Consider the following 56,219-nt stretch of genomic DNA (forward strand, 5'->3'; position numbering starts at 1 on the left):
GCCCCCCTCCTGGACGCCGACGGCCGGCCGCTGCCGCGCGGCGGCGCCGCCCTGGCCCGCCTCGACCGCATCGAGATCGGCGGCCTCGACGCCCGCGTCAAGGACGTCGAGATGCTCATCGCCTGCAACCCGTTCAACGTGCTGTGCGGCCCGCGCGGCGTGGCCCGGGTGTTCGGCCCGCAGAAGGGCGCGAGCCCCGAGCAGGTCGAGCAGCTCGCCGCCGCCCTCGAACGCTGGGCGCACGTCATCGAACGCGACCTCGGCGCCACCGGCCTGCGCACCGCGCCGGGCAGCGGCGCCTCCGGCGGGCTCGGCGCGGGCCTGGCCGCGCTCGGCGGCAGGCTGCTGCCCCGCTTCGACGTCCTGCTCGACCACGCCGACCTCGACAGCAAGATCGCCGAAGCCGACCTCGTCATCACTGCGGAGGGCTCGATCGACTACCAGACGCCCGAGGGGAAGATCCCGGCCGAGGTGGCCAGGAGGGCCAAGATGTACGGCAAGCCCGTCCTCGCCCTCGCGGGCACGATCGGCACCGGCGCCCACCACGTGCACGCCGCGGGCATCGACGCCTACGAGAGCATCCTGCCCCGGCCGATGAAGCTGGCCGAGGCCATCGACGGCGGCGAGGAGTTCCTCGTCGGATCCGCCGAACGGGCGCTGCGCATGATCCTGCTGGGCACCCGCCTGGCCCACCTGCCCGAGATGGCCGGAGCGTCCAGAAGCCGGTGATCGGCGAGCGGTGTCGCGTATGGTGATCCTCGTCATAGGACCGCCACCGGAATCGAGGACCGCCGATGCCCACCGCCACCTCCGCCGACGGCACCCGGATCGCCTACGACCGCGCCGGATCCGGTCCCGCCGTCATCCTGATCGGCGGCGCCACCGCCACCCGGGGCCTGAACGTGCCGCTGACCGAGGCCCTGTCCGAGCACTTCACCGTCCTCAACTACGACCGGCGGGGGCGCGGCGACAGCGACGACCGCAGCGCCCCCTCGGCGTTCGACGTCGAGCGCGAGCTGGAGGACCTGGCCGCGCTGATCGAGGCCGGCGGCGGTGTGGCCCACCTGTTCGGCATCTCCTCCGGCGGCGCGCTGGCGCTGGAGGCCGCCTCGGCCGGGCTGCCCGTCGCCAAGGTCGCCGTCTACGAGGTGCCCTACAACCTCGCGCCGGAGCAGCCCGGCATCCACCGCGAGTACGTCAGGACACTCGGCGGCCAGCTCGCCGAGGGCAGGCAGGGCGACATGATGGCCACGTTCCTGCGCACCGTCGGCGCCCCGGACGAGGCCGTCGAGCAGATGCGGCAGTCGCCGATGTGGCCCGCCTTCGAGGCCGTCGCGCCCACCCTCCTCTATGACGCCGCCGCGCTCGGCACCGGGCAGCCCGACCCCGCCCGGCTCGCCCAGATCAAGGCGCCGCTCCGCGTGATCACCGGCCTGCCGGGCGACGAGCACGAGGTCGGCGGCGTCGAGTTCTTCGAGTCGGCCGCGCGCGCGATCGTCGCGGCCGTCCCCGGCAGCGACCACGTCCGGCTGCCCGGCCAGACCCACGACGTGGCCGCCGAGGCGATCGCCCCGCTCCTCGTCGACTTCTACACCCGATGAGGTACCCGCCCAAGCCCGCGCCCGGCGACCGGGTCGCCGTCCTGTCCCCGGCCGCCGGGCTGCCGGGAGTGTTCCCGCTGCCCTTCGAGGCCGGGCTGCGCGTCCTGCGCGACGACTTCGGCCTGGTACCGGTGGAATACCCCACCACCCGGGTCATGGGCGCCTCCCCCTCCGCCCGAGCCGCCGACCTCACCGCCGCCTTCGCCGACCCCACGATCAAGGCGGTCATCGCCAGCATCGGCGGCGACGACCAGATCACCGTCATCCCCCATCTGGACGACGAGGTGATCCGCGCCAACCCCAAGCCGTTCTTCGGCTCCAGCGACAACACCAACCTGCTGGCGCACCTGTGGAGTCTCGGCCTCGTCGGCTACCACGGGGGCGGGGTGATGCAGCACCTGGGGCGGTCCGGCGGCATGCATCCCCTGACCGAGGAGTCCCTGCGGGCCGCCCTGTTCACCTCCGGTTCGTTCCGGCTGCGCGAGAGCGGCTCCTTCAGCGACGTCGACATGGACTGGGCCGATCCGGACTCCTTCACCGCGCCGCCGCCCGCCACGCCGTCCGAGGGCTGGGTCTGGCACCGGCCGGAACAGGTGGTCGAGGGCCCCTCCTGGGGCGGCGATCTGGAGATCCTTTCCTGGCTGCTCGCGGCCGGGCGCGACGTGCGCGGCGTCGAGGAGCGCTCGGACCTGGTGCTGTTCCTGGAGACCAGCGAGGAACTGCCGTCGGCTACCGAGGTGTTCCGCATGCTGCGCAACATGGGGGAGCGGGGGCTGCTGGCCCGCTTCCCGGCGATCCTGTGGGGCCGGCCCAAGGCGTGGTCGTTCGACCGCCCCGGCGATCTCGCCGAGCGGGCGGAGTATGCGAAGCAGCAGCGGGCGGCCGTGCTGCGGGTCCTGGAGACGTACGCACCGGAGGCCATGGTGGTCTTCGACGTGGATCTCGGGCACACCGATCCGCAACTGGTGATCCCGTACGGCGGCACCGTCCGCGTGGACGGGCCCAGCAGGAGCATCACCGTCGACTATTGAGGATCAGTGGTCGCGCCGCAGGCGCTTGACGTCTGAGCGGGCCTTCTTGGCCGCCAGCCGCCGTTCGACCGAGCCCCTGGTCGGCTTGGTCGCGCGGCGGCGCTTCGGCGGCGGCGCGATGGCCTCCCGCAGCCGCTGCGCCAGGCGCTCGCCCGCGGCGGCGCGGTTGCGCAGCTGCGAACGGTGCTCGGAGGCGGCGATCGAGATCAACGGCCCGCCCAGGCGGCCCAGCGCCCGCTCCTTGAGCTCGGGCGGCAGCGCGGTCGTGGCCGACAGGTCGAAGACGAGCTCCACGCGGCTGTCGGTCGTGTTGACGCCCTGTCCTCCCGGACCGGACGAACGCGAGAATCGCCACGTGAGCTCGGCGTCTGGGATGACGACCGAGTCGGTGACGAACAACATGGCGGGAACTCCTCGCGCGCTGGGACCTGGCCCGTTCACGGTACCCCCGGGACCAACGCCGGCGGCAACAGGATTAATCCAAATGCAAGCCACTCGTGCCACGATCTTCGGTGACAGGCGAGGTTAGTGGGGGAGGCGAGTGTGACGGCGATCGTCGGCGTGCACGGAATCGGAAAGTACGACTACTACCTGGAGGCCGGGCACTCCGTGGAGGGCGCGGCGGAGGCGATGCGGGTCAAGTGGGACCGCTACCTGCACCGCTCGCTGGCGGTGACGGAGGGAGAGGCGGGCGCGTACGTCGCCGAGATCGCCTACTTCTCCCACCTGCTCAACGAGGTCGAACCGGCCAAGCGGCGCGCGCCGGAGGAGGAGATGGACGGGCCCGCCCAGGAGGTGCTGGCCGGCTGGGCGCGGGAACTCGGCGTGGGCGAACACCTGACGGGGGCGTTGAAGAAGTTCACCGGCTGGCTGCTGGACAAGCTCGACACCCGGGCGGTGGCCTTCGCCCAGATGTTCGCGCCGGAGGTGGCCACCTACCTGACCGACGCGCGCAGGCGGGAGCAGGCGCAGGCGGTGGTGGCGAGCGCGGTCAGGCGCAATCGGCCGCAGGTGGTCATCGCGCACTCGCTCGGCAGCGTCGTCGCCTACGAGACCTTCTGGTCGAACCCGGACCTCAAGGTCGAACTGCTCATCACCCTCGGCAGCCCGCTGGGCATGCGCAACGTCATCTTCGAGCGGCTGCTGCCCACGCCGATCGACGGCAGGGGGGAGCGGCCCGCAGGGGTCGGCCGCTGGGTGAACATCGCCGACAAGCACGACATCGCGGCCATCCCGCCGCTGCTGGACGGCAGCTTCGCCGGCGTGGACGAGGAGCACCTGGTCAACCTCGACTGGATCGACTTCCACACGGCGGGAAAGTACCTGGGCTGCCAGGCGATCTCCGCTCATCTGCGGCCCTATGTGACGGTTCCCGAACCCTTAGTGCTCTGAGGCCCACTTCCGACTCGGTCTCTTACCGCCGTGGGCAGCGGCTCGGTCAAGTCTGGACCGAGCCGCGATCGGCCGTCGTCAGGATGGGGGAACCCGACCGGCGGGCGGAGTGAGGGCCGCGCGCCGCCCCGAGGGAGGCCGAGGGTGGATGAGGCGGAGTGGGTCGCCGTGCACGCCTTCTACCACGACGATCTCGACCACCTGCTGGTGCAGGCCGTGGGCCCGCTGGTCGCCGAACTGGCGGACGAGCGGCTCGCGACGGACTTCTTCTTCGTGCGCGGCTGGGACGGCGGCAACCACCTGCGGCTGCGGGTGCTGCCGGAACCGACGGCGGAACGGGCCGCCGTCGAGGCGCTGGTCGGCCGCCGCCTCGGCGAGTTCTTCACGGCGCGGCCGTCCACGACCCCGGCCAGGCAGGGCGACTACGAGCGCATGGCCGCCCTGCTGGCGCGGTGGGAGCGGGTGCCGCGCTACTCCCGCAGCCTCTACCCGGACAACTCGCTGATGGTCGTGCCATACCGGCGCGGGCGCCGTGGTGCGGCGGCGCGCGCGGTGCGGCGCCACTTCGTGGAGTCCAGCAGGATCGCGCTCGACCTGCTGCTCACCGGTACGGCGCCGCCGCAGCGGGCCGCCGCCGCGTTCGAGATGGCGCTGGTCGCCTGGTTCCACTCCGTCCCCGAACTGCGGCGCCTGGCCGACCTGGTCGCGCGCTCCGACACGGACGCCCGGCAGTGGTGCATCACCGACGCCGACGCCGACGCGGGGGCGGAGCCGGAACGGGCGCGGGCCGTCGCGCTGGCCAGGCGGATCCGGGCGGGCGGCGGCTCGGGGAGGCTGGCGGCGTGGTCGAGGTCCACGACCACGCTGCGCGAGGCCATGACGGCGGCGCCGCCGTACCGGCGCCGGGTGTCGAGCCTGTTCGGCCTGCTCGACCGGTGCGCGCGCCTGGCCTGCAACCGGCTGGGGGTGCCGCTGGTCGAGGAGGAGGCCCTGCGCCGCCTGGCGGCCGAGGCCGTCCTGGCACTGGCGGCGGAGGAGCCGTGACCGGGAAACGCTGTCGATTCGTGCGCGTTGTCGATCGCCGCGACGCAACAATCCGCGACAGCGGGCAGCCGCATCAATGATCTTTCTCGCGCCCCGCCGTCACAGCCAGGCATTTCACCTGAAAGGTTGACACAGCCCCGATAGGTGGCAATTGTTTGACAGGGGGGCGGAGAGTTATCGGAGAATGGTAACTGCAAACGGGGGCCTTGTTGCACAGTCATGCGCTGGGCTGCTTCATCTATCCTCGTGGGGCGATCGTGGGGCGACCCGAGCCAGGACGTGGCAGCCGGAGTTCAGTGGCAGACCTGCTGGAATCCTCGCATTCGGAGATTGGAGCGGCCTACGAACAGGCGCTGAATAACGCGAGCAGTTTACTTTTGCGCAACCCCGAGTTCGCGTCGCAGTTGCGGGCCAGTATGGCCGGTATCGTCGCCGACGTGGTCGACGGGCTGCGTGGCGCGGGCCCGGGGGCGGTCGCCGAAGAGGTGATCCTCAGCATGGAGATCGCCGTCACCAGGGCCCGCCACGGCGTGCACCCGACCGAGTCGCTGCGGGCCGCCGAGATCCTCTTCGAGGTGGTCCTGGGCTGGGTCAACCAGCGGCTCGTCACCGACCACGACGACGCCAGGCAGACGCTGTACGAGGTGTCGCTGCTGCTGAGCAAGAGCATCGCGACGCGCATCAGAGGCGCGTCGAGCTGGTATGCGAGCTTCCTGCTGCAGGAGATCCACCGGGTGCAGTCCGTCGAGCGCGGCCGCATCGCCCGCGAGCTCCACGACCGGGTCAGCTACGGGGTCACCGTCGCCCACCGGCATCTGGACATCCTCGACCACCGCCTTCGGCGCGACCCGGAGGCCGCCCGGCGCAGCATCTCCCTGGCCCGGCTGGCGATGGAGGAGGCCATGGAGTCCCTGCGCAAGCTCATCGGCGACCTGCGCGTGTCGGAGTCGGTGACCAACCTGGAGAAGGCGCTGCAGGCATTCCTGGAGGGGGCCGAGCCGGTGGAGGCGGCCACGTTCCTGTTCATCGACGGCGACGAGAGCTGGGTGGAACCGCACACGCGCGACGAGGTGTTCCTGATCGTCAGGGAGGCGCTGCGCAACGCGCTCGACCACAGCGGGGCCGAACAGGTGCTGGTGCAGATCGTCATCGCGCCCCACGAACTGCGGGCGACGGTGGCCGACGACGGGAAGGGCTTCGCCGCCGAGGGCGCGGAGGACGGCGCCGGCCTGTCGATCATGGCCGAGCGGGCCGCCCTCATCGGCGGCAGCACGCTGGTCTCCAGCCGGATCGGCAAGGGCACGCGCGTGGAGTTGACGGTTCCACTGCTGAGGAACGCACATGCCGGCACCGACTGACCGGATCACGGTCGCCATCGTGGACGACCACACGCTCTTCCGCGTCGGGCTGCGCGAGGTCTTCCACGACCAGGACGACATCGAGGTCGTGGGGGAGGCGGGCGACGGCGCCACCGCCGTCAAACTGGTCGCCGAGCTGCGGCCCGCCATCCTGCTGCTCGACGTGTCGCTGCCCGGCGAGGACGTCACCGTCACCGTCCGGGCCGTGAAGGCGGTCTCACCCGGCACCCGGGTCATCATCGTGAGCATGCAGGACGAGCCCCGGCTGATCCAGGAGCTGGTCGCGCTCGGCGCCCGGGGCTACCTGCTCAAGAGCGCGAGCTGGTCGGAGCTGATGGCGGCGGTCAGGATGGCGCACACGAGTCCCACCCGGGTGCTGCTGTCGATCTCCGCCGGGAGCGTGGCCGGGATGCGCGGCCCCGTGCGCGACGACCGCCCTCCGATCGGCACGCTGTCCGCGCGGGAGATCGAGGTGCTCAGGCTCGCCTCCGGCGCGCTCAGCAACGCGCAGATCGCCGGCCAGCTCCACCTCACGGAGGCGACGGTCAAACGTCATCTGCACAGCATCTTCACCAAGCTCGGCGCGGTCTCCAGGATCGACGCGGTGAGCAAGGCCATCTCGGCCTCGCTCATCCCGAGCTGGACCGACGAATGAGCTCCAGGGGACGGCCGGCGAACCGGGCCTCAGGCCCTTTGGCCGCCACATCGGCCGGCACCGTGGCCGACACCGTGGCCGACACCGTGGCCGACACCGTGGCCGGCCCTGCGGGCAGTTCCGTGGTCAGTACGGCCTGGTGCAGGTCCTGCAGCTCCCGCGACGGGTCGATGCCGAGATCCCGGCTGAGGACCGTCCGCACGTCGCGGTAGGCGTGCAGCGCCTCGCTGCGCCGCCCGCTGCGGCACAGCGCCGAGATGAGCTGGCCGTGGAACCACTCGTGGTGCGGGTACGTCGCGGCCAGCGCCTTCAGCTCGCCGACGAGCTCGCGGTGCCTGCCGAGCATCACGTCGGCCTCGATGCGCAGCTCCAGGGCGCGCAGCCGCTCCTCCTCCAGATGCACCTGGTACGTGCGCAACAGCGGCCCCTGGACGACGTCGGCCAGCACCGGCCCGGTCCACAGCTCCAGCCCCTGGGCCAGTTTGCGCGAAGCCTCGGCGTACCGGCCGTCGGCCAGCGCCCGCCGCCCCTCGCCGAGCAGCCGCTGGAAGACGTGCGCGTCCAGCCGTTCCCCGTCCACCCGCAGGATGTAGCCGAAGGGCCTGGTCACCAGCAGCCCCTGCGGGCTCTCCCGCTCGATGGCCTTCCTGAGCTGGTAGATGTAGGTCTGAGCGGTGCTCAGCGCCGTCTTCGGCGGGTCCTCCTCCCACAGTTCCTCGACCAGCGACCTGAACCCCACGACGCGGCCGGCCCGCGAGAGCAGCAGGGCGAGGACCTGGCAGACCTTGGGTGTGGTCGGAGTGAATTCCCGCGCCCCGTTCATCGCCGTCAGCGCGCCCAGAATCGTGAACCGAATCATTGGCACCTCATTCGTAGCGGAATGCCAAGACCCTAGAAAGGGAGCCGCGCCCGACACAAGACGAACTCATCGAAAGTCCGCGTATACGATCCGGTAGTGCTACATCGTTTCCGGTGGGGATGTAATACTTCCGGACCCCGGTGTTACACCTGCGGCTAACCTACGCAGTACACCTCTTCTCCGCGCGCGGGCGGCGCCCATACGGTCCGGTATATGGGCAACAACATCACGACACCCGCGAGAGGTGTCGTCCTTCGGAGAATTCCCGCCACCGCGGTTTCCGACCTCGTGCACTGCCTGTCCGAAGCCCGCCCGATCGTCCAGGCCATCTTCCTGCTCCGCTTCCTCACCGGCGCGGCGCTCGGCTACACCGCGGGGACCGACATCGCCACCGTCGCGTTCGGCGCCTTCTCCTGGGAGTGCGCGGTCGTTTTCGTGTACCTGCTCAACGGGACGAGCGACGTGCTGGCCGACCGGGTCAACGGCTCCCGTCGGCCCATCGCCTCCGGCGCGCTGCCCAGGCGGACCGCGCTGCGCTACGCCCGGGTGAGCGGGCTGCTGGCGCTGGCCTGCGGGCTCGGCATGGGCGCGGAGTTCTTCGTGGCGGTCGCCGGGTTCCTGGCGCTCGGCTACCTGTACTCGGCGCCGCCGTTCCAGCTCAAGAACAACTCCGGCGCGACGATCGCCGTCGTCGTCCTGGGCGGGCTGATGACCTACCTGGCCGGCTCCGTCAGCGCGGGGGAGGGCGGCGGGCTGCCACAGCTGTTGTGCGCGGTCGCGATGTCGCTGTGGATGGGTCTGGTCGGCGCCGTCACCAAGGACTTCGGCGACGTCGACGGCGACCGCGCGGCCGGTCGCCGTACGGTCGCCGTGCTGCTGGGCGAGCGCGGCGCCAGGCACCTGGTCGCGCTGCTCGCGCCCGTGCTCGGCCTCGCCTTCATGGGCGCCGCCCTGCACCTGGCGCCGGTGCTCGTCGCCGCCGCCTGGGTGACGCTGCTGGGCGCGCTCGTCGTCGCCGGGCTCACGCTGGCTTCGCCGGGCGGCGGCCGGGCGGCGCGGCGGCAGCCGTACCGCGCCTTCATGACCACTCAGTACGGCTCGCACGCCGGGGTGCTGGTCGGCCTGGCCCTGTGAGGGCCGGTCGTGGACCCGGCTCCTTGCCGCCCTGGATCGGGCCTGGAAGAGGGCCTTCTTCAATGGCGGCGACGGTCTCACGAAGCAGAGGTCCGATATGTCCATACAAATGACCACGGAAACTGAAGAGCCCCGGTGGAGCAGGTGTCCGGGATGCGGAAGCCTGCTGTACCTGAAGCGGCTCGCGCGCAACCTCCACGTCTGCCCCGAATGCTCGCACCACTGGCGGCTCAGCGCCCGGCAGCGCATCGCGTCGCTCGCGGACGCGGGCAGCTTCACCGAACTCGACCACGAGACCACCGCGAGGGACGACCCGCTCGGCTTCACCGACCGCCGCCCCTACCCCGACCGGCTGGCGGAGGCCAGGCGTGCGACCGGCGAACACGACGCACTGGTCAGCGGCACCGCGCGGATCGGCGGGCACCCCGTCGTCCTGGCCGTCATGGAATTCGCCTTCATGGGCGGCAGCATGGGCGGCGCCGTCGGCGAACTCGTCGCCCGCGCGGCCGAGCACGCCGAGCGCACCAGGCACCCGCTCGTCGTCGTGTGCGCCTCCGGCGGGGCACGCATGCAGGAGGGCGCGCTGTCGCTGCTGCAGATGGCCAAGACCAGCCAGGCGTTCGCCTGCCTTGCCGAGGCCGGGGTGCTGTCGGTGTGCGTGCTCACGGACCCGACCTTCGGCGGGGTGTCGGCCTCCTTCGCCATGCTCGGCAGCATCGTGATCGCCGAGTCCGGCGCGCTGGTCGGGTTCGCGGGGCCCCGGGTGATCAGGCAGACCATCCGCGAGGAACTGCCCGAGGGCTTCCAGAGCAGCGGCTTCCTGCTGGAGCACGGGCTCGTCGACCGGGTCGAGCCCCGGGCGAACCTGCGCCCGCTGCTGGCCGGGCTGCTGTCGCTGCACGCCCCGGCCGGGCGGGCCGACCCGCTCACCGGGCCCTCCGCCGTCCGGCATCGGAGCGACCGGGGCGCCGACGCCTGGACGGTGGTACGGCTGGCCAGGGACGCCGGCCGCCCGACCACGCTCGACTACCTGCGCGACGCCTTCGACGAGTTCGTCGAACTGCACGGCGACCGCTGGTTCGCCGACGACCCGGCCGTCGTCGCCGGCCTCGCCAGGATCGGCGGCCGTTCCGTCGTGGTCATCGGGCACCAGAAGGGCCACGACACCAGGGAACTGGTGCACCGCAACTTCGGCATGCCGCACCCGGAGGGCTACCGCAAGGCGCTGCGCCTGCTTGAGCACGCCGAGCGCTTCGGCCTGCCGGTCGTCACCCTGGTGGACACACCCGGCGCCTACCCGGGAGTCGAGGCGGAGGAACGCGGCCAGTCCACCGCGATCGCCCAGATGATCAGCCGCTCCAGCAGGCTCGGCGTCCCCGTCGTCGCGGTCGTGACCGGCGAGGGTGGCAGCGGCGGCGCGCTGGCGCTGGCCACCTGCGACCGGCTGCTGATGCTGGAGAACAGCTTCTACTCGGTGATCAGCCCCGAGGGCTGCGCGGCCATCCTGTGGCGGACCTCCGACGCCGCCCTGGCCGCCGCCACCGCACTCAAGATCACCGCCGCCGACCTGCTGGAACTCGGCGTCGCCGACGGGGTGGTGCCGGAACCGCCCGGGGGCGCGCACACCGACCCCGGCGCGGCGGCGGCCGGCCTGCGCAGGGCCGTACTCGAACAGCTCGACGAGCTCGCCGCCCTCGACCAGGCCACCCTGATCGCCACCCGGCACCGGCGCATCCGCCGGATCGGCGGCACGGCCCACCTGCCCGAGGAGGCACGGACCCGATGAACGAGGAACGCAACGGCGTGCAGGACCTGCGCGCGCTGTGGGGCGAGGCCGCCGACCTGGTACGCAGCAGACCCGGCAGACCGAGCCGGATCGCGATCAGGGCCGTCGAGCACGTCGTCGAGATCGAGTGGCCGGGGCGGCAGCAGGAGGAGGAGCCGCCCCGGTCCGCGCCGGGACCGGAGCCCGCCCCCGCGCCGCAGGCCGTCCCCGAGGGCCACGTGGTGGCGGCGCCACTGGTGGGAACGTTCTACCGGGCCCCGCAGCCGGGCGCCGAGCCGTTCGTCCGTGTCGGCGACCTCGTCGGCGTCGGGCAGACGCTGGCGATCGTCGAGGCCATGAAACTGATGAACAAGATCGACGCGGAGGTGGCGGGCCGGGTCGCCGAGATCTACCCCTCCGACGGGGAGCCGGTCCAGTACGACCAGCCCCTCGTGCGCATCGTCCCCGACGGCGACGCGGACTGACGGGAGACGGCGTGTTCAGCAGACTCCTCATCGCCAACCGGGGCGAGATCGCTCTCCGCATCGCCCGCGCCTGCCGCGAGCTGGGCATCGGCGTCGTCGCCGTGTACTCGAGCGCCGACCGGGACTCACCCGTCGTGCGCATGGCCGACCAGGCCGTGCACATCGGCCCGCCGCCGCCCGGCGCCAGCTACCTCAACATCCCCAACATCATCGAGGCCGCCCGCACCACCGGCGCCGACGCCGTCCACCCCGGCTACGGATTCCTGTCGGAGGACCCCGACTTCGCCGAGATCTGCGCCCAGGAGGACCTGGTCTTCGTCGGGCCCCGCCCGGAGGTGATGCAGCGGCTCGGCAACAAGGCCACGGCGCGGGCGCTCATGGCCGAGGCGGGCCTGCCCATGCTGCCCGGCACCATCGAGCCGGTCGCCTCCGTCCGGGAGGGCGCGGCCGTCGCGGCCGAGATCGGCTACCCGGTCATCATCAAGGCCGCGGCGGGCGGCGGCGGGCGCGGCATGGCCGTCGTCCACGAACCAGGGGAGTTCGCCGAGGCGTTCACCGCCACACGGGCGAGCGCGCACGCGGTCTTCCGCGACCCCACCGTCTACGTGGAGCGCTACCTGACCGGCGCCCGCCACGTCGAGGTCCAGATCATGTGCGGCCTCGACGGCGACGGCGTGCACCTGGGCGAGCGCGACTGCTCGATCCAGCGCCGCCACCAGAAGCTCATCGAGGAGACGCCTTGCACCCGCCTGGACGCGGCCGGCCGCGCCCGGATCGGGGAACTTGCCCTGCGCGGCGCGCTGTCGGTCGGCTACAGCGGCGCGGGCACCATGGAGTTCCTCCTCGACGAGGAGGGCCGCTTCTCCTTCATGGAGATGAACACCCGCATCCAGGTCGAGCACCCGGTGACCGAGATGGTCACCGGCCTGGACCTGATCAAGGAGCAGATCCGGGTGGCGGCCGGGCTGCCGCTCTCGCTCAAGCAGGAGGACGTCGTCCTCACCGGGGCCTCCGTCGAGTGCCGCATCAACGCCGAGGACCCCGACCGGGACTTCGCGCCCGCGCCGGGCCCCCTGGAGGTCTTCGAACCGCCGTCCGGCCCGTGGACCCGCGTGGACTCCGGCTACACGGCGGGCATGGAGGTCGGCCCCTACTACGATCCGATGCTCGCCAAGCTCGTCGTGTGGGCGCCCACCCGGGACGAGGCCCTCGACCGGATGGACCGGGCCCTCGCGGAGTTCCGCGTCGAGGGCAGGGGACTGCGCACCACCATCGGCTTCCACCGCGCCGTCATCGCGCACCCGACCTTCCGGGCGGGCGAGCACGACCTGCGCTTCCTGGAACGCCTGCGCGCCGGCGGCGGCCTGTAACCAGGCTGGATCGAGCCTTCACCGGCCGGACCTAGCGTCGTCGCCATGAGGGAATTCACGTTGGCCGAGTTCATCGAGCTCCTGGAGACCCACGCCGGCGAACCGGACGAAGGACGGCTCGACGACAGCGTCGTCGACGTCCTGTTCGAGCAGCTCGGCTACGACTCCGTCGCCCTGCTTGAGGTCCTCAGCCAGATCAGGCACCAGTACGGCATCGACCTCGCCGAGGAGATCCTCGCCGACATGAAGACGCCCAGACAGGCCCTGCACACCATCAACGAGCTCATCAACGCCTGAGGAGGCACCGGTGACCGTGCTCAGCAACGACAAGGACCTCGTCCACAACGACCCCACGAGACTCCACGCCAGGCAGCTGCTGCTGCTGGCCTGCGGCGGCCGGCTCTCGCGCGTGATCCACGTACTGGCCGAACTCGGGGTGGCCGACATCCTCGCCGACGGCCCGCTGCCCGTCGGCACCGTCGCCGAGCGGGCAGGGGCGCACCCGGACGCGCTGTACCGGGTACTGCGCAACGCCGCGTCCGTCGGCGTCTTCGAGGAGGGACCGGGCAAGGTCTTCCGGCTCACGCCGCTGGCCGAGGGACTGCGCTCCGACAACGGCGACGGCGTGCTGCCGCTCGTCAGGTACAACAACCTGGAGCTGACCGCGCGGCCGTACGACGAGATCATGCACAGCGTCCGCACCGGCGAGCCCGCCGTGGAGAAGGCGCTCGGCATGTCCTTCAACGCCTACCTGGAGAAGAACCCCGAGGTCGGGCTGTTCTTCAACGAGTTCATGTCCTTCTGGAGCCGCCAGTTCGTCGAGGAGGAGCTGGAGCAGTACCACTTCGAGCGCTTCACGAGCCTCGCCGACCTCGGCGGCGGCGACGGCTTCTTCCTGGCGCAGGTGCTGCGCCGCAACCCGGGGATGCGCGCCTACCTGACCGACTACCCGGACGAGGTCCGCAAGGCCGGGCAGGTCCTTGCCGAGCACGGGGTCGGGGACCGCGTCACCGTCGAGGGCGGTGACCTGCTGGAGTCGGAGATCGTCCCCGGCTACGACGCCTACCTGTTCAAGGCCGTCCTGCACTGGATGTCGGACGAGAAGGCCGAGCACCTGCTGCGCAAGACCAGGGCGGCGATCGGCGGCAGCGGCGCCCGGCTGCTGGTGTTCGACTCGGTGCTCGCGCCGGACAACGCCTGGGACCACGGCAAGTTCCTCGACGTGGACATGCTGGTGCTCTTCGGCGGGCGCGAGCGCAGCCTCGACGACTGGCGGGCGCTGTTCGCCCGCGCGGGCTTCGAGCTGGTCCGGGAGCCGTCGGTCTACCACTGGACCCTCCTTGAGTGCAAGGCCGTGTGAGCGCCATGACGACCGAGGACTACGGCGCGCACGCGCTCAGGGGGATCCTCACGGCCAACCTGGGCCTGGAGGACGACGTCCTGGATCGTTCCTGGACCGCCTCGCTCACCGACCTGGGCGTGGACTCCATCGGAGTCCTGGAGCTCCAGACCGTGATCGAGCAGAGGTACCGAGTGTCGCTCCCGGAGACCACCGGGGAGCTCAGCCCCGCCGACATCCACGACCTCGTGGCGAATGGAGGATGACCATGTCCGGCAGCACCGACAACTCCGTCTGGATCGCCGCGCCGTTCGACGTCACCTGGAAGATCACCAACGACGTCCGGAACTGGCCGAACCTGTTCACCGAGTACGCCGCGATCGACGTGCTGGAGGAGCAGGGCGACACCGTGACCTTCCGGCTGACCATGGTGCCCGACCCCGACGGCTCCGTCTGGAGCTGGGTCAGCAGGCGCACCAGCGACAGGACGGGCAGAAACGCCTCCGCCCACCGCGTCGAGACCGGGCCCTTCGAGTACATGAAGATCAGGTGGGACTACGCCGAGGAGGACGGCGGCACCCGGATGCGCTGGCGGCAGGAGTTCGCCGTCAAGCCCGAGGCCCCCTTCGACCTGGTCTCCATCACCGACCGCATCAACCGCAACACCCTCATCCAGATGGCGGTCATCAAGGAGAAGGTCGAAAAAGCGGCCGCCGCGTGACGCCGAGCACGGGCCTTCGGCGGCGAGCCGCCGAAGGCCCCGGCAGGAGACTTCCATGACAACGCATCGCACCCTGTACGACTGGTTCGCCGCCGCCGCGGCGCGGCACCCCACGCGCCCCGCCCTGCGGACCTCGGCCGGCACACTCACCTACGCCGAACTGGAGGAGCACGCCGCACTGCTGGCCGAACGGCTGGTCGCCGCCTGCGGCACCGCCCCCGCCACCGTCGCGCTGCACGCCACCCGGCAGGCCGCCGCCTACGCCGGATACCTCGCCGCCCAGCGCGCCGGCGCGGTGGTGGTGCCGCTCAACCCGGCCTGGCCGCAGGCGCGCAACGAGGAGATCACCGCCGCCTCGGGCGCCGACGCCGTCATCACCGGCACGGGCGAGGTCGCAGGCCGGAACGGCACGGCCGAGCGCCGCGACAGCATCGCCTACATCCTGTTCACCTCCGGCTCGACCGGCACCCCGAAAGGCGTGCCGATCAGCCACGCCAACGTGTCCGCCTACCTGTCCCACGTCATCCCGCGCTACGGGCTCGGACCCGGCAGCAGACTCACGCAGACCTTCGACCTGACCTTCGACCTGTCGGTCTTCGACCTGTTCGCGGCCTGGGGATCCGGCGCCGAACTCGTCGTGCCCACCCGGGGCGACCTGTTGGCCCCCGCCAGGTTCGCCGCCAGGGAGCGCATCACCCACTGGTTCTCCGTGCCCTCGCTCGTGTCGGTGGCCGTCCAACTCGGCCGCCTGCCCGAGGGCAGCCTGCCGGAGCTGCGATGGAGCCTGTTCTGCGGCGAACGGCTCACCCTCGACCAGGCCCGTGCCTGGCGGGCGGCCGCGCCGCACTCGGTCATCGAGAACCTGTACGGCCCGACGGAACTCACCCTGAGCTGCACCCAGTACCGGCTCCCCGAGCAGGTGGAGCACTGGCCCGCGCCCGCCGACGGCGGCGTCCCGATCGGCACCCTCTACCCGGGCCACGAGGAACTGGTGATCGACGCCGACGGCCGCCCCGCGGACCAGGGTGAACTGTGCGTGCGCGGGCCGCAGCGCTTCGACGGCTACCTGGACCCGGCCGACAACGCCGGGCGCTTCGTCGCCTTCGACGGCACCCGCGCGAGCGTCTGCGGCGACCTGCCGTCCGCCCCGCCCGGCCTCTGGTACCGCACCGGAGACCTGGTCCGCAGGGACGGCGGCGCCCTCGTCCACCTCGGCCGCCTGGACCACCAGGTGAAGATCCAGGGCTACCGCGTCGAACTCGGCGAGATCGAGACCGTCCTGCGCGCCCAGCCCGGCGTCGTCGAGGCGGTCGTGGTGCCCATGTCGAACGGCGCCGGCCGCACCTGGCTGGCGGCCGTCCACACCGGCGCGGACGCCGCCGGCGAGCCGGAACTGCGTGCGGCGCTGCGCTCCCGCCTGCCCGGCCACCTGGTGCCGCGTACCTTCACCCGGCTGGACCGGCTGCCGCTCAACACCAACCGCAAGATCGACCGCTCGGCCATCATCGAGCTCCTGGAGGACGGACATGCAGCGGGCACTCCTCGTCATGAAGATGAGTCCGGGCGACGCGCCCCACGTGGCGCGGGCGTTCGCTGACCACGACCGTTCGAGCCTGCCCACCGACATCGGGGCAGTGCGCCGCACCCTGTTCAGCTACCACGGCCTGTACTTCCACCTGGTCGAGGCGCCCGACACCCTCGACGGCGACCTCATGGACCGCATCTACGCCTGGCGCGCCCACCCGGTCTTCGCCGAGACCGCCGAGCGGGTCAAGCCGTACCTGAGCCCGTACGTCCCGACGTGGCAGGGGCCGAGAGACTCCCGCGCCACCGAGTTCTACTGCTGGGAAGCGGAGTGATCATGGATCGCAGGCAGCTTTTCGCGATGATGAAGGCATACCACCGGACGAGCCTGCTGCGCGCCGCCGTGGACCTCGACGTCTTCACGCACCTGGCCGACGGGCCCGCGGCGCCCGGCGAGGTGGCCGTGCGCGTCGGCGCCGACGCCCGGGGCACCCGTATCCTGCTCAACGCGCTGGCCGCCGTGCGCCTCGCCGAGACCGACGGCACCCGCTTCTGGCTCACCGAAGCCCACGCCGACCTGCTCGTCCCCGGCCGGCCCGGCTACGCGGCCGGCATGGTGCACGTCTTCGCCGGCGACCGGGAGTGGGAGGCGCACCGGCGCATCGCCGAGGCCGTACGGCACGGCGGGTCCGTGCTCGCCGAGAACGCGGAGACCGCCGGGTACGCCTTCTGGGAGGACTTCGCCCGCCACGCCGACGTGGTCGCCGAGCCGACGGCGGAACTGCTGGCCGACACCCTCAAACCGTGGGCGACGGACCGGGCGGAACTGGACGTGCTCGACGTGGCCTGCGGCCACGGCATCTACGGCTACACCGCCGCCAAGCGCTACCCGCAGGCCCGCGTGTGGTCGCTGGACTGGGCGAACGTGCTGGACGAGGCGCACAAGCACGCCGTCAGGCTGGGTGTCGCCGACCGGGTCGAGCGCATCGCGGGCGACATGTTCGACACGCCGCTCGGCGGACCGTACGACCTGGTGCTGGTCACGAACGTGCTGCACCACTTCTCCGCCGAGCGCGCCGCCGAACTGCTGGCGCGGGCCGCGTCGGTCCTCAAACCGGACGGCCGGCTCGGCATCGTGGGCTTCACCACCTCCGGCCGGACACCCGCGCAGGACCCCGCCCCCTACCTGTTCGACCTGCTCATGCTCGCCTGGACCGCCCAGGGCGAGGTGCACTCCGAGCAGACCTACGAGCGGCTGCTGGCCGAGGCCGGACTGCGGATCATCGCCAACGAGCCGGTGGACCGGCCCGGCATCGACTTCCACGTGCTGCTGGCCGGGAGGGCGGCATGAGCGCCCGCAAGGTCTCGCTGGGCGACGTCGCGCCGACCAAACGGTTCGGCTGCGACATCAGGGCACTGCTGACGCCCGCGCGCGTGGGCTCCACCTCGGGCTTCCTCGGCACGATGAGCCTCGCGCCGGGCGAGATCGTGGCCGCCCACTACCACCCGTACTCCGATGAGTTCTGGTTCGTCGCCGAGGGCCGCCTGACGGTCCGCATCGGCGGCGAGGAACTGGCCGCCGCGCAGGGCGACGCCCTGTTCGTGCCGCGCGGCACGGAGCACCGGATCGAGAACACCGGCGAGCGGCCGGCGCTCGTGGTCTTCCAGATCGCGCCGCTCGCCCCCAGCCCCGAACTGGGGCACGTGGACGTGGAGCCGATGCCGTTCCCGGCCGCGCCCCCGCCGTCAGTGGGAGGATGATCGTGAGAAGGGCAGTCATCACCGGAATCGGCATGTGCGTCCCCGGCGGCGTCGGCCGCAAGGAGTTCTGGGAGTTCATCACCTCCGGCCGCACCGCCACCCGGCCGATCTCCCTGTTCGACGCCAGCCGCTTCCGCTCGCGCCTCGCGGCCGAGGTCGACTGGGACCCGCTCGCCGAGGGCTTCACCGAGCACGAGGTCGCCCGGTACGACCGGGTGCTGCAGTTCGCGCTCCACTCGCTGCGCGAGGCACTGGAGGACAGCGGCCTGTCCGGCTCGCCGGCCGCCCCCGAGCGGACCGGAGTGGCGGTCGGCACCGCCATCGGCGCCACCATGAGCCTGGACCGGCAGTACGCGGCCACCAGCCACCTGGGCGAGCGCTGGCTGGTCGACCACACCCGCGCCGATCCGTGGCTCTTCGACTACTTCGTGCCCAGCTCGATGGCCAGGGAACTGGCCTGGCGGGCGGGCGCGGAGGGCCCGGCCACCGTCGTCTCGACCGGCTGCACGTCGGGCATGGACTCGGTCGGCTACGCCCTGGAGCTGATCAGGGAGGGCTCGGCAGACGTCGTGATCACGGGAGCCTCCGACGCCCCGATCTCCCCGATCACCTCCGCCTGCTTCGACGCCATCAAGGCCACGACCCCGCGCAACGACGACCCGGAGCGCGCCTGCCGCCCTTTCGACATCACCCGCGACGGGTTCGTGCTCGGCGAGGGCGCGGCGATCATCGTCCTGGAGGAGTACGAGCACGCCCGCAGGCGGGGCGCGCACGTCTACGCCGAGGTCGCCGGATTCGCCACCCGGTGCAACGCCCACCACATGACCGGACTGCGGGCCGATGGCGCGGAGATGGCCGAGGCGATCACCGTGTCCATGGCCCAGGCCAGGGTGAACCCGGAGGACTTCGGCTACATCAGCGCCCACGGCTCCGGCACCAGGCAGAACGACCTGCACGAGACCGCCGCGTTCAAGAAGGCGCTCGGCGCCGCCGCCTACGGTGTGCCGATCAGCTCGATCAAGGCGGCGATCGGCCACGCGCTCGGCTCGGTCGGCTCCATCGAACTGGCCGCCTGCGCGCTGGCCATCGAGCACGGCGTCGTACCGCCCACGGCCACGCTGCACGATCCCGACCCGCAGTGCGACCTCGACTACACGCCGAGGGTGGCGAGGCAGGCGCGCGTCGACGTGGCGCTCAGCGTCGCCAGCGGGTTCGGCGGCTTCCAGAGCGCGGCGGTACTGCGCGGCCCGAGGGGGCGGGCGGCATGAGCGGCGGCGCGACGGTGGTCACCGGACTCGGCGTGGTGGCGCCCAACGGGCTGGGCCTGGAAGCGTACTGGCAGGCCACCCTCGCCGGGCGCACCGGCCTGCGCCGTCTCACCCGCTTCGACCCCGACCGCTATCCCGTACGGCACGGCGGCGAGGTGCTCGACTTCGCGCCCCGGCCGGTCGTGCCGGGACGGCTGGTCCCGCAGACCGACCGGGTCACCCAGTTCTCGCTGGCCGCGACCGCGTGGGCGCTGGAGGACGCCGTCTTCGACCCCGGCGCGCTCGGCGTCTACGACGTGGGCGTCGTCACCTCCAACGCCTGCGGCGGCTACGAGTTCGGCCACCGGGAGCTGCGCAAACTGTGGAGCGAGGGCCCGCACCGGGTCAGCCCCTACCAGTCGTTCGCCTGGTTCTACGCCGTGAACACCGGGCAGCTCTCGCTGCGGCACGACGTCAGAGGCCACAGTTCCGTGCTCGTCACCGAGCAGGCGGGCGGCCTCGACGCGCTCAACCACGCCCGCCGCCTGCTCCGCAACGGGACGCTCAAGGCGGCGATCACCGGCGGGATGGAGGCCCCGTTGTGCCCGTGGGGGCTGACCGGGCAGATACCGACCGGCCGTCTCAGCCGCGAGGGCGCCTACCTGCCCTTCACCCGAGGCGCCTCCGGCTACCTGCCCGGCGAGGGCGGGGCCATGCTGCTGCTGGAGGAGGCCGGGCTCGCCCGCGAGCGCGGTGCCCGCGTGTACGGCGAACTGGCCGGGTACGCGGCCACGTTCGACCCCGCGCCCGGCACCGGGCGGCCGTCGGCGCTGCCGCGCGCCATCCTCGGTGCGCTGGCCGAGGCGGGGCTGGAGCCCGCCGACGTCGACGTGGTCCTGGCCGACGCGGGCGGCCTGCCCGAACTCGACGCGGCCGAGGCCGAGGCGGTCCGCGCGGTCTTCGGCCCGCGCGGCGTGCCCGTGGCCGCGCCCAAGAGCCTCACCGGGCGTCTCTACTCGGGCGGCGGGCCGCTGGACGTCGCCGCCGCCCTGCTGATGATCCGCGACGGCGTGGTCCCGGCCGTGCCGTACGGGGGAGAGGTCCCCGAGGAGTACGGGATCGACCTGGTCGCAGGTACGCCCCGGCGCCTGCCGGTGCGCAACACCCTCGTCATCGCCCGAGGCAACGGGGGCTTCAACTCGGCCCTCGTGGCGCGGGCCGCCTAACCAAGGAGCCGTCATGGCAGACATCGAGGTATCCGTCCTGGTCGTCGGAGGCGGGCTGAACGGCCTGGCCACCGCCCTGTTCCTGAGCCGGCAGGGCGTGGACGTCCACCTGGTCGAACGCAACAGCACGACGGCGCGGCTGCTGCGCGCTGCGGGCGTCAGCGCCCGCACGATGGAGCTGTTCCACAGCGTCGGGCTGGAGCCGGAGATCCGCGCGCGCGGCCTGCGGCTGGTGCCGGGCGAGCACTGGACGCAGCCCAACTCTCCGGCCGACCTGCTGCCGAGGGCCATCCTCGGCGCCAAGCGCCTGTCCGACATCGGTGACGGCCGCGCCTTCGTCATGGAGGAGGGCACGGTCGAGGTGGCCGACGCCAGTCCCATGGAGCCCGCCTGGTGCGGCCAGGACCGGCTGGAGCCGCTGATGGTCGGCGAGGCGACCCGGCGGGGCGCCCGCGTCGAGTTCGGCACGGAGCTGGTCTCCTTCGAGCAGGACCCGGACGGGGTGGACGCCGTCATCCGGGACACCGCCACGGGCGAACGGCGCAGCGTCAGGGCCCGCTACCTGATCGCCGCGGACGGCGTGAGCAGTCCCGTCCGCGAGTCCCTGGGGATCACCCGCTCGGGCAACGGCACCATCGGCCACGTGCTCAGCATCCTGTTCGAGGCCGACCTGGACGCCGTCGTCGACGGGCGCAGGTTCCTCATCGCCTACCTGCTCAACGAGGCCGCGGGACTGCTGCACCGCTTCGACGCCACCCGCTGGGTGTTCGGCCTGTTCTTCGACCCCGAACGGCACGCCGGGGCCGAGACGTCGAAGGACAAGGCGCTGGAACTGCTGCGCACGGCGCTGGGCGAGCCGGACCTGTCCGCCGACATCCAGCTCGTCAACCGCTGGCGGCTGGCCCACGAGGTCGCTGACGCCTACCGCTCTGGCCGGGTCTTCCTGGTCGGCGACGCCTGCCACGTGCACCCGCCGGCGGGCGGCTACGGGGCCAACTCCGGCATGCAGGACGCCCACAACCTGGCCTGGAAGCTCGCCGCCGTACTGCGTGGCTGGGCGGGGGACGGCCTGCTCGACACCTACGAGCAGGAGCGACACCCGGTGGGCAGGGCGACCGCCGACCAGGCGTGGATCCGCCAGACCACGCGCAGCGAGGGCGACGGCGGGCATCCCGACCTGCGGAACTCCACGGTGATCAGCACCGGCTACCGCTACCCCGAGGGCGCGTTCGAGGGCGAGAAGGGCGGTGAGCCCCTGGAAGGGGAGCTGCGCATCGACGGCCGTCCCGGGATGCGGGTGCCGCACGTGTGGCTGGAGCGCGACGGCGCCAAGGTGTCCACGGTCGAACTGGCGACGGACACGTTCGTGCTGCTGGCGGCGCAGGACGGCGGCGCCTGGGCCGAGGCCGCGCGGGCGGCGGGGGCGGCGCTCGGCCTGCCGCTCACCGTGCACCGGGTCGGCGGCGACCTGGCGGACGCCGAGGGCCGCTTCTGCGAGCTCACCGGCCTGACCTCGCAGGGGGCGCTGCTGGTGCGCCCGGACGGGTTCGTCGCCTGGCGCTCGCCTGGCGCCGGAGACCGGCCGGAGGACCTGCTGCGCACGGTCCTCGGCCGGATCACCGCGCGAGACCGGGAGGTGTGACGATGGCCACCATCTCGACGGCCGGCGGCCACTACACGCTGATCAACGTCTTCCGGGTGGCTCCGGAGAACCAGCGGCGCATGTACGACATCATCCTGGAGGCCACCGGCGTGATCACCGCATTTCCCGGCTATGTGTCGGCGAACGTGCACCTCAGCGACGACGGCACCCGGGTGGTGAACTACGCGCAGTGGCGCAGCAAGGCGGACTTCGAGGCCATGCGCGCCCATCCCGCGGTCCAGGAGCACTTCGCGGCCTGCAGGGCGCTGGCGGAGATCGAGCCCATCTTCTGCCGCGTCGCCTACACGCACGAGGTCTGATGTTATGGTGAGTGTCCACCAAGTGGTTGGTTGAACATCATGGAGGAGCCCTTGAATTCCGGAAGCAGGCAACAGGCGCTGGTCGAGGCCGCCTTCAACTGCATCGCCGCCCGAGGGTTCGAAGGGCTCCGCCTCCGCGAGGTCGCCAAGGAGGCCGGCATCGACCACTCGACGCTCCACCACTACTTCCCGACCAAGGAGGACCTGGTGGCCGCGGTGGTCGAGCACGCCACCCGCCAGTTCTGGAAGACGATGCCGCCCCAGCCCAGCGCCGCCGCCACGGTCAGGTACCACCTGGCGGTGCTGGCCGACATGATCCGTGCCCGTCCCGAACTGTTCGCCGTCCTGCGCGAGCTGGACCTGCGGGCCGCGAGGGACGCGCGGATCGCCGAGGTGGTCACGCGCAGCGAGCGCGGCTGGCACGAGGCCCTGCGCGGGGTGCTCGCCGAAGCCCTGCCCGGCGCCGACGTGGCCGCCACCGCCGACCTGGTCATCTCCGTCGCCCGGGGCGTCAGCCTCGCCCCCGACCAGGCGCCCGCCGTTTTCGCCCAGCTCGAAGTGCTGCTCGACCTGACCGACTGACACCTGACGAAGGAGTGCATCGTGCCGGCGGAAGCGATCGTCTACGCACGACTCCAGTTCGCGCTGACCGCCATCGCGCACTGGCTGTTCGTCGCTCTCACGCTCGGCCTCGTCACCTACGTTGTGATCATCCAGACGATCTGGACGGTCACCGGCAACCCCCGCTATGAGCGGATGACGAGGTTCTTCGGCCAGCTCTACCTGATCAACTACGCCCTCGGCATCGCCACGGGCATCGTGATGGAGTTCCAGCTCGGCCTCAACTGGAGCGGGCTGACCAAGGTCGTCGGCAGCGTCTTCGGCGCCCCCCTGGCGATCGAGACCCTGGTGGCGTTCTTCCTGGAGTCCACCTTCCTCGGCATCTGGATCTTCGGCTGGAACCGGCTCGGCAAACGCCTGCACCTGGCCATGATCTGGCTCACCGCGATCAGCGCCTGGATGTCGGTCATCTGGGTCCTCATGGCCAACTCCTTCCTGCAGCACCCCGTCGGACACGCCTCCGCCGCCAACGGGCGCTTAGTCCTGTCCGACTTCGCCGAGTTCGTCGGCAACCCCAACTTCTGGCACGCCGTACCGCACGCCGCGGCGGCGGCGATGACCACCGGCGCGTTCTTCGTCGCCGGGGTCAGCGCCTGGCACCTGCGGCGGCTGCCGGCGGGCCACCCCGACCGGGCGGCGTTCATGTTCACGCTGCGGCTGGCCGTCTACAGCGCGCCCGTCTTCGTCTTCGTCACCGCGTTCATGGGCGGCAACCTGCTCGACGTCATCAACGTCGAGCAGCCCATCAAGGGCGCCCTGGCCGACAACGACCTGGCCCTGGCCGCCCGGCTCCAGGAGGAGATGGCCGCCCGGCACGGCCCCGGCGAGTACATCCCGGTCCACGAGTTCATCTACGTCACCCGCACGGTCATGATCTGGTCGGCCATCACCATGCAGGCCCTGGCCGTCGTCACCGCCCTCATGACCGTCAAGGACGCGCTGCTCACCCGCTTCGCCTGGATGCTGCGGATCCTCCCGTGGCTCATCCCGGTGCCGTTCCTCGCCGGTACGGCCGGCTGGCTGTTTCGCGAGGTGGGCCGCCAGCCCTGGGTCGTCTACGAGATCCTCAAGACCGAGGACGCCATCAGCCCCGGGCTGACCGGCGGCACCCTGCTGGCCTCGCTCATCATCTTCACCCTCGTCGTCGGCACCCTCGCCGTCACCGACTGGCGGCTGCTGACCAGGTTCGCCCGGCGCGGCCCCGACGGCGCCCACCTCGGCTCCGCCGGACAGGAGTCCGGCGCCGACGAGCAGACCCCCGCCACCACCGGAGGCCGACTGTGAACTGGCACACCGCCTGGCTCGTCCTCACCGCGCTGATGTTCGCCGGCTACCTCGTCACCGAGAGCCGCAGCATCGGCATCGGGCTCGTCCTGCCCGTCCTGGGCCGGAACGACGACGACACGGACGCGGTCGTCGGCACCGTCGGCCCGTACTTCCTCGGCAACGAGGTCTGGATCGTCTCCGTCATGGGCCTGCTCATCGGCGGCTTCCCGATCTTCGAGGGGACGCTGCTGTCCGGGCTCTTCCCGCTGTTCGCCGCGTTCGTGCTGGGGATGGTGGTGCGCGGCGCCGCCGTCCACTTCCGCCGCCGCCACCCGTCGCCGCGCTGGCGGCACGGCTGGAGTGCCGCCCTCACCGGCGCCAGCCTGGTGCTCGCGCTGGCGCTGGGCCTGATCGGCGCCGCGCTGCTCCACACCCTGCCCCTGCGGCCGGACGGGGTGCTGCCGCTCACGTTCTCGGCGCTGTTCACCCCGTTCGGGCTGGTCTGCGGGCTCACCTCGGTGTTGTTCTTCGCGCTGCGCGGAGCGGCGTTCGCCGCGAGCAGGACCCGGGGGCCGCTGGCCGAGCGGTCGATCCGGCTGGCGAGCCTGCTCACCAGACTCGCGCTGGCCTCGGCGTTCGCCGCGTTCGTCGTGGGGCTGCTGACGAGCGACGTGCGCGCCTCCGTGCAGCAGCCGGTCGCCGTCTACGCGCTGGCGGGCGCGGTCGCCGTGGCGCTGGTGGGCTGCGACGTCCTCGCGATGCGGCATGCGGCCAGGCCCGCACTCGCCCTGTCGGCCGTCGTCCTGCTCGCCGCCGCTGCCGCCGTCGCCGTCGGGCGGCTGCCGTACCTGATCGTCTCCGGGTACGGCGAGGCCGCGGGCATGACCGTGGCGGAGGGCAGCGCGGACCCGGCCGTACTGGCGCCGTTGTTCTGGGTCGTCGCCGTGCTCATGCCGCTGCTGGCCGCCCTGCAGTGGTGGGCCGGGCGGCTGTATCGGCAGGTCAGGACCGGCGCGCGCGCCTACTTCTAGAAGGGACGGGCCGTGACCACGCTGAAGCCGTTGTTCTGGTCGGGCCACGACGTGTCCGAATGGGACGCCGAACGTCACCGGCTGGCCGAAGCACTGGCCGCGACACCGGCCCCGGGGCCGGCCTCGGAGTGGGCGGCCGGGGGCTTCGCGTGGGTCGCCGACCGGTGGAACGCGCGCCACCGAGGTCGCGGGGCGGTGCGCGGGGCCGTCGTCGCGGGCGACGCGGCCACCGCGCTGGCGGCGCTGACCGCCGCCCGGCCCGTCCACGCGCGGCGGCGGCCCGTCGCGCTGCTGTTCCCCGGCCAGGGCGCCCAGCACACCCGGATGGCCGCCGGTCTGCAAGGCTTCGAGCCCGTCTTCACCGCCGCGATGGACGAGTTGTTCACCCTGCTCGGCCCCGACGGGGAGCGGACGCGGGCCGACTGGCTGGCGGCCGAGCCGAAGGTGCCCGTCCACGAGGTGTCGCGGGCGCAGCCGCTGCTGCTCGGCGTCGGCCACGCGCTGGCGCGCACCCTGATCGGCTGGGGAGTGCGGCCGGGGGCGCTGCTCGGGCACAGCGTCGGCGAGACGGCCGCCGCAGTGGTGGCGCGCGTGCTGTCCATCGAGGACGCCGTGGCCGTGATCCGGCACCGCGTCGCCGCCGCCGCGCTCCAGCCGCCCGGGGGGATGCTGGCCGTCGTCGCCGCCCCCGACATGCTCGCTCCGTACCTGCGCGGGCCCGTCGTCGTGGGCGCGGTCAACTCACCCAGGCAGACGGTTCTCGCCGGACCCGCCGCCGAACTCGCCGACACCGCCGCCGAACTGCGGGAGGCGGGGTTCACGGCGGTGACCGTACCCTCGCCGCTGGGTTTCCACAGCCCCGCCGTCGCGGGCCTGGCCGACAGCGGGCTCGACGTGTTCGGCCGTGTCGCGCTCAAGCCGCCCGAGATGCCGCTCTACTCCGCCTACACCTGCGCGCCGCTCACCGCCGAGCAGGCCGGGGACCCGTGGTTCTGGGCCAGGCAGGTGGCGGACCCGGTGCTGTTCTGGCCCGCGCTCGACCGGCTGCTGACCGACGGCGACTTCCTGCTCGTCGAGGCGGGGCCGTCCCAGGGGCTCGTCACCGCCTGCCGCAGGCACCGGTCGGTGATCGAGGGGCGCAGCGACGTGGCGGCCCTCCTGCCGGCCCGCCCCGGGCCCGCCGAGGCCGACCGGGCCGCCCTGCTCACGGCGGCGGCACGGATCTGGACCGAGGGCCACGACCTCACCCCGCGATGAAGTGGGCGGAGGCGTGCCACGACCTCACCTCGCGATGAGGCGGGCGGCGGCGCGGCTCCGGGCCGAGGGGCACGCGCTCACCCCGCGATGAGGCGGGCGGAGGCGTCGCCTTCCACCACCCGGGGTACCTCCCGCAGCCCCGCGACCGCGAGCGCGCACGCGTACCCCTCCCTCGGGGACAGGTCCGTGAGCGCCACCCGCAGGCGCGGTCGGCCTCGGAAGCCGAGCAGGCGCGCGGGCCGGTCGGGGGCCGAGACCCGCACGTGCGGCATGGGGACGCGCAGCCCGTCGCCCGTGGCCTTCAGCACGGCCTCCTTGCGCGTCCAGTAAGTGACGAACCCGGACACCGGATCGGGCATCCGCTCCAGCTCGGCCCGCTCGGCCCGCGTCAGCGCCGCCGCCACCAGCGCGGCGCCGCGCACGGCGACCCGCTCCACGTCCACGCCGACGGGCCCGAGGCCGGTGACCGCCACCGCCACCCAGCGGCCGGAGTGCGACACCGAGAGGTGCAACTCGTCGCCGGACAGGCGCGGCCTGCCGTGCGGCCGGGCGCAGTCCGGGCAGTCGCGCCGCAGCGGCACCTCGGACGCGGGCACGCCCAGCCGCCCGCCGAGCAGGATCCTGGTCGTCGCGCAGCCCAGCAGGAAACGGTCGCGGTCCGCCGGAAGGCGGTAGCGCGCGAGGCGGCGCCGCTCCACGGCGTCCAGCAGTTCCTCGTGCCAGGGCCGCACGTCCCCCAGTTCCGCCCACCACACCTCGCAGCCCATCGCCCCGCCTCCGGTCCCACGATCGCCGGACCCCACCGTGGCAGGCCGGGAGCGAGGATCGGTCGAGGGCCGGTGGCTACTCAGGCGCCAGGACGTTCTGCCGGATCGTCACCGCGGTGATCAGCGCGGCCACCGCCATCATCGCCGCGCTGACCAGCATCGCCTGCCGGAAGCCCGCGTCGAACACCGCCGGGATCTTGAACGCGTCGCCGACCAGCCCCACCAGAGGCGGGACCGCCGCCACGGCCAGCAGGCCGCCCGTGCGCGCCACCGCGTTGTTGACGCCGCTGGCCGTACCCGCGTAGCGCTCGTCCGCCGTCGCGAGGACCGTCGCGGTGAGCGGCGCCACCGCCGCCGACAGCCCGAGCCCGAACACGGTCGCGGCCGGGATCACGTGCAGCCAGTACGACGAGCCCGGCCCGATCGTGGACATGTACACGAACCCCGCGCCCGCCACCAGGATGCCGATGGTCATCGGCCAGCGCGGCCCGATCCGCTTGGCCAGCTCGCCCGCCGGCGCCGACAGCACCATCATGAGCAGCGTCACCGGCAGCATCGCCGAGCCCGCCGCGATCGGGCCGAATCCCGACACCACCTGCAACTGCACCACGAGCAGGAAGAACACCAGGCTCATCGCCGCGTACATGACCAGCGTGACCACGTTCACGGCGGTGAACACGCGGTCGCGGAAGATGCCGACGGGCACCAGCGCGTCCGGCGACCTGCGGATCTGGACCACGACGAAGGCCACGCCCAGCGCCACGCCCGCGACCAGCGGGATCGGCGCGCCCGTCTCGATCAGCCCGTAGGTGATCCCGGCCAGCGACAGCGCCGCGAGCACCGAGCCCAGGACGTCGAAGCGCCCGGCCGCCCGCTCGTCCCTCGACTCCGGCACGTGCCGAAGCGTGACGAGCACCACGACCAGCGCGAACGGCAGGTTGATGAGGAAGGCCCACCGCCAGCCCGCCGACTGCACCAGCCAGCCGCCGAGCAGCGGGCCGATCGCGCTGGCCACGCCGCCCAGGCCGGACCAGGCGCCCACGGCCCGAGGCCGGTCGGCGCGCGCGAACGACGCCTGGATGATCGCCAGCGACCCGGGTGTCAGCAGCGCGCCGCCGACGCCCTGCAGCGCGCGGGCGGCGATCAGCGTCTCGATGTTCTGGGCCGCGCCGCACAGCGCGGAGGCGACGGCGAACCAGACGGTGCCGATGAGGAAGATCTTGCGTCTGCCGTACCTGTCGCCGAGCGAGCCGCCCAGCAGGATCAGGCCGGCCAGCGTGAGGGTGTAGGCGTTGACGGTCCACTGCAGGCCGTCCATCTCGGCGCCGAGTTCGTCGCCGAGGAACGGCAGCGCCACGTTGACGATCGTGCTGTCGAGCATGGCCAGGCCGGAACCGAGTACGGTCGCTGCCAGAATCCAGCGTCCACGTCCGGATTTGAGGGTGATCTGGCCGGTTTCCATGGCGTCAATATTGTCACCTGGGTCTGGTAGACCTGGTCACCCCCCGAACATCAGGAGTCCCCCGTGCCCCACCAGCACCTCGACGTCTTCCACGGCCTGCCGGTCTGCGAACTGGCGGAGGACGACGACGATCCCCCGGCTCCGCTGCTCGCCGACTCCGGGCGGCCGTGCGACCTCCCGGCCGACCAGGTCGCCTGGCGGGTGGGCGGCGCGCCGTACGAGGAGGAGGGCGACGCCTTCGGAGAGGCGCTGGAGCGGCTCCTGAGGCATGTCGATCCCGCGCTCGTCAAGGCGCTGGTGGTCGGCTGGTGGGGGCCGGGCTGGGAGGGTACCCGCTCCGACGTCGTCGTCTCCGCGCTCGTCGCGGCGGCCGATCGGCTCACTGCCCTTGAGGCGGTCTTCGTCGGCGACATCGTCAGCGAGGAGTCCGAGATCTCCTGGATCGAGCACGGCGACCTCACCCCGCTGCTCACGGCCTACCCCGGGTTGCGGCGGCTGGAGGTGCGCGGCGGCAGCGGGCTGCGCCTCGACCCGGTCGAGCACCACGCGCTGACGGCGCTCCGGTTCGAGTCGGGCGGGTTGCCGTCGGGGGTCGTGCGCGGCGTCGGCGCGAGCACCCTGCCCGCCCTGCGGCACCTGGAGATGTGGCTCGGCGTCAGCCACTACAGCGGCGACTCGGGGCCGGGCGACTGGGCGGGTGTCCTGTCCGGCGCCGGGCTGCCCGCGCTGCGGCATCTCGGCCTGCAGAACAGCGAACGCCAGGACGAGGTGGCCGCCGCCGTGGCGACGGCGCCGGTGGTGGCGCGACTGGAGTCGCTCAGCCTGTCGATGGGCACCCTGTCCGACGCGGGCGCCGAGGCGCTGCTGTCCGGGCAGCCGCTCACCCACCTGCGCGAACTCGACCTCGGCCCCCACTATGTCAGCGAGGCGATGGTCGAGCGGCTGCGCGCCGCCCTCCCCGGCGTACGGGTGCTCGGCGAGCCGGAACCCGAGAACAGGTACCACCCCGGCTACCGATACGTCCAGATCTCCGAATGACCTCAGAGGAACCCATGCGCGAGACCTACCTTCAGACGTTTCACGGCCTGCCCGTCCACGCGGTCGTCGACGGAGTCGTCGTCCGCGTGCACGGCGACCCGGACGAGCCGGGCGAGCCCGTACCCATGCCGGAGCCGGGCACGGCCGCCTGGCGGGTCGCGGCCGGGCCGATCACGTGGGACGAGACCACCGGAGACGCGACGGTGGACGGTCCAGAGTTCGCCGAGGCCCTCGACCTGCTCCTGCGGCGCGTCGACCCGGCGGGGATCACGGCGATCGTCGCCGGCTGGTGGGGCCCGGAGTTCGAGGACTACGACTCGGGTCAGGCGATCGACCCGCTCGTCGCGGCGGCCGACCGGCTCACGTCGCTGGAGGCGGTGTTCCTCGGCGACCACGTGACCGAGGAGACGACGATCGCCTACATCGACCACGCCGACCCCGCCCCGCTCCTGCGCGCCTACCCCGGACTGCGGCGCCTGGAGGCCCGAGGTTGCGTGATCATGAAAGAGCCGGTCGAGCACCCCGGGCTGGAGGTGCTGCGGATCGAGTCCGGCGGGCTGCCGGGCGAAACCGTCCGCACGATCGGCGACGGCGTCTTCCCCGCGCTGCGCCACCTCGAACTCTGGCTGGGCGTCATCCACTACGGCGGCGACTCGGGCCCGGACGACTGGGCGGGCATTCTGTCCGGCGCCGGGCTGCCCGCGCTGCGGCATCTCGGCCTCCAGGACAGCGAGGATCAGGACGACGTGGCCGCCGCCGTGGCGACGGCGCCGGTGGTGGCGCGGCTGGAGTCGCTGAGACTGTCGATGGGCACGTTGTCCGACGTGGGCGCCGAGGCGTTGCTGTCCGGGCAGCCGCTCACCCACCTGCGCGAACTCGACCTCGACCACCATTACCTGTCCGAGCCGATGGTCGAGCGACTGCGTGCCGCCCTGCCGGGCGTGCGGGTGAGCGCGCGGGCCGGGGGCGCTCCGGACGACGACGACCGCTACGTGGCGGTCGCCGAGTGACGCCGTTGGTCGTCGTCGGCGTCCCCGGCGATCGGCGCACCCGCCTGTTCGCCGAGGCCGCCGCCCGCTGCGGGCTCGGCCCGCCCGAGGTGGTCGCGTGGCGGCAGGTGCTCACCTCCGGCCCGCCCCCGCTGCCCGACGGCGCGCTGGTACGACTGGAGTCGCCCGGCGAGGACGCCGAGGTCGACGCCCTCCTGCGCGGCCCCGGCGCGCCCACCCGCGTCGGCGGCGGCGCCCGATGGCACGAGCACTTCGTGCGGGCCCTCCACCGGGTACGCGAGGCCGTCGCCGCCACCCCGGGCGCCCGGCTGGCCGGGGACGTCGGCGAGATCGCGGTGATGTTCGACAAACGTCGTTGCCACGCCCTGCTGGAGGCGGCGGGGGTGCCGGTGCCTCCAGCGCTGCCGGGATTCACCGACAGCCCACCGGGCGGCGCCTACGAGCGGCTGCGGGCGCGCATGGCCGAGGCCGGGTGGCCGAGGGTGTTCGTCAAGCCCGCCCATGGATCCTCCGCCTCCGGCGTCGTCGCCCTCAACGCCGACGGCGAACGGGTGCGAGCCGTCACCTCCGCCGCGTTCGAGGACGACGGCCTCCACAACTCCCTCCGCGTCCGCACCTACGGCCGCGAGCCCGACGTGGCCCGGCTCGTCGCCGCCCTCGCCCCCGACGGCCTGCACGTCGAACGCTGGTTCCCCAAGGCGTCGCTCGGCGGCCGGGTGATCGACCTCCGCGTGGTCGTGATCGGCGGCACCCCCACCCACGCGGTCGTCCGCGCCGCCCTCGGCCCCATCACCAACCTCCACCTCGGCGCCGCCCGAGGCGATCTCGACGGCCTGCGCGACCGGCTCGGCGCCCGCCGCTGGGCCGCCGCCCTCGACGTGTGCGCGCAGGCCGCCGCCTGCTTCCCCGCCAGCCCCATGACGGCCGTCGATCTCATGGTCGGCACTGACCTGAACCGGTTCGCGGTCGCCGAGGTCAACGCCTTCGGCGACCTGCTCCCCGGGCTCACCGGCCTGCCCGGCACCGCCGAGGGCCTCGACACCTACACCGCGCAGCTCCACCACCTCAAGGCGGTCCTGTGAGAGACATGCGACGGGTGATCGGCAGCCACGACCTGCTGCTCGTCACACTCGACACCCTCCGTTACGACGTGGCCGCCGACCAGCTCGCGGCGGGACGGCTGCCCACCCTGGCCCGCGTCCTGCCCGGGGGGCGCTGGGAACGCAGGCACACCCCGGGCAGCTTCACCTACTCCGCCCACGCGGCCATGCTCGCCGGGTTCCTGCCCACCCCGGCCGAGCCCGGACCGCATCCCCGGCTGTTCGCCGCCGACTTCCCCGGCAGCGAGACCACCGCCGAAGGCACCTGGCGCTTCGCGGCCGCCGACCTGCCCACCGGGCTGGCCCAGGCCGGCTACCACACGGTCTGCGTCGGAGGAGTCGGCTTCTTCAACAAGCTGACGCCGCTCGGCTCCGCGCTGCCGTCGCTGTTCGCCGAGTCCCACTGGGAGCCCGGGTTCGGCGTCACCTCGCCCACCTCGTTCGAACAGCAGATCGCGTGCGCGCGGCGGGCCGTACACGATCGGGAGGAGCCGGTGTTCCTGCTGGTCAACGTTTCGGCGCTGCACCAGCCCAACCACTTCTACCTGCCCGGCGCCACCGGCGACGGCCTCGACAGCCACGCGGCCGCGCTCGCCTACGTCGACGCCCACCTCGGCGAGCTGTTCGCGCTCATGAGCGCCCGGCGCCCGTGCCTGGCCGTCGTCTGCTCCGACCACGGCACCGCCTACGGCGAGGACGGCCACACCGGCCACCGCATCGGGCACGAGGTCGTCTGGAGCGTTCCCTACGCCGAGTTCGTCATCGAGAAGGGGGCATGGCAATGACGCCCTACCAGGGATACGTCTACTCCTATCCGCACAAGACCGCCTACCGGCCACTGGAGCCCCGGCCGCCGCTGCGGCAGGTGTGGGAGGGCGAGGACGTCTCCGCGCTGTTCGCCTACCTCCACATCCCCTTCTGCGAGATGCGCTGCGGCTTCTGCAACCTGTTCACCAGGACCGGGGCGCCGGAAACACTGGTGTCCGCCTACCTCGACGCGCTGGCCAGGCAACTGGCCGCCGTCCGCGAGGCCGTCCCCGAGGCCCGCTACGCGGCCGCCGCGATCGGCGGCGGGACCCCGACGTACCTGTCGGCGGGCGAGCTCGACCGGTTGTTCGACCTCGCCGCGCTGCCCGCCGGGATCCCCGTCGGGATCGAGACCTCTCCGGCCACGGCCACGCCGGACCGGCTCGCGGTGCTCGTGGGGCGCGGGGTCAGCCGGATCTCCATCGGGGTGCAGAGCTTCATCGACGCCGAGGCCCGCTCGGCCGTGCGGCCGCAGCGCCGTACCGAGGTGGAGGCGGCCCTGGCCGCCATCCGCGCGGCCGGGGTCGCCACCCTCAACCTCGACCTGATCTACGGCATCGACGGGCAGGACCGGACCTCCTGGCGCTACTCGCTCGACGCGGCGCTCGCCTGGCGGCCGGAGGAGATCTACCTCTACCCGCTGTACGTCCGGCCGCTCACCGGCCTCGGACTGCGCCCGCGGGAGTGGGACGACCAGCGCCTGGCCCTCTACCGGCAGGGCCGCGACCACCTGCTGGAGGCGGGCTACGAACAGGTGTCGATGCGGATGTTCCGGCTGCCGGGCTCCGCCGACACCGCCGCCTACCGGTGCCAGACCGACGGCACGGTCGGCCTCGGCTGCGGCGCCCGCTCCTACACCTCCGGCCTGCACTACTCCTTCGAGTACGCCGTCGGCGTGCGCCACGTGCGCGCCATCGTGGACGAGTACGTGCGCGAAAGCGACTTCACGCGGGCCAACGTCGGCTTCCACCTGGACGACGGCGAACGGCGGCGGCGCCACCTGCTGCAGTCGCTGCTGCAGGCCGAGGGCCTGTCGCGGGCGCTCTACCTGAAGCGCTTCGGCACCGACGTGCTCGACGACTTCCCGCTCACGCCGTACGCCGATCGCGGCTGGGCCGAGGCCGACGCCACCACCGTGCGGCTCACGCCCGACGGGCTCGCCCACTCCGACGCCATCGGGCCCGCGCTGTTCTCCGGCCGCGTCCAGGAGCTGATGGACCACTATGACCACCGTTGACCATCTCACGATCCTCTACCGGGGGCCGCTGTCGAGCTGCGACTACGACTGCCCCTACTGCCCGTTCGCCAAGCGGCGCGACGGGCCCGCGCTGCTGCGGTCCGACAGGGAGGCGCTCGAACGCTTCACACGGTGGGTGGGCGGGCGCGACTTCCCGGTCTCGGTGCTGTTCACGCCGTGGGGAGAGGGGCTGGTCAGATCGTGGTACCGGGCGGCGATCGTGTCGCTGAGCCACCTGCCCCACGTGCGGCGGGTGGCGATCCAGACCAACCTCGGCGGGCGTACGGCGTGGCTGGCCTCGGCCGACCTGGGGAAGGCGGCGCTGTGGGCGACCTACCACCCGGGGGAGGTGAGCCACGCGCGCTTCCTCGCCAAGTGCCGGGAACTGTCGGCATCGGGGGTGAGGTACAGCGTCGGGGTCGTCGGCCTGCCCGCTCACCTCGACGCCGCCCGCCGCCTGCGCGCCGACCTGCCCGCGTCGGTCTACCTGTGGGTCAACGCCGCCGAAGGACACGTGTACACCGATGCGGAGGCCGCGCGCTGGGCCGCGCTGGATCCGCTGTTCTCCTACAGCCGCCGCCCCCATCACAGCTTCGGGCTGCCGTGCCGTACGGGGGAGAGCGTCGTCTCGGTGGACGGCGACGGGGAGGTACGGCGCTGCCACTTCGTCAGGGAGCGTCTCGGCAACCTCTACGACGGCACCGCTTTGGCCGCCCTCGGGCCCCGGCCGTGCCCGCTGGCGGTCTGTGACTGTCATATCGGCTACGTCCACCTGGAGGCGTTGCCGCTGTACGACACCTTCGCGGGCGGCGTCCTCGAACGCATCCCCGCCCACTGGCCCGCCTGACCCCTGGTCCGGGCTTGCCGCACTTCAGGAGAGAACCAGACGAATCCATGTGACGAGGTCCCGCATGCTGAGAAGCGAACGGACGGTAAGCCAAGGGAGAGCCGGATGACCGAGGTACGGGTGTCCGACGTGGCCGGACTGCGTCAGGCGATCACCGAGCGGGCCACCGCGATCGAGGTGGTCGGGATCATCTCCGGCAGCCCGTCGATCACGCTTCCGCCGGGCACGACGCTGCGCGGCGGCGTGCTGCGTTTCGGCGGACGCGGCGTGCGGGTGACGACCGGCAACACGCTGCGCGACCGTCGAACGGGTGGTCAACAACGGCCCGGTCTCGACCGGCCGATGGGCACGCTGACCGTCCACGGCGACCTGGCCACGGCCGGAGGCACGGGGACGAGCCTGGTGAAGGGGGTGCAGACCGAGCTGTCGGCGATCGCGCTGAGCGTCAAACCCGGCGGCAGCATCGAGTCGCTGCGTGTCGACGGCGACATCCGCACCCGAGGTGACGGTTTCCCCGCGGTCGAACTCGACGGACCGGTGGGCGAGGTCACGCTGGGCGGCACCGTGATCGGCCCCGTCGTCGGCTCGGCCCTCGACTCCGGCACACCGGACGGGGACCCCCGTTTCAGCCGCTGACACCTCCCCGGCACAGTCGCGCACTCGACTCCGGCTTCGGACACCAGGTGGACAGCTCGGAGATCTTGTCGGCGCCCCTGCGGTGGCCCCGGCTGACGCTGGACCCTGCCCGTGCGTCGGCCTGCCGGGTGGGAATCCCAGAGTCTCCGCAGGTCAGAAGGGCTTCAGAGGTCCAGCGCCCAGGGTGCGGGCCGGTCAAACTTGCGTCAGGAACGAGCAGGGCTCCGATGCCGGTGAGAGCGCGTGGGCAGGTGTCTGTCGGGTCGGGGCACGCGTGTTCGCGCGAGCTGTGTCGCACCACGGGAGAAAACAATCATGAGCGTCGCCATCATCGGAACGGGAAACATCGGCTCGCGGCTGGCCGCCGACCTCGCGGCCGGGGGAGTGGACGTGCTGGTCGCAGGGACGAACCTGGACAACGCACGCAAGCTCGCGGACACCCTGGACGGTCACGGCACGGCCGTATCGGTCGCCGACGCCATCTCCCAGGCGGACGTGGTCGTCATGGCCGTGTGGTTCGAGACCATCAAACAGCTGATCACCGAGTACGGCGGGCGCCTGGACGGCAAGATCGTGGTAGATCCGTCCAACCCGATCGCTCCCGACGGCGAGGGCGGGTTCGCCAAGACGATCGGGGAGCACGAGTCGGCCGGGGGGATCATCAGCACGCTGCTGCCCGACGGGGCCGGCCTGGTCAAGGCGTTCGGGACACTGTCGGCCGAGACCCTCGCCTCGGCCTCGCGGCGCAGCCCGGAGCGGGCCGTCGGCTTCTACGCCGCCGACGACCAGCAGGCGGGCAAGAAGGTCGCGGAACTGATCCGGGCGGCCGGGTTCGAGCCGGTCAGGGTCGGCGGCATCGACCAGTCGATCCGGATCGAGGTCTTCGGAGACCTGCACGAGATCGGCGGCCTCGGCCACGCCGTCAGCAAGGAGGAGGCCCTCTCCGCCCTCTGACCATGTACCCGTGCGTACCACTCGTCTGTTTCGGGCTGCGCCGTCAGCAAGAAGGCCCTCTCCGCCTTGTTACCGCCGGGCCGACACGGGGACGTGCGGGTGGCGGTCAGGTCTCCTGCTGTGGGGCGTAGGCGTCGGCGGCCAGGTCGAAGGTCCAGGCCACCCCCTCCCGGGCGGTCCGCACCCACGGCGGGACCCGCAGGAAGTACGTGCGGCGGCTGCCGTCGGGTTCGGGCGTCGAGTTGACCACCTCCACGGTCACCAGCGGCTCGTCGTCCGGCATGACCACGCGCCACAGGATGCCGGTCTCATCGCGCCCCACCGGCTCCGCGCGGGAGTCGGCCAGGTAGCGTTCGACGCCGTAGTGTTCGAGCATCACCCGGCGCAGCTCCGCGTTGGTCTCTGCGGTGATGCGGGCCGCGTCGAGGTGGGCGAGCGTCTCGGGCAGGTGCTCCGGCATCGGTGTTCCGTGCCAGGCGTGCAGCGCGAACCCGTCGGGGAAGGCCAGCGCGGGGCCGTCGCCGTTGTGCGGCCGCCCGAGGTCGTCGAGGCGCAGGAGCGACGGACGCTCACACATGAGCACCACCCGCTCGTACGGCCACCACCAGCCGCCCGCCCGCGCCACCCGCTGGAGCGCCTCGATCGCGTCGGAGGTGTGGCCGAGGCCGTCGAAGGCCGCCAGCCACGCGGCGTCGTGCTGGCCGAGGACGGCGTCGAGCGTCGTCATCCGCAGGAGGGCGCCGAGCCCGGTGTCCTGGGCGGCCCCGGTCTGCGGGGTGAGGGCGTCGCGGATGTGCCTGACCAGTGCGTCGGTCCGCGCCCACAGCGGCTCACCCGTGAGCCGCCACGCGGCGGCCAGCGCCCGAGGACTCAGCGCGCCCGAGGTCTCGGCCCTGGCGGTCTCCCACGGGCGGGTGCGCACCCGGTCGCGGACGCTCGGCCCGGGCTCGGGCAGGTCGGGACCGAGGGCGGCCAGGACCGGGTCGAGCAGCCCGCCCAACGGGGAGTTCCGCAGGCGGGCCAAGGGGGCGGCGCCGGTCAGGACGGCGGCGGCGAGCGCGGCCTGCGCGGGAGAGGCGAGCCAGACGATGCGCGCGGGCTCGGCCAGCTCGGCGGCGCGGTAGGCGGCCAGCACCCCGGCCCGTGCCTCCGCGCGGTCGGCGGGGCCGGTGCGGAAGGCGTGCTCGTGCCAGGCGGCGGCGCAGGTCAGCAGCCGCGCCTCGACGTCGATGGGGAGCGCGTCGCTCATGAGGGGACTCCTGGGGTCGTGGGGGTCGGTCGGCGGGTCAGACCCTGGCGGGAAGCGCTCACCTGCGTCATCATCGTCAGTCGGCGACGTAGCGGTAGGCGCCGGGGATGTACTCGCGCTGGCGGACGACGCGGAACCAGCCGGCGGGCAGGGTGATCGGGTCGTGCTCCTCGTGCACCAGCCGCCCGCCGGGCGGCAGGTGCAGCCAGGTGCCGGACGGGTCGGTCAGCAGGCGGCCGGGGCCGGGGACGGCGTGCGCGTGGCCGGTCGCCTCGCCGAGGGCGAGGACGAGCCTGCCCCTGGCGTCGCGGGGGTCGGACTCGCGTGTGAGCAGATGCGCCGGGACCGACTGCTCGGGCTGCGGCACGATCAGGATGTCGCCCTGACGGAACATGTGGCCTCCTCGATGATCCACCGGGAACGGTAGCGAGGACGACCGACAGTTTCCGCAGCGGCGGCCGGTGAGAGGTCAGGAGGCCCAGTCGAGGGCGCGTAGCACGAAGCCGGACACCAGCCGCTCGGCCTCCTCCAGCGTCAGCGTCCCGCTGAGCAGTGGCACCCGCTCGGCCCCGATCACCGCCAGGATCATCCGCGCCGTGGCCTCGGAGTCGCCGGTGAAGGTGCCGCTGTCGAGGATCTCCACCAGCACCCGCTGCATCGGCGCGACGTGCTCGGCGAGCTGCTGGTAGGCGTCGGGCCCGAGCGCCGCGCTGAGATCGGCCGCGCCCGGGTGGGGGTGGGCGAGCAGCCCGGACAACTGCAGCCGGATGTAGGCCCGCAGCCGGTCGGCGGGCGAGGCCGCCTCGGGCAGCTCCCGCTCGTAACTCTCGATGAAGTACTGGGTGACCCGCTCGGTGAAGGCGAGCAGCAGCGCCGCCTTGTCCGGGTAGTAGTTGTACAGGACGGTCCGGGTGATGCCCGCCTCACCCGCCACGTCCGTCATGGAGATCGCGTCGATCCCCTGCACCCTGGCCAGGCGCGACACGGCCTGCAGGATGCGCTCCCGGGTCTGCGCGCGGTGCTCGCCGATGGTGGCGGCGGAGATGCGGGGCATAGCCTCATGGTAGGCCCACGGCTAGGCCGCGGCCCTGACGATGTGGAAGAGCTCGGCGAGCACCTCGGTGTTCAGCTGGTAGGCGAGCTTGACCTCGCGGATCACCCGCCGCTGCTCGCGCTCGTCGAGGTCGAGGGCGTCGAGCCGGGCCCGGTACTCGTTCTTGAACCGGGGCAGGCTGGCGACCTCGTCGAAGTAGTAGAAGTCGACGCCGCCGCCCCGGCCGAAGCCGTAGATCTTCTGGAGTTCCATCCGGATGAACTGCCCGCCGGACATGTCGCCCAGGTAGCGGGTGTAGTGGTGGGCGATGTACCCGCCGGGCCAGTCGGCGACCTGCTCGATCCGGGCGACGAGCGTGCGGGTCGACTTGGACGGCGCGACGGCCGCGCGCCAGCCGTCGCCGTACACGGTGCGCAGGTCGCGTTCGAGGGCCTGCTGCCGGTAGAGCTCGGGGAAGACGAAGCGGCCCGCGACCGGGTGCCCGGCCAGGGTGGCGGCGGCGCCGTCGAGGGCCAGGTAGGCGAAGTAGTGCTGGGCGACCATCGCGCCGTACTCCAGCGGGCTCAGCCGTCCGCCCATGAGTTCCTTGAGGTAGCTGTCGCCTTCGGCGGCTTCGTGCTCACCCCAGGTGGCGTTCTTCAGGGTCTCGGAGAACGAGGTCACGGATCACCTCAATATGGTGCTGGTGTTTCATGACAAAGTGTCACAAAGCTCGGCGGGGCCCGTCAAGCCGTTGACGACACCCTGTCATAAAATCGGAGAACCAGCAGCGTGAGGTTGCGCAGCGACACGCCGCCGGGGGCGAAGTAGTCGCTGTGCCCGCCGGTTCCGGTCGCGAACACCCGGGCGGCCGACCGCGGGTCGGCGCCGTAGCCGATGGGGCCGATCCGCAGGCGCGGCACCCTGGCCACCCAGTCGCCGCCGGCCATACCCGCCCAGTCGGGAGCGGCGCCGTCGGCGAGGCCGGGACTGCCGATCGCCACCGTGCGCACGCCGGGCCCCAGGCGGGTGTGCCCGCACACGAGTGCGCCGTAGCTGTGGCAGATCAGCGTGATGGGCGCCGACGTCCGCCGCGCCAGGCTCTCCAGGGTACGGCTCAGCGCCGCCCCGCCCGCCCGCGCCCGGTCGGTCATGACCGTGTGCAGGCTCAGCATCGCCGGGCTGTCGTACCCGAGCCACGCCACCACCGCCACCTTCGTTCCCGGCGCGATCCGCCCGGCCTCGGCCAGCAGCGCCCTGGCCGCCCCGCCGGGCCGGTGGTGACCCCGCTCGAAGGCGGCGGCCGTCGTGTCGGAGCCGGGCACGACGACCGCGATCCGCTCGGCGCCCGCGAGGTCGCCGTACACGCGCACCAGCCGTTCTTGCGGGGGCTCCGGCGCCGTCGCCACCATCGTCGCGACCGTCAGCCCCAGCACCGCCCATTTACGTCTCATCTCCGGGACGTTAGGCAGGCCGCCGGGTAACCGGCGTCCCCATCAAGAGTGATCTCGGACCGCTCAGAAGCGCCCCGTCATGGTCGCCTCGGCCTCCTGATCCGCCTGGTGGCCGATCCCAGCCCCCACAGGATCGCCGCCAGCGTCAGCGCCGCCACGGGCAGCCAGGCCAGCCGGTTCCAGATCCACTCGATCCGGTCCGGTCTGGCGAACAGCCCGAAGGTCACGACCACCAGCACCAGCGCCGTCTGGTGCCACAGGAAGATCCGCATCGCCGCCAGGTTCGTGAGCGCGACGGCCGCCCACAGCGGCGGGTGTCGCATCAGCCGGGCCAGCGGCTCGCGGACCAGCACCGCGAGACCGCACTGGGCCAGCCCGAACGTCACGGCGGCCAGTGTGGGCGGGCTCAGGTTCGACACGGCCTGACCGGTGACCCCCACCATGCTCGCCGGGTAGCCCAGCGCGCCCACCAGCACCGCCGTCGCCGCCGCGCCGCCCGCCAGCATCAGCACGCCGTGGCGACGGCTCACCCGGCCGCGCGCCCACGCCATGCCCAGCAGGTACGGCACCAGCCACCCGGCCACCGTCGTCACCCACGTGGTCCACCCGGGAGCACCGAGTGCGAAGCGGCCCACGTCGGCCGCCGCCACGACGGCCAGCATGAGCGGGACACCGTACCTGAGCCTGACCAGCAGCGGCGTGAGGGCGGTCAGCAGCGCGAAGACCGCGAGGAACCATAGCGGCCCGACGGCGGGCAGCGCCAGCGCCCGCACTCCCGGGACGGACATCCGCCGCACCACGAGCAGCGCGACCGCGAGGACCGCCCAGAACGCCAGCAGTCCCGCGGCGGGCAGCAGCAGCCTGCGCATCCGGCCCCGCACCCAGTCCCCGTACGGCTCGCGCAGCCCGCGCGCCGCCGCGAACCCGCCCACGAGGAAGAACACCGCCAGCGTCTGCAGCACCCACGACAGTGGCGCCAGCCCCGGCTGGTGGGCGAGCGGGCTGGAGATCCACGGCCCCGGCTCCCAGGCGGTGACGAGCCAGTGGCCGAGGACGACACCCACGATGGCGAGGGCGCGCAGCGCGTCCACGCCCCTGTCTCTGGCGGCGGGGGTCTGACGGGTGATGCGATCGGTGAGGACGGACATGCGGCGACCGTAGGAGCGCGCCGCCGTAACCCGCGTCCCCCGCGCGGGTGATCCGGGGTGTCAGTCGCCCGGACGCACCAGGCCGCTCTCGTAGGCGTGGACGATCGCCTGGGCGCGGTCGCGCAGGCCGAGCTTGCCCAGCATGCGGCCGACGTGCGTCTTCACGGTCTGCTCCGACAGCACGAGCTTGGCGGCGATCTCCTGGTTGGACAGGCCGCGTGCCACCAGCACCAGCACCTCGGTCTCGCGCTCGGTGAGCTGCCCGAGTCGCCTGGTGACGGGCGCGCGCGGCTCGCCGAGCCGGGCGAACTCGTGGATGAGCCGCCGGGTGACGGCGGGGGCGAGCAGCGCGTCGCCGTCGGCGACGACCCGCACCGCCTCGGCGAGCTGGACGGCGGAGGCGTCCTTGAGCAGGAAGCCGCTCGCCCCGGCGCGCAGCGCCTCGTAGACATAGTCGTCGAGATCGAACGTGGTAAGGATTAGGACTTTTGCCGAAATATCATCACGAGAGGTGATCAGTCGGGTTGCCTGGAGCCCGTCCATGACCGGCATCCGCACGTCCATGAGCACCACGTCCGGCTGCAGTTGGGCCGCCCGCTCCACCGCCTGGCGCCCGTCGGCGGCCTCTCCCACCACCTCGATGTCGGACTGGGCGCTCAGGAACACGGTGAACCCCGTGCGGACCATGCCCTGGTCGTCGGCGATGAGCACCCTGATCACGCGGCCTCCAGCGGAATCCGGGCCTCGACCTTGAAACCGTACGCGGAGGGCCCGGCCTCCAGCGTCCCGTTGAGCATGGCCACCCTCTCACGCATGCCGATCAGCCCGTGACCCGCGCCCGCCTGCGTGCCGGGCCGTACCCCCGGCCCGTTGGAGACCCGCACCCGCAGCTCCACGGGGGTGCGCGTCACCCGTACGGTCACCCGCGCCCCCGGCGCGTGCCGCATCACGTTGCTCAGCGACTCCTGGACGATCCGGTACACCGACAGCCCCACGGCGGGCGCCACCCGCATCGAGCCGCCGCGCTCCAGGGTCGCCCGCAGCCCGGCGCCGCGCGCGTTGGCCACCAGTTCCTCCAGCCGGTCGAGCCCCGGTTGCGGAGCGGTGTCGGTGCGGCCCTCGCCGTCGCGCAGCACCCCGAGCACCTGCCGCAGCTCCGCTATCGCCTCCAGCGACAGCGCGCGGATCTCGGCCAGGCCCCGCTCCAGCCGTTCGGCGTCGCCCCTGGCCTGCAGGGGGACGGCCTCGGCCTGGATCGCGATCACCGACATGTGGTGGGCCACCACGTCGTGCAGCTCGCGCGCGATGCGCGAACGCTCCTCCAGGACGGCCTGCGCCTGCGAGACCTGCGCGAGCTCCACGGCCGTGCTCTTGCGGCCCCGGATGTTGTAGCCGATCAGGAGGGGGGCGGCCAGGATGATCGCCGCCTGCGGCAGAGTCGGACTGTCGAGCATCGCGATCACGGCCAGGGAGATCAGCCAGATCGCCACCAGTACCCCGCGCTCCTGGCGGCGCGCCACGACGTAGAGGACCAGGGGGTACATGACGACCAGTGCCAACGGGTAGCTGAACCCGTCGTCACGCGGGTTGAGCGCCGAGACCGTGGAGACGGTCTGGGGCAGCATCAGGATCGCCAGCCGCCAGGCGCCCATGGGCCAGCGGTCGCAGATCGCGATGGGCGCTGAGAGGGCCAGTGCCGTGACGTACACGGACAGATCGGTCACGGGCCAGACGCCGGTCTCGACGCGGATCGCCCGGTTGAGGTGCAGCATCTCGTTGGCGGTGACCACGCACACCCACCAGGCGAGCAGTACGGCGCCGACCCGGACCAGGTCGATGTGCCGGATCGGGCCGAGCCTGACCGGGAAGCGCAGGAATCGGGAGCGCGGTGGCGGGGAGTCGGCCTTGCCCGTGAGCAGTGCGAGCTGGATCGGCCGCACCAGGGCGGAAATCACCTGGTAGAGCCTATAGCGGGCATCGCGTAACCCACGTCCCTCTCAAGAGCTACTTACATGATTACGATCGCTCTGAGCGAACATCGGCAAGGTTGGGAACATTGGCGGGCTCCAGTGAATTGAGTCGGTATAACTCAACCCTTTGGAGTTCGCATGAGTGAGAGCCTGATCCTCCCGGTCCTGCCGCTGGACGACGAGGTCGTCCTGCCCGGAATGGTGGTACCGCTCGACCTGTCCGACTCCGAGGTGCGGGCGGCGATCGACGCGGCACAGGCATCAGGTGGCAACAAGCCACAGGTGCTCCTCGTTCCCCGTATCGACGGCAAGTACGGCGCGGTCGGCGTCCAGGCCGTGGTCGAACAGGTCGGCAGACTGCCGGGCGGCGAGCCCGCCGCCGTCGTGCGCGGTGTCAACCGCGTGCGCGTCGGCACCGGCACCACCGGCCCCGGCGCCGCCCTGTGGGTCGAGGCCACCGCGTTCGACCGCGTCGAGGCGGGCGAGCGCGCGGGCGAGCTGGCCCGCGAGTACAAGGCCCTGGCCACCACGATCCTGCAGAAGCGCGGCGCCTGGCAGGTCGTCGACCAGGTCAACCAGATCGACGACCCCTCCGTGCTGGCCGACAGCTCCGGCTACACCCCGTGGCTGTCCACCGCACAGAAGCTCCTGCTGCTGGAGTCGCCCGACCCGGCCGACCGGCTGGAGAAGCTGGTCGAGTGGTCGCGCGAACATCTCGCCGAGCTCGACGTGGCCGAGACGATCCGCAAGGACGTCCAGGAGGGCATGGAGAAGCAGCAGCGCGAGTTCCTGCTGCGCCAGCAGCTCGCCGCCGTCCAGAAGGAACTGCGCGAGCTGAAGGGCGACTCGGCCGAGAGCGAGGAGGAGGACTACCGCGTCCGCGTCGAGGCCGCCGAACTGCCGGAGACGGTGCGCGAAGCAGCCCTCAAGGAGGTCGACAAGCTGGAGCGCACCTCCGACCAGTCCCCTGAGACCGGCTGGATCCGCACCTGGCTCGACACCGTCCTCGACATCCCCTGGAGCACCAGGACCGAGGACAACTACGACATCACCGGCGCCCGCGAGGTCCTCGACACCGACCACACCGGTCTCGACGACGTCAAGGACCGCATCATCGAGCACCTGGCCGTGCGCAAGCGCCGCCAGGACAAGGGCCTCGGCGTGGTCGGCGGGCGGCGCAGCGGCGCCGTCCTCGCGCTGGCCGGCCCGCCCGGGGTCGGCAAGACCTCTCTCGGCGAGTCCGTGGCCCGCGCGATGGGCCGCAAGTTCGTCCGCGTCGCCCTCGGCGGCGTCCGCGACGAGGCCGAGATCCGGGGCCACCGGCGCACGTACGTCGGCGCGCTGCCCGGCCGCATCGTCCGCGCCGTCCGCGAGGCCGGTTCCATGAACCCGGTCGTGCTGCTCGACGAGGTCGACAAGGTCGGCGCCGACTACCGGGGCGACCCCACCGCCGCCCTGCTGGAGGTGCTCGACCCGGCGCAGAACCACACCTTCCGTGACCACTACCTGGAGGTCGAGCTCGACCTGAGCGACGTGCTCTTCCTGGCCACGGCCAACGTGCTCGAAGCCATCCCGGGCCCGCTGCTCGACCGCATGGAGATCGTCACCCTCGACGGCTACACCGAGGACGAGAAGCTCGCCATCGCCCGCGACCACCTGCTGCCCAAGCAGCTCAAGCAGGCCGGTTTCGAGCCCGAGGAGATCGCCTTCGAGGAGGGCGCGCTGCGCCGCCTGGCCGCCGAGTACACCCGCGAGGCCGGAGTGCGTTCCCTGGAGCGCTCGGTGGGCCGGGTGATCCGCAAGGTCGCCGCCAAGGACGAGACGCCCGTCAATGTCACCGCCGACTCGCTGGTCGACTACCTCGGCCGTCCGCGCTTCGTGCCCGAGTCGTCGCTGCCCGAGTCCAAGCAGCGCACCTCGGTCCCCGGCGTGGCCACCGGCCTGGCCGTCACCGGGGCGGGCGGCGACGTCCTCTACGTCGAGGCGTCGCTGGCCGACCCCGAGACCGGCGACACCGGGCTCACCCTCACCGGGCAACTCGGCGACGTGATGAAGGAGTCGGGCAGGATCGCCCTGTCCTACCTCCGCTCTCACGGGGCCGAGCTCGAACTGCCCGTCACCGCGCTGAAGGACCGCTCGGTTCACGTGCACTTCCCGGCGGGCGCGGTGCCCAAGGACGGGCCGTCGGCGGGCGTCACGCTCACCACGGCGCTGGCGTCGCTGCTGTCGGGCCGCCCGGTCCGCAACGACGTGGCGATGACCGGCGAGATCTCGCTCACCGGGCGGGTGCTGCCGATCGGCGGGGTCAAGCAGAAGCTGCTGGCGGCCCACCGGGCGGGCATCACCACCGTCCTCATCCCGGCGCGCAACGAGCCCGACCTGGACGACCTGCCGCAGGAGGTCCGCGACGCGCTGACCGTCCACGCGGTGGGCGACGTGCGCGAGGTCCTCGACATCGCGCTGACCCCGGCCAAGGTGGCGGCCTCCGCCGTCGCCGCATAGTCCTCCGAAGGGGAGAGGGAGACGAGCCGGTCGCGTCGCGGGCCCGTAAGGGGCGGGCCCCTTCGCGAGGACGACAGGGTCCTCTCCGCCCTGCAGTCCGGCCCGGCTCGTCCGGGAGGGGCCGCCACGTTCCGACGTGGCGGCCTCTTTCGTATCCTTCAATCATCTAACTGTTTGACTTAATGAATGAGCCATGCTGTCATGGTTCGCATGCTCTACGTGACACCGGCTCTGGAATCCCAGGACCAGCGAGTACTCCACGAGATCGAGGACATGCGCCGCGACCTGAAGTACCGCCTCGCCGAAAACCATCGCTGGGACGGGCAACTGCGCAGACAGCTCCAGGCGAGGGCGATCCAGGGCTCCAACTCCATCGAGGGCTACCACGCCAGCGTCGAGGACATCGAGTCGATCATGTCGGGCGAGGAGCCTCTGGAAACCTCCTCCCGCGTGGCGCGAGAGATCGCCGGATATCAGCAGGCACTGACCTACATCCAGTTGCTGGCGCGTGCGTCGGTGTTCCGGTACGACGTCGGTCTGATGAACGGGCTGAACTTCATGATGATCGGCCACCATTCCGACAAAACTCCCGGTGTGGTTCGACCCGGCAGCATCTACATCCGTGACTATGACACCGGTGAGGTCGTCTACGAGGGTCCTGACGTGGAGCTGGTTCCCGGTCTGCTCGACGAACTGATCGCATGGCTCAACGAGGGCGACCTCGACGCTCCGGGGTACGTCCGTGCCGCGATGGCCCATCTCAACCTGGTCAAGATCCACCCCTGGCGCGATGGCAACGGCCGCATGTCCCGTGCGCTCCAGACCCTGGTGCTTGGACGCGACCAGATCACCACGCCGGAGTTCTCCTCGATCGAGGAGTGGCTTGGGCAGCCACAGGTGACGCTCAAGTATTACGCGGTGCTCGGCGAGGTCGGCGGGCGGCTTTGGAGCCCTCACGGTGACACGCTGTCCTGGGTGCGGTTCTGTCTGCGGGCCCACCACCTCCAAGCGCAGCGCGTGGCGCGGCGGCTGGCCGAGGCCGGGGAGATCTGGGTCCTCCTGGAGAAGCAGATCGAGGCCGACGGGCTCAACCCCCGCGCCGTCTCCGCGTTGTACGAGGTCTTCGTCAACCGCCGCCTGCGCCGTACCCGCTACCAGGCCGACGAGGTGCTCAGCCAGGGGCAGGCGGTCCGCGACCTGCGCGACCTGGCCGCCAAGGGGTGGCTGCGGCCGTACGGTGAGACCAAGGGCCGCTACTACGCGCCGGGCCCGCGCATGGCCGTGATCAAGGCGGACTTCGCCGAGCGGGCCGAGCCGCTGCGTGATCCGTACGTGTGACCTACCTAACACGACAGATAGGGAATAGGGGACATCGGCGGATCGTTGCCACCAGCGTGAACGAGGCATACACCCCGCACCTGAGCGCCATGGGCCGACTCATGTGCCGAATGTGCGCTCCCGCCTGTCAGGCCCGCTGAGCGCCCGCCGCCCGTTCTCCCAGAAGGTCCCTCCCCATGATCGCACCCAGCTTCGTGCTGCGCAGGCTGAGCCACCTGCCCTTCCACCCTGGCACCCGCTAGCAGGCGCCCGCCTCGCTGCCGATGTCCGTTCCAGCGCTGCGCCATGCGCGCGGCCGCTGGCCGTTGATGGGGAAGAACACGTGATCCAGGCTTCCGGCCTGCGCAAACTCTACGGCCGCACGGTCGCGCTCGACGGCGTCGACCTGCACGTGCGCCAGGGTGAGATCTACGGCGTGCTCGGCCAGAGTGGCGCCGGGAAGAGCACGCTGCTGCGCTGCGTCAACCTGCTCGAACGGCCTTCCGAAGGCACTGTCACCGTCGCCGGCCAGGACCTGACCGCGCTCGGCGACCGCGACCTCAACAAGGCCCGTCAGCGCATCGGCATGATCCACCAGCATTTCGCGCTGCTGTCCTCGCGCACGGTCGCGGGCAACGTGGCCTTCCCCCTGGAGGTCATGGGCGTCCCCAGGGCCGAGCGGGAGCGGCGCGTCGCCGAACTCCTCGACCTCGTCGGGCTCGGCGGACGCGGCGGCGACCGGCCGGCACAACTGTCCGGCGGTCAGAAGCAGCGCGTCGGGATCGCCAGGGCGCTGGCGGGCAACCCGTCGGTGCTGCTGTCCGACGAGGCCACCTCTGCCCTCGATCCCGCCACCACCGCCTCCATCCTGGACCTGCTCAAGCGGCTCAACACCGAACTCGGCCTCACGATCCTGCTCATCACCCACGAGATGAACGTGGTCAAGGCCGTGTGTGACTCGGTCGCCATCATGGCCGACGGGCGGGTCGAGGAGTCGGGCACGCTGGCCGAGCTGATCCGTACCCCGGGCTCCCGGCTGACCAGGGAGATCTTCCCGCTGCCCGCGCCGGCGCCCGGCGACATCACCCTCACCTTCACCGGGCAGGCCGACGAGCCGGTGATCTCGGAGGTGGTCCGGAAGTTCGGCACCGACGTGAGCATCCTCGGCGGCGCGATCGAGAACCTCGCGGGCGCCCGCGTCGGGCGGCTGCGCGTCACCCTCTCCGGCGACCCGGATCCCGCGCTCGCGTACCTGCGCTCGCTGGGCCTGATCGTGGAAGTGGCCGAAGGAGGCAGCCGATGAACTGGGACGAACTGGCACCGCTGCTGTGGGTGGCGGCGGGCGAGACCCTCCAGATGGTGGGGCTCGCGACGTTGTTCACCGTCCTGCTCGGGCTGCCGCTCGGCGTGGCGCTCGTCGTGTTCGACAGAGGCGGGCTGCGGCCGCTGCCCGTGTTCAAGTCCGTGCTCGGCGCGATCGTGAACGTGGGCAGGTCGCTGCCGTTCATCGTGCTGATGATCGCGATCATCCCCTTCACCCGGCTGGTGGCGGGCACCACGATCGGGACCGCCGCCATGGTGGTGCCGCTGACCGTCGGCGCCGTGCCGTTCTTCGCCCGGCTCGTCGAGACCGCGCTGCGCGAGGTCGGCACCGACGTGGTGCAGGCCGCCCAGGCGATGGGCGCCGGCCGTACGGCGATCGTGCGCAAGGTGCTGCTGCCCGAGGCCTGGCCCGGGATCGTCGCGGGCATCACGGTCACGGTCGTCGCGCTGGTCGGCTACTCGGCGATGGCCGGGACCGTCGGCGGCGGCGGGCTGGGCGACCTGGCCGTCAGGTACGGCTATCTGCGCTTCGAGGTACCGGTCATGATCGCCACCGTCGTGGTGCTGATCGTGCTCGTGCAACTGATTCAGAGCCTGGGTGACCTGGTCGCCCGGCGTCTTTCACACAAATAGAGGGATAAATCATGAAGATTCGCGCCCTGGTGGGTGTTGCTGCTCTTTCGCTGTTGCTCGCCGCATGCGGTACGTCGCAGTCCGCGACCGGTGCCGCCCCGAGCGCCTCGACCGGCGCCGCCGAGTCGGCCGACACCGTGATCAAGGTCGGCGCGAGTCCCGTGCCGCACGCCGAGATCCTCGCCTTCGTCAAGGACAACCTGGCCAAGCAGGCCGGGCTGAACCTCGAGATCGTCGAGTTCACCGACTACGTGCAGCCGAACACGCAGCTCGCCGAGGGCGAGCTGACCGCCAACTTCTTCCAGCACAAGCCGTACCTCGACGACTTCAACGCCTCCAAGGGCACCAAGCTCGGCTTCGCCGTACCCGTGCACCTGGAGCCGCTGGGCCTGTACTCCAAGAAGATCACCGAGGTGAACGCGCTGGCGGAGGGCGCCACCGTGGCCGTCCCCAACGACGCCACCAACCTCGGCCGGTCCCTGAAGCTGCTCGCCGACAACGGCCTCATCACCCTGAAGGCGGGCGCGGGCACCGCGGCGACCGAGCGCGACGTCGAGGGCAACCCCAAGAAGCTGGTCTTCAAGCCGCTGGAGGCTGCTCAGCTGCCCCGCTCGCTGGAGGATGTCGACGCCGCCGTCATCAACGGCAACTACGCCATCGAGGCCGGGCTCAAGCCCGCGTCGCAGGCACTGGTGCTGGAGAAGACCGAGGGCAACCCCTACGTCAACGGCCTGGTCGTCCAGCAGGGACACGAGACGGACGCCGCCATCGTGACCCTGGGCAAGCTGCTCCAGGACCAGAAGGTCAAGGACTTCATCAAGGGCAAGTACGAGGGCGCCGTCATCCCGGCGGAGTGACCTCACGCGCGTGGCCGCGATCCCCGGACGGGGGTCGCGGCTTCGCCGTACCCGGGGGCAATCTTGGGGTGGGCCAGGGGCGATCCGGGCGAGTCATGAGACTGTGCGCCTTCTGATCGCCGTGCTGCTGACCCTGCCGGGACCGCTGCCCCAGGACGGGCGGGCCGACAACCGGTCCGTCGTCCCCGGAACCCCCGGATCCTACGTCAGGCGGGGTGCGTGGGAGGTGGCCCGGTGGACCTCGGGCAGGCAGCGGCTCGGCTTCCCCGCCACCGAGATCGTCCCCTCGTGGACGGCCGACACCCCGCCGGGCACCCACGTCCGGGTCGAGCTGAGCGTCCCCGGCTCCCGGTGGTACGTGATGGGCGACTGGTCCTACGACGGGCCGCGCACCAGTGTCACCGGGCAGGCCGACGCGCACGGCAGGGTCGCCACCGACGTCTTCGCGGCGGCCCGGCCGGTCACCGCCTACCGGCTGCGCGTCTCGCTGTACCGGCGGCCGGGCGCGGCCGTGTCGGCGAGGGTGCGCACGCTCGCGGCGGCGGCGTCGCGGCCCGGCGGCGCTCGTGCGCGCGGCGGGCAGGCGTGGGGGACGGAGCTGCCGGTGCCGCGCAAGTCGCAGCTCGCGCACGCCGGGCACGGCGGCCGGGGCTGGTGCAGCCCGGCGGCCACCGCGATGGTCCTGGCGTACTGGCGGAAAGGGCCGCGGGCGGCCGAGCTGACCTGGGTGCCGCGCGGTGACCCCGACCCGGCCGTCGACCACGCGGCCAGGCACACCTACGACCGGGCCTACCGGGGCACCGGCAACTGGGCCTTCAACACCGCCTACGCGGGGCGCTTCGGCCTCGACGCCCGCGTCGTGCGCCTCACGTCGCTGGCCGAGGCCGAGGCGCTGGTCGCGGCCGGGGTGCCGGTGGTGACCTCGCTGTCGTTCACGGCGAAGGAACTCGGCTACAGCTCGGACGGGCACCTCATGGTCGTCACCGGGTTCACCCGCGAGGGCGCGGTCATCGCCAACGACCCGGCGGCGAAGGGGGTGCGCGCGGTGTATCCGCGCGACGCCTTCGAGCGGGCCTGGCAGCGCTCGAGTTCCGGCACAGCGTATGTTATCCGCCCCTTCCGGGCAGACCGGTAGCGGAATACTGTTCTGGTCATGTATCCGGGAGCCGTCGCAGCAGTCACCCCAGACAAGCCCGCTGTGATCATGGCGGGCTCCGGAGAGATCATCACCTACCGCCGCCTCGACGAGGAGTCGAACCGGCTCGCCCACCTGTTCCGGTCGGCGGGATTGAAACCGGGCGACCACATCGCCTTCATGCTGCCCAACCACCCGCTCTTCCTGGTCGTGGCCTGGGCCGCGCACCGCTCCGGTCTCTACTACACCGCGATCAGCTCACGCCTGCGGCCCGACGAACTCGCCTACATCGTCGACAACTGCGGAGCACAGGCGTTCATCACCTCGGCCGGCCTCGCCGAGGTGGCCGGCGCCATCGTGGCGCGGACGCCGGCCGTACGGGTGCGGCTGATGACGGACGGCGTCGCCGACGGCTTCGACTCCTTCGAGCGGGCCGTCGCCGAGCAGCCGCCGACGCCGATCGCCGACGAGTGCCAGGGCGCCGACATGCTGTACTCCTCCGGCACCACCGGCCGCCCCAAAGGCGTCAAACCCAACCTCGGCCTGGCGCCGCTGGACACCCCCGGCCCGCTGTTCGGCCTGGTGTCGCTGCTGTTCGACCCCGGCCCCGACAACGTCTACCTGTCGCCCGCGCCGCTCTACCACGCGGCGCCGCTGCGCTACTGCATGACCTTCCAGCGGCTGGGCGCCACGATCGTGGTGATGGAGCGCTTCGACCCGGAGAGGTACCTGGAACTCGTCGAGAAGTACCGGGTCACGCACACGCAACTGGTGCCGACGATGTTCATCAAGATGCTCAAACTGCCCCCGGAGACCAGGAACCGCTACGACGTGTCCAGCCTGCGGTGCGCCATCCACGCGGCCGCCCCCTGCCCGGTTCCCGTCAAGGAACGGATGATCGAGTGGTGGGGGCCGATCGTCCACGAGTACTACGCGGGCACCGAGGGCAACGGCTTCCTCTACGCGGGCCCGCAGGACTGGCTCACCCACAAGGGCACCGTCGGCCGCTCCCTCCTCGGCACCGTGCACATCTGCGACGAGGACGGCGCGGAACTGCCGCCGCGCCAGCACGGCACCGTGTACTTCGCCGACGGCCCCTCCTTCGAGTACCACGGCGACCCGGAGAAGACCCGCGCCTCCCGCGACCCCCTCAGCCGGGGCTGGACGACGCTCGGCGACATCGGCTACCTCGACGAGGAGGGTTTCCTCTACCTCACCGACCGCCGCTCATACATGATCATCTCCGGCGGGGTGAACATCTACCCGCAGGAGGCCGAGAACGTGCTGGCCCTCCATCCCAAGGTGGCCGACGTCGCGGTCTTCGGCGTACCGGACGAGGTGATGGGCGAGCAGGTCAAGGCGGTCGTACAGCCGGACTCCTCGGCCGAGGCGGGCCCGGCGCTGGAGGCCGAGCTCATCGCCTACTGCCGGGAGCGGCTGGCCCACTTCAAGTGCCCGAAATCGGTGGACTTCCGCGACGAACTGCCCCGCCATCCCACGGGCAAGCTGTACAAGCGGCTGCTCAGAGACGAGTACTGGCCGCACCGCGACACGCCGTGAGGCCCCCTCATGGGCCGGTCAAGGAACGCCGCGCCCTGATACGGCGGGACCGGCCGTCCGCTCGCGCGAGCCTGCCGGAGTTTCGTCCCTCGCCGGGTTGTTGATCCGCGTCTGCACTGTGCATAGAGATCTTCATTGGCAGCGTGTCACCACATTCGGTGATTCGCCCCGTTGACACCGTGACCTCGTCCCCGGCGCCGCACCCTGACCTGCGAGAACGCAGTCTCGGCGCCGGGCTGAGAGGTCCTGCACATGAGACGCGTACTCGTCGCGATCCTCCTGCCCCTGATCCCGCTCATCCCGGCCCCGGCCGAGGCCGCCCCGCTCATCCCGCCCGGTATGCCGACCGCCGCGGAGGCGCTGACCGAGCTGAATCTCATCCCCGTCGCCGCCGAGGAGCACGCGGACTCCTACGACCGGCGCCTGTTCCCGCACTGGAGCACGGTGTCGGGCGCCTGCAACACGCGGGAGGAGGTGCTGAAGCGCGACGGGCGCGACGTGGTCGTGGACGCGCAGTGCGCGGCAGTGTCGGGCACGTGGGTCAGTCCGTACGACGGCGGGACCTGGACGCAGGCGTCGGACATCGACATCGACCACATGGTGCCGCTGAAGGAGGCGTGGCGCAGCGGCGCCTGGGCGTGGACGACCGAACGACGGAAGGCGTTCGCCAACTCGATGGCCGACACGCAGTTGTGGGCGGTCACCGACCGGGTGAACCAGGCCAAGGGCGACCAGGACCCAAGCACGTGGCGTCCGCCGCTGGCCTCCTTCTACTGCGACTACGCCCGCTCGTGGACGGACGTGAAGCACGACTGGGGCCTGACGATGCAGCCCGCCGAACGGAACGCGCTCACGCAGATGCTCGCGACCTGCACCTGAGCACCGCAGACGCCCCCGAGCAAAGACGGACGCTCGGGGGCGTCGCCGAGCGCTCGGCGTTCAGGCGACCGTTCGTCCCACGGGGTTGCCGGGCGAATCGAGCCAGATCTGCCCGCCACCCGGGCCGATGGTCATGCCGAACCTCTCACGCCCCGGAGATCCCCACGCCACCCACCGCAGGAAGGCGCCGGACACCTCGTCCCACAGGTCGCGTGGCCCTCTCTGCAGCACGGCGACGCGTTTGTAGTCCGGCGCGTAGTGCACCTGAGCGTCCGAGCAGTCGGACCACAACGACAGATGGAACTCGCCCACGCCCTGGTCGTCGTACGTCCCGGCGACATCCGGCAGCAGTGCCGCGACGGCGACCTCCGCCCCGTACGAGGTCCGGACGACCCGGCGTGGATCGAGGTAGGCGGCCGATCTGCGGTACTCGCCGTCGAGTTCGGGGAGGCTCCACCGCTGGGAGCGCAGCATCATGAAGGTCACGCCACCGTGGAAACCGCCCACGGCCGTGCCGTCGCCGACGGCCGTCAACCGCACCAGGTGCCCGCCCTGCCAGCGAGGCATCCAGGGTACGACGATCGTGCCGCCCGGCCTCGTCTGCTCCACCCAGGCGTATGGCACCTCGCTCACGCCGCAGGTGGCGTGAATCAGGGCGTAGGGGGCGCCTTCCTGGCATCCCTCTTCCCCGTCTCCGTGGACCAGTCGGGGGGAGTACCCGGCCCGCTTCAGGTTCTCGGCGGCTCCGGAGAGTACTTCCCGGTCGATCTCGACGCTGGTGACGTTGTCCTCGCCGAGCCGGTCCGACAGGAACCCCGCTGTCCATCCTGTGCCGGTGCCGATCTCCAGGACCTCGTCGCCGTCGAAGGCGCCGAGCAGATCCAGCCCTGAGACGACGACACTCGGTTTGGAACAGGAGGAGGTGTACTCACCCTCGCCGAGGGCGACGTCGGTCTCACCGTCGTCCACTTGGGTGATGATCGCCGCGTCGGAGTACACGGCGTCCGTCCAGGTGCCCGGGTCGGCCGCTCTGTCGATGAGGTAGCCGGTTCCGTCGTCGGGATGGCACCACGCCCGGTCGGAGACGAACAGGTGGCGGGGAACGGCGTGGAACGCCCGCCGCCACCGTTCGTCGGAGCCGGTGACCCGGTCGGCGAGACCGTCGATACCTTCACCGATGTTCACGACTTCTTGGGCTCCTCGTGCTTACCGGGATGGTCGGGGCGAGAACCGTCCTTGCTCGGCTGCGGTTTCGGCACTGGTTTGTCCGAGGGCTTCTCGCCTTCGTGCTTGCCACCCATGATCTTCCCTCCTGCTGAGCGTGGCCGTCAGTTCACGGGATGAGCATGACAGTGAGGCCCGGCGGCGACCACCGTCCCACTGGATAGAGTCCGCAGACCTGCTGGTCAGGTCAAGGACCCCGACGTCGCGTAGGAGAAGGCCGGTGGGCCGCCGGGCGTCGGCCGATTCTCGTACGGTCGCCGGAGACGGTGCCGGCCTGAGAATTCTCCTGGCGGGCGCCAAGCTGCCGACCAGCGCCGATAAAGCGGGCATCAGCCCGTGATCACCCCTCCGACCAGCGGCTTAGCCTGACTTAACGCGGCACTTGGCACTCTGGAGTCAGCAGACTTGAGGAGACGAGAAATGGACGCGAACGAGCCTCGCGAGCAGGGCTGGACCCAGTTCGGCGACAAGCCGCCTGCCGCCGGGGGCTTCACCCGGCAGGAACCTGCCGTCATGGCGCCGCCTCCGCCCCCGGCGGCCAGGAAGCCCGGCTTCAGCGCCGGGCAGAAGGTCATCGCCGGGCTGGCGCTGGCGGCCATGGCGATCGGCGGAGGTGTCGCGGGGGCGGCCATCGCCAACGGTTTCCGGCCGGACACCGTGGTCTCGGCCCCCAGCCCCACGTTCAAGGCGGCCTCCAACGCACTCACCGTGGCCGACGTCGCCAAGAAGGTGCAGCCGTCGGTCGTCATGATCCAGGGCCAGGTCGCGGGCGGCTCGGGAGTCGTCCTGTCGGAGGACGGCCTCATCCTCACCAACAACCACGTGGTCTCGGGGCAGGGCGGCCAGCTGACCGTCAAGTTCAGCGACGGCAAGACCGCCAAGGCGAGCATCGTCGGCACCGACCCGGCCACGGACCTCGCGGTCATCAGGGCGGAGGCCTCCGGGCTGACCAAGGCCGAACTCGGCGACAGCGACCAGCTCAAGGTGGGCGACGCCGTGCTCGCGGTCGGCAGCCCCCTCGGCCTCGACGGCACCGTCACCTCGGGCATCGTCAGCGCGCTCGACCGCACGCTCAACGTCGGCGGCGAGCAGGAGCGGGTCCCGCCGGGCTGGCCCGGACGCGAGCAGCAGGGCGGCGCCCCCGAGCGGGCCTCGATCGCGGGCGCGATCCAGACGGACGCGGCCATCAACTCCGGCAACTCCGGTGGAGCGCTCGTCAACGCGGCCGGTCAGCTCGTCGGGATCAACACCGCGATCGCGACGGCGGGCAGCACGGGCAACATCGGCGTCGGTTTCGCGATCCCGGTCAACACCGCCAAGCAGGTGGCCGACCAGCTGATCTCCGGTGGGAAGGTGCGGCACGCGTTCCTGGGCGTGAGCGTCACGGACGCCAGTGGGGACGTGCCCGGGGCGCTGATCGGCCAGGTG

Annotated in this window: 57 protein-coding genes (1 of these 57 cut by a window edge); 44 read left to right on the forward strand and 13 right to left on the reverse strand. The window is 72.0% G+C overall.

What is annotated here, in order from left to right; all coding sequences use genetic code 11:
* Nucleotides 1-51 precede the first annotated feature (51 nt).
* The 3 genes from ABD120_RS26665 (at nt 52) to ABD120_RS26675 (ending at nt 2,632) form a co-directional block, all read left to right on the forward strand.
* Nucleotides 52-729 carry a glycerate kinase gene (locus ABD120_RS26665; RefSeq protein ID WP_343952893.1) on the forward strand — a complete coding sequence of 226 codons (678 nt, stop codon included), beginning with the start codon at nt 52-54 and terminating at the stop codon, nt 727-729.
* Nucleotides 730-794: 65 nt separating this feature from the next.
* Complete coding sequence (locus tag ABD120_RS26670) at nt 795-1,601, forward strand: alpha/beta fold hydrolase (protein ID WP_343952821.1); 807 nt, start codon at nt 795-797, stop codon at nt 1,599-1,601.
* A complete protein-coding gene (locus ABD120_RS26675) occupies nt 1,598-2,632 on the forward strand; it encodes a S66 family peptidase (RefSeq protein WP_343952822.1) in 1,035 nt (344 codons plus the stop codon). Before ABD120_RS26670 ends, ABD120_RS26675 begins: the two co-directional genes overlap by 4 nt.
* Before the next feature lie 3 nt (nt 2,633-2,635).
* Here the strand turns inward: ABD120_RS26675 and arfB are convergent, their stop codons facing one another.
* Nucleotides 2,636-3,034 carry an alternative ribosome rescue aminoacyl-tRNA hydrolase ArfB gene (gene arfB / locus ABD120_RS26680; RefSeq protein WP_343952823.1) on the reverse strand — a complete coding sequence of 133 codons (399 nt, stop codon included), beginning with the start codon at nt 3,032-3,034 and terminating at the stop codon, nt 2,636-2,638.
* Nucleotides 3,035-3,175: 141 nt separating this feature from the next.
* Between arfB and ABD120_RS26685 the strand changes: the two genes are divergently transcribed.
* The 4 genes from ABD120_RS26685 (at nt 3,176) to ABD120_RS26700 (ending at nt 7,081) form a co-directional block, all read left to right on the forward strand.
* Nucleotides 3,176-4,024: an alpha/beta hydrolase family protein gene (locus tag ABD120_RS26685; protein WP_343952824.1), complete on the forward strand. Its 849-nt coding sequence runs from the start codon at nt 3,176-3,178 to the stop codon at nt 4,022-4,024.
* A gap of 144 nt (nt 4,025-4,168) precedes the next feature.
* Nucleotides 4,169-5,068 (forward strand): lantibiotic dehydratase C-terminal domain-containing protein, encoded by a 900-nt coding sequence (locus ABD120_RS26690; protein ID WP_343952825.1) that lies wholly within the window; start codon nt 4,169-4,171, stop codon nt 5,066-5,068.
* Nucleotides 5,069-5,445: 377 nt separating this feature from the next.
* Nucleotides 5,446-6,426, forward strand: coding sequence for a sensor histidine kinase (locus tag ABD120_RS26695; RefSeq protein WP_343952826.1), 981 nt, complete (start codon nt 5,446-5,448; stop codon nt 6,424-6,426).
* Nucleotides 6,410-7,081: a response regulator gene (locus ABD120_RS26700; protein ID WP_343952827.1), complete on the forward strand. Its 672-nt coding sequence runs from the start codon at nt 6,410-6,412 to the stop codon at nt 7,079-7,081. Before ABD120_RS26695 ends, ABD120_RS26700 begins: the two co-directional genes overlap by 17 nt.
* Here ABD120_RS26700 and ABD120_RS26705 read toward each other — a convergent pair.
* Complete coding sequence (locus ABD120_RS26705) at nt 7,056-7,940, reverse strand: AfsR/SARP family transcriptional regulator (RefSeq protein WP_343952828.1); 885 nt, start codon at nt 7,938-7,940, stop codon at nt 7,056-7,058. The genes ABD120_RS26700 and ABD120_RS26705 overlap by 26 nt on opposite strands.
* Nucleotides 7,941-8,153: 213 nt before the next feature.
* Between ABD120_RS26705 and ABD120_RS26710 the strand changes: the two genes are divergently transcribed.
* The 20 genes from ABD120_RS26710 to ABD120_RS26805 all read left to right on the forward strand — a co-directional run bounded on the left by ABD120_RS26710 (nt 8,154) and on the right by ABD120_RS26805 (nt 26,649).
* Entirely contained in the window at nt 8,154-9,074 is a 921-nt protein-coding gene (locus ABD120_RS26710) for a UbiA family prenyltransferase (protein WP_343952829.1), read from the forward strand.
* Nucleotides 9,075-9,171: 97 nt separating this feature from the next.
* The gene (locus ABD120_RS26715; RefSeq protein ID WP_343952830.1) at nt 9,172-10,860 is read left to right on the forward strand and encodes an acetyl-CoA carboxylase carboxyltransferase subunit alpha; all 1,689 of its coding nucleotides are present in this window, start codon (nt 9,172-9,174) and stop codon (nt 10,858-10,860) included.
* Nucleotides 10,857-11,324 (forward strand): acetyl-CoA carboxylase biotin carboxyl carrier protein, encoded by a 468-nt coding sequence (gene accB / locus ABD120_RS26720; protein WP_343952831.1) that lies wholly within the window; start codon nt 10,857-10,859, stop codon nt 11,322-11,324. The genes ABD120_RS26715 and accB overlap by 4 nt, the downstream gene beginning before the upstream one ends.
* 11 nt (nt 11,325-11,335) lie before the next feature.
* Nucleotides 11,336-12,694 carry an acetyl-CoA carboxylase biotin carboxylase subunit gene (locus tag ABD120_RS26725; protein ID WP_343952832.1) on the forward strand — a complete coding sequence of 453 codons (1,359 nt, stop codon included), beginning with the start codon at nt 11,336-11,338 and terminating at the stop codon, nt 12,692-12,694.
* Nucleotides 12,695-12,739: 45 nt separating this feature from the next.
* Entirely contained in the window at nt 12,740-12,991 is a 252-nt protein-coding gene (locus ABD120_RS26730) for an acyl carrier protein (protein ID WP_343952833.1), read from the forward strand.
* Between the two features lie 10 nt (nt 12,992-13,001).
* Entirely contained in the window at nt 13,002-14,054 is a 1,053-nt protein-coding gene (locus ABD120_RS26735) for a methyltransferase (RefSeq protein ID WP_343952834.1), read from the forward strand.
* Nucleotides 14,055-14,059: 5 nt separating this feature from the next.
* Nucleotides 14,060-14,299, forward strand: coding sequence for an acyl carrier protein (locus ABD120_RS26740; protein WP_343952835.1), 240 nt, complete (start codon nt 14,060-14,062; stop codon nt 14,297-14,299).
* A 2-nt stretch (nt 14,300-14,301) separates the two neighbouring features.
* The gene (locus tag ABD120_RS26745; protein WP_343952836.1) at nt 14,302-14,754 is read left to right on the forward strand and encodes an SRPBCC family protein; all 453 of its coding nucleotides are present in this window, start codon (nt 14,302-14,304) and stop codon (nt 14,752-14,754) included.
* 55 nt (nt 14,755-14,809) lie between these two features.
* Nucleotides 14,810-16,351: an AMP-binding protein gene (locus ABD120_RS26750; RefSeq protein WP_343952837.1), complete on the forward strand. Its 1,542-nt coding sequence runs from the start codon at nt 14,810-14,812 to the stop codon at nt 16,349-16,351.
* Nucleotides 16,302-16,613 carry a TcmI family type II polyketide cyclase gene (locus ABD120_RS26755; RefSeq protein ID WP_343952838.1) on the forward strand — a complete coding sequence of 104 codons (312 nt, stop codon included), beginning with the start codon at nt 16,302-16,304 and terminating at the stop codon, nt 16,611-16,613. Before ABD120_RS26750 ends, ABD120_RS26755 begins: the two co-directional genes overlap by 50 nt.
* Nucleotides 16,614-16,615: 2 nt before the next feature.
* Nucleotides 16,616-17,629: a class I SAM-dependent methyltransferase gene (locus ABD120_RS26760; RefSeq protein WP_343952839.1), complete on the forward strand. Its 1,014-nt coding sequence runs from the start codon at nt 16,616-16,618 to the stop codon at nt 17,627-17,629.
* Nucleotides 17,626-18,039, forward strand: a complete 414-nt coding sequence (locus tag ABD120_RS26765) for a cupin domain-containing protein (RefSeq protein WP_343952840.1) — start codon at nt 17,626-17,628, stop codon at nt 18,037-18,039. The genes ABD120_RS26760 and ABD120_RS26765 overlap by 4 nt, the downstream gene beginning before the upstream one ends.
* On the forward strand, nt 18,036-19,307 hold the full coding sequence (locus ABD120_RS26770; RefSeq protein ID WP_425564039.1) for a beta-ketoacyl-[acyl-carrier-protein] synthase family protein: 1,272 nt from the start codon (nt 18,036-18,038) through the stop codon (nt 19,305-19,307). The genes ABD120_RS26765 and ABD120_RS26770 overlap by 4 nt, the downstream gene beginning before the upstream one ends.
* Complete coding sequence (locus ABD120_RS26775; protein WP_343952841.1) at nt 19,304-20,512, forward strand: ketosynthase chain-length factor; 1,209 nt, start codon at nt 19,304-19,306, stop codon at nt 20,510-20,512. Before ABD120_RS26770 ends, ABD120_RS26775 begins: the two co-directional genes overlap by 4 nt.
* A 13-nt stretch (nt 20,513-20,525) precedes the next feature.
* Nucleotides 20,526-22,154 carry an FAD-dependent oxidoreductase gene (locus tag ABD120_RS26780; protein ID WP_343952842.1) on the forward strand — a complete coding sequence of 543 codons (1,629 nt, stop codon included), beginning with the start codon at nt 20,526-20,528 and terminating at the stop codon, nt 22,152-22,154.
* Between the two features lie 2 nt (nt 22,155-22,156).
* Nucleotides 22,157-22,474 (forward strand): antibiotic biosynthesis monooxygenase family protein, encoded by a 318-nt coding sequence (locus ABD120_RS26785; RefSeq protein WP_343952843.1) that lies wholly within the window; start codon nt 22,157-22,159, stop codon nt 22,472-22,474.
* Nucleotides 22,475-22,525: 51 nt separating this feature from the next.
* A complete protein-coding gene (locus tag ABD120_RS26790; protein WP_343952844.1) occupies nt 22,526-23,056 on the forward strand; it encodes a TetR/AcrR family transcriptional regulator in 531 nt (176 codons plus the stop codon).
* Nucleotides 23,057-23,077: 21 nt separating this feature from the next.
* Nucleotides 23,078-24,379, forward strand: coding sequence for a cytochrome ubiquinol oxidase subunit I (locus ABD120_RS26795; RefSeq protein ID WP_343952845.1), 1,302 nt, complete (start codon nt 23,078-23,080; stop codon nt 24,377-24,379).
* On the forward strand, nt 24,376-25,392 hold the full coding sequence (locus ABD120_RS26800; protein WP_343952846.1) for a cytochrome d ubiquinol oxidase subunit II: 1,017 nt from the start codon (nt 24,376-24,378) through the stop codon (nt 25,390-25,392). Before ABD120_RS26795 ends, ABD120_RS26800 begins: the two co-directional genes overlap by 4 nt.
* Nucleotides 25,393-25,404: 12 nt before the next feature.
* Complete coding sequence (locus ABD120_RS26805) at nt 25,405-26,649, forward strand: acyltransferase domain-containing protein (RefSeq protein WP_343952847.1); 1,245 nt, start codon at nt 25,405-25,407, stop codon at nt 26,647-26,649.
* 77 nt (nt 26,650-26,726) lie between these two features.
* Here ABD120_RS26805 and ABD120_RS26810 read toward each other — a convergent pair whose 3' ends face one another.
* Both ABD120_RS26810 and ABD120_RS26815 read right to left on the reverse strand, forming a co-directional pair.
* The gene (locus ABD120_RS26810; RefSeq protein ID WP_343952848.1) at nt 26,727-27,416 is read right to left on the reverse strand and encodes a 4'-phosphopantetheinyl transferase family protein; all 690 of its coding nucleotides are present in this window, start codon (nt 27,414-27,416) and stop codon (nt 26,727-26,729) included.
* Between the two features lie 76 nt (nt 27,417-27,492).
* On the reverse strand, nt 27,493-28,878 hold the full coding sequence (locus ABD120_RS26815) for an MFS transporter (protein ID WP_343952850.1): 1,386 nt from the start codon (nt 28,876-28,878) through the stop codon (nt 27,493-27,495).
* Between the two features lie 63 nt (nt 28,879-28,941).
* Here ABD120_RS26815 and ABD120_RS26820 point away from each other — a divergent pair, with 63 nt between their 5' ends.
* From ABD120_RS26820 to ABD120_RS26855, 8 genes are all read left to right on the forward strand, one after another.
* Nucleotides 28,942-29,916 (forward strand): STM4015 family protein, encoded by a 975-nt coding sequence (locus ABD120_RS26820; RefSeq protein ID WP_343952851.1) that lies wholly within the window; start codon nt 28,942-28,944, stop codon nt 29,914-29,916.
* Between the two features lie 14 nt (nt 29,917-29,930).
* Complete coding sequence (locus tag ABD120_RS26825; RefSeq protein WP_343952852.1) at nt 29,931-30,926, forward strand: STM4015 family protein; 996 nt, start codon at nt 29,931-29,933, stop codon at nt 30,924-30,926.
* On the forward strand, nt 30,923-32,008 hold the full coding sequence (locus tag ABD120_RS26830; protein WP_343952853.1) for an STM4014 family protein: 1,086 nt from the start codon (nt 30,923-30,925) through the stop codon (nt 32,006-32,008). Before ABD120_RS26825 ends, ABD120_RS26830 begins: the two co-directional genes overlap by 4 nt.
* Before the next feature lie 5 nt (nt 32,009-32,013).
* On the forward strand, nt 32,014-32,811 hold the full coding sequence (locus ABD120_RS26835) for an STM4013/SEN3800 family hydrolase (RefSeq protein WP_343952895.1): 798 nt from the start codon (nt 32,014-32,016) through the stop codon (nt 32,809-32,811).
* Nucleotides 32,802-34,070 (forward strand): STM4012 family radical SAM protein, encoded by a 1,269-nt coding sequence (locus tag ABD120_RS26840; protein WP_343952854.1) that lies wholly within the window; start codon nt 32,802-32,804, stop codon nt 34,068-34,070. Before ABD120_RS26835 ends, ABD120_RS26840 begins: the two co-directional genes overlap by 10 nt.
* Entirely contained in the window at nt 34,057-34,917 is an 861-nt protein-coding gene (locus ABD120_RS26845; protein ID WP_343952855.1) for an STM4011 family radical SAM protein, read from the forward strand. The genes ABD120_RS26840 and ABD120_RS26845 overlap by 14 nt, the downstream gene beginning before the upstream one ends.
* 105 nt (nt 34,918-35,022) lie before the next feature.
* The gene (locus tag ABD120_RS26850) at nt 35,023-35,553 is read left to right on the forward strand and encodes a hypothetical protein (RefSeq protein ID WP_343952856.1); all 531 of its coding nucleotides are present in this window, start codon (nt 35,023-35,025) and stop codon (nt 35,551-35,553) included.
* A 315-nt stretch (nt 35,554-35,868) separates the two neighbouring features.
* Nucleotides 35,869-36,507, forward strand: coding sequence for an NADPH-dependent F420 reductase (locus tag ABD120_RS26855; protein WP_343952857.1), 639 nt, complete (start codon nt 35,869-35,871; stop codon nt 36,505-36,507).
* A gap of 106 nt (nt 36,508-36,613) precedes the next feature.
* On the opposite strand, the gene ABD120_RS26860 is transcribed toward ABD120_RS26855, so the two are convergent.
* From ABD120_RS26860 to ABD120_RS26895, 8 genes are all read right to left on the reverse strand, one after another.
* Nucleotides 36,614-37,756 carry a DUF6745 domain-containing protein gene (locus ABD120_RS26860; RefSeq protein ID WP_343952858.1) on the reverse strand — a complete coding sequence of 381 codons (1,143 nt, stop codon included), beginning with the start codon at nt 37,754-37,756 and terminating at the stop codon, nt 36,614-36,616.
* A 76-nt stretch (nt 37,757-37,832) separates the two neighbouring features.
* The gene (locus ABD120_RS26865; RefSeq protein WP_343952859.1) at nt 37,833-38,150 is read right to left on the reverse strand and encodes a hypothetical protein; all 318 of its coding nucleotides are present in this window, start codon (nt 38,148-38,150) and stop codon (nt 37,833-37,835) included.
* A 75-nt stretch (nt 38,151-38,225) separates the two neighbouring features.
* Nucleotides 38,226-38,810 (reverse strand): TetR/AcrR family transcriptional regulator, encoded by a 585-nt coding sequence (locus ABD120_RS26870; protein WP_343952861.1) that lies wholly within the window; start codon nt 38,808-38,810, stop codon nt 38,226-38,228.
* A 21-nt stretch (nt 38,811-38,831) separates the two neighbouring features.
* Complete coding sequence (locus ABD120_RS26875; protein ID WP_343952862.1) at nt 38,832-39,473, reverse strand: biliverdin-producing heme oxygenase; 642 nt, start codon at nt 39,471-39,473, stop codon at nt 38,832-38,834.
* 62 nt (nt 39,474-39,535) lie between these two features.
* The gene (locus ABD120_RS26880; RefSeq protein ID WP_343952863.1) at nt 39,536-40,243 is read right to left on the reverse strand and encodes an alpha/beta hydrolase; all 708 of its coding nucleotides are present in this window, start codon (nt 40,241-40,243) and stop codon (nt 39,536-39,538) included.
* 77 nt (nt 40,244-40,320) lie between these two features.
* A complete protein-coding gene (locus ABD120_RS26885; RefSeq protein ID WP_343952864.1) occupies nt 40,321-41,391 on the reverse strand; it encodes an acyltransferase family protein in 1,071 nt (356 codons plus the stop codon).
* Nucleotides 41,392-41,451: 60 nt separating this feature from the next.
* The gene (locus ABD120_RS26890) at nt 41,452-42,111 is read right to left on the reverse strand and encodes a response regulator (RefSeq protein WP_343952865.1); all 660 of its coding nucleotides are present in this window, start codon (nt 42,109-42,111) and stop codon (nt 41,452-41,454) included.
* Nucleotides 42,108-43,346: a sensor histidine kinase gene (locus tag ABD120_RS26895; protein ID WP_343952866.1), complete on the reverse strand. Its 1,239-nt coding sequence runs from the start codon at nt 43,344-43,346 to the stop codon at nt 42,108-42,110. Before ABD120_RS26895 ends, ABD120_RS26890 begins: the two co-directional genes overlap by 4 nt.
* Before the next feature lie 153 nt (nt 43,347-43,499).
* On the opposite strand from ABD120_RS26895, the gene lon reads away from it, so the two are divergent.
* The 8 genes from lon (at nt 43,500) to ABD120_RS26935 (ending at nt 53,567) form a co-directional block, all read left to right on the forward strand.
* Nucleotides 43,500-45,863 (forward strand): endopeptidase La, encoded by a 2,364-nt coding sequence (gene lon, locus ABD120_RS26900; protein ID WP_343952867.1) that lies wholly within the window; start codon nt 43,500-43,502, stop codon nt 45,861-45,863.
* Between the two features lie 210 nt (nt 45,864-46,073).
* Nucleotides 46,074-47,201, forward strand: a complete 1,128-nt coding sequence (locus ABD120_RS26905) for a Fic family protein (protein WP_343952868.1) — start codon at nt 46,074-46,076, stop codon at nt 47,199-47,201.
* A 322-nt stretch (nt 47,202-47,523) separates the two neighbouring features.
* Complete coding sequence (locus ABD120_RS26910; RefSeq protein WP_343952869.1) at nt 47,524-48,483, forward strand: methionine ABC transporter ATP-binding protein; 960 nt, start codon at nt 47,524-47,526, stop codon at nt 48,481-48,483.
* On the forward strand, nt 48,480-49,136 hold the full coding sequence (locus tag ABD120_RS26915; protein ID WP_343952870.1) for a methionine ABC transporter permease: 657 nt from the start codon (nt 48,480-48,482) through the stop codon (nt 49,134-49,136). The genes ABD120_RS26910 and ABD120_RS26915 overlap by 4 nt, the downstream gene beginning before the upstream one ends.
* 11 nt (nt 49,137-49,147) lie before the next feature.
* A complete protein-coding gene (locus ABD120_RS26920; protein ID WP_343952871.1) occupies nt 49,148-49,993 on the forward strand; it encodes a MetQ/NlpA family ABC transporter substrate-binding protein in 846 nt (281 codons plus the stop codon).
* Nucleotides 49,994-50,096: 103 nt separating this feature from the next.
* A complete protein-coding gene (locus ABD120_RS26925) occupies nt 50,097-51,128 on the forward strand; it encodes a C39 family peptidase (protein WP_343952872.1) in 1,032 nt (343 codons plus the stop codon).
* Nucleotides 51,129-51,146: 18 nt separating this feature from the next.
* On the forward strand, nt 51,147-52,688 hold the full coding sequence (locus ABD120_RS26930) for an acyl-CoA synthetase (protein WP_343952873.1): 1,542 nt from the start codon (nt 51,147-51,149) through the stop codon (nt 52,686-52,688).
* Between the two features lie 252 nt (nt 52,689-52,940).
* Complete coding sequence (locus tag ABD120_RS26935; RefSeq protein ID WP_343952874.1) at nt 52,941-53,567, forward strand: HNH endonuclease family protein; 627 nt, start codon at nt 52,941-52,943, stop codon at nt 53,565-53,567.
* A 60-nt stretch (nt 53,568-53,627) separates the two neighbouring features.
* Here the strand turns inward: ABD120_RS26935 and ABD120_RS26940 are convergent, their stop codons facing one another.
* The gene (locus ABD120_RS26940) at nt 53,628-54,752 is read right to left on the reverse strand and encodes a methyltransferase domain-containing protein (RefSeq protein ID WP_343952876.1); all 1,125 of its coding nucleotides are present in this window, start codon (nt 54,750-54,752) and stop codon (nt 53,628-53,630) included.
* Nucleotides 54,753-55,211: 459 nt separating this feature from the next.
* Between ABD120_RS26940 and ABD120_RS26945 the strand changes: the two genes are divergently transcribed.
* Nucleotides 55,212-56,219, forward strand: partial view of a S1C family serine protease gene (locus tag ABD120_RS26945; protein WP_343952877.1) — the 5' portion only. It continues 198 nt past the right edge of the window; only the first 1,008 of its 1,206 coding nucleotides appear in the window; its start codon is at nt 55,212-55,214; its stop codon lies off the right edge, out of view.

Source organism: Nonomuraea longicatena (genome assembly GCF_039525605.1).
Classification (GTDB): Bacteria; Actinomycetota; Actinomycetes; order Streptosporangiales; family Streptosporangiaceae; genus Nonomuraea; species Nonomuraea longicatena.

What these genes read in the sequence shown, in the direction of transcription:
- ABD120_RS26670 (WP_343952821.1), top strand. Translation starts at nt 795, where the DNA reads ATGCCCACCGCCACCTCCGCCGACGGCACCCGGATCGCCTACGACCGC.
- ABD120_RS26675 (WP_343952822.1), top strand. Translation starts at nt 1,598, where the DNA reads ATGAGGTACCCGCCCAAGCCCGCGCCCGGCGACCGGGTCGCCGTCCTG.
- arfB (WP_343952823.1), bottom strand. Translation starts at nt 3,034, where the DNA reads ATGTTGTTCGTCACCGACTCGGTCGTCATCCCAGACGCCGAGCTCACG.
- ABD120_RS26700 (WP_343952827.1), top strand. Translation starts at nt 6,410, where the DNA reads ATGCCGGCACCGACTGACCGGATCACGGTCGCCATCGTGGACGACCAC.
- ABD120_RS26705 (WP_343952828.1), bottom strand. Translation starts at nt 7,940, where the DNA reads ATGATTCGGTTCACGATTCTGGGCGCGCTGACGGCGATGAACGGGGCG.
- ABD120_RS26710 (WP_343952829.1), top strand. Translation starts at nt 8,154, where the DNA reads ATGGGCAACAACATCACGACACCCGCGAGAGGTGTCGTCCTTCGGAGA.
- ABD120_RS26715 (WP_343952830.1), top strand. Translation starts at nt 9,172, where the DNA reads ATGTCCATACAAATGACCACGGAAACTGAAGAGCCCCGGTGGAGCAGG.
- accB (WP_343952831.1), top strand. Translation starts at nt 10,857, where the DNA reads ATGAACGAGGAACGCAACGGCGTGCAGGACCTGCGCGCGCTGTGGGGC.
- ABD120_RS26730 (WP_343952833.1), top strand. Translation starts at nt 12,740, where the DNA reads ATGAGGGAATTCACGTTGGCCGAGTTCATCGAGCTCCTGGAGACCCAC.
- ABD120_RS26740 (WP_343952835.1), top strand. Translation starts at nt 14,060, where the DNA reads ATGACGACCGAGGACTACGGCGCGCACGCGCTCAGGGGGATCCTCACG.
- ABD120_RS26745 (WP_343952836.1), top strand. Translation starts at nt 14,302, where the DNA reads ATGTCCGGCAGCACCGACAACTCCGTCTGGATCGCCGCGCCGTTCGAC.
- ABD120_RS26750 (WP_343952837.1), top strand. Translation starts at nt 14,810, where the DNA reads ATGACAACGCATCGCACCCTGTACGACTGGTTCGCCGCCGCCGCGGCG.
- ABD120_RS26755 (WP_343952838.1), top strand. Translation starts at nt 16,302, where the DNA reads ATGAAGATGAGTCCGGGCGACGCGCCCCACGTGGCGCGGGCGTTCGCT.
- ABD120_RS26760 (WP_343952839.1), top strand. Translation starts at nt 16,616, where the DNA reads ATGGATCGCAGGCAGCTTTTCGCGATGATGAAGGCATACCACCGGACG.
- ABD120_RS26765 (WP_343952840.1), top strand. Translation starts at nt 17,626, where the DNA reads ATGAGCGCCCGCAAGGTCTCGCTGGGCGACGTCGCGCCGACCAAACGG.
- ABD120_RS26770 (WP_425564039.1), top strand. Translation starts at nt 18,036, where the DNA reads ATGATCGTGAGAAGGGCAGTCATCACCGGAATCGGCATGTGCGTCCCC.
- ABD120_RS26775 (WP_343952841.1), top strand. Translation starts at nt 19,304, where the DNA reads ATGAGCGGCGGCGCGACGGTGGTCACCGGACTCGGCGTGGTGGCGCCC.
- ABD120_RS26780 (WP_343952842.1), top strand. Translation starts at nt 20,526, where the DNA reads ATGGCAGACATCGAGGTATCCGTCCTGGTCGTCGGAGGCGGGCTGAAC.
- ABD120_RS26785 (WP_343952843.1), top strand. Translation starts at nt 22,157, where the DNA reads ATGGCCACCATCTCGACGGCCGGCGGCCACTACACGCTGATCAACGTC.
- ABD120_RS26810 (WP_343952848.1), bottom strand. Translation starts at nt 27,416, where the DNA reads ATGGGCTGCGAGGTGTGGTGGGCGGAACTGGGGGACGTGCGGCCCTGG.
- ABD120_RS26815 (WP_343952850.1), bottom strand. Translation starts at nt 28,878, where the DNA reads ATGGAAACCGGCCAGATCACCCTCAAATCCGGACGTGGACGCTGGATT.
- ABD120_RS26825 (WP_343952852.1), top strand. Translation starts at nt 29,931, where the DNA reads ATGCGCGAGACCTACCTTCAGACGTTTCACGGCCTGCCCGTCCACGCG.
- ABD120_RS26835 (WP_343952895.1), top strand. Translation starts at nt 32,014, where the DNA reads ATGCGACGGGTGATCGGCAGCCACGACCTGCTGCTCGTCACACTCGAC.
- ABD120_RS26840 (WP_343952854.1), top strand. Translation starts at nt 32,802, where the DNA reads ATGGCAATGACGCCCTACCAGGGATACGTCTACTCCTATCCGCACAAG.
- ABD120_RS26845 (WP_343952855.1), top strand. Translation starts at nt 34,057, where the DNA reads ATGACCACCGTTGACCATCTCACGATCCTCTACCGGGGGCCGCTGTCG.
- ABD120_RS26850 (WP_343952856.1), top strand. Translation starts at nt 35,023, where the DNA reads ATGACCGAGGTACGGGTGTCCGACGTGGCCGGACTGCGTCAGGCGATC.
- ABD120_RS26855 (WP_343952857.1), top strand. Translation starts at nt 35,869, where the DNA reads ATGAGCGTCGCCATCATCGGAACGGGAAACATCGGCTCGCGGCTGGCC.
- ABD120_RS26860 (WP_343952858.1), bottom strand. Translation starts at nt 37,756, where the DNA reads ATGAGCGACGCGCTCCCCATCGACGTCGAGGCGCGGCTGCTGACCTGC.
- ABD120_RS26865 (WP_343952859.1), bottom strand. Translation starts at nt 38,150, where the DNA reads ATGTTCCGTCAGGGCGACATCCTGATCGTGCCGCAGCCCGAGCAGTCG.
- ABD120_RS26870 (WP_343952861.1), bottom strand. Translation starts at nt 38,810, where the DNA reads ATGCCCCGCATCTCCGCCGCCACCATCGGCGAGCACCGCGCGCAGACC.
- ABD120_RS26880 (WP_343952863.1), bottom strand. Translation starts at nt 40,243, where the DNA reads ATGAGACGTAAATGGGCGGTGCTGGGGCTGACGGTCGCGACGATGGTG.
- ABD120_RS26885 (WP_343952864.1), bottom strand. Translation starts at nt 41,391, where the DNA reads ATGTCCGTCCTCACCGATCGCATCACCCGTCAGACCCCCGCCGCCAGA.
- lon (WP_343952867.1), top strand. Translation starts at nt 43,500, where the DNA reads ATGAGTGAGAGCCTGATCCTCCCGGTCCTGCCGCTGGACGACGAGGTC.
- ABD120_RS26905 (WP_343952868.1), top strand. Translation starts at nt 46,074, where the DNA reads ATGCTCTACGTGACACCGGCTCTGGAATCCCAGGACCAGCGAGTACTC.
- ABD120_RS26915 (WP_343952870.1), top strand. Translation starts at nt 48,480, where the DNA reads ATGAACTGGGACGAACTGGCACCGCTGCTGTGGGTGGCGGCGGGCGAG.
- ABD120_RS26920 (WP_343952871.1), top strand. Translation starts at nt 49,148, where the DNA reads ATGAAGATTCGCGCCCTGGTGGGTGTTGCTGCTCTTTCGCTGTTGCTC.
- ABD120_RS26930 (WP_343952873.1), top strand. Translation starts at nt 51,147, where the DNA reads ATGTATCCGGGAGCCGTCGCAGCAGTCACCCCAGACAAGCCCGCTGTG.
- ABD120_RS26935 (WP_343952874.1), top strand. Translation starts at nt 52,941, where the DNA reads ATGAGACGCGTACTCGTCGCGATCCTCCTGCCCCTGATCCCGCTCATC.